The organism is Streptosporangium sp. G12, assembly GCF_052983175.1.
On record NZ_JBRIQO010000030.1, the window covers coordinates 1 to 57,671 of the forward strand.

Here is a 57,671-nt window from a genome sequence, read left to right on the forward strand (position 1 = left end):
TCCACCTCCGAGGCTCGATCATGTGGCTGAAACTCCTCACTTCAACCACATGATCCGAACCTCGAACAGCTCCTAGGACCGGCCGGGCGGCCGGCCGCGAGAACCGCGGCTTTCGTGGCGGCCGCCCGGTCGACCACGATCCAGATCCACGCGGGCGGCGGGGCACGGCCGAACGCCGCGCCGATCGGATCGGGGGGCGGCGCGGGGCACTACTTGGGGCGTACCCCGAGGAGCTCGAGCACGGCGACGAGGATGAAACCCCCGACGATGATCACCCAGATCCACCTGGCGCGCGAGTGGAAGCCGTCGTCGCTCATTTCTGTCCCGGGAGCTTGAACTTCGAGGGGTCGAAGCCCGGCGGCAGCTCCAGGCCCGGCGGCAGCTGCTGCCGGGAGCCCAGCTTGCCGAGGAGGCCGCTCCCCGCGGGGGTCGCGGGCTCGTCGGTCTTGTCGGGGACGGCCTTGCCGAGCGCCGCCTTGCGCGGGTCACCGCTGACCCTGCGCCCCTTGGCCGCCTTCTTCTGCGCGGCCTTGCCGCCCTTGCGACCGCCCGGCATGCCGGGGATGCCCATGCCGCCGGCCATCCGCTTCATCATCTTCTGGGCGTCGAAGAAACGGGTGACCAGCCCGCTCACCTCGGTCACCGTCACGCCGGAACCCCTGGCGATACGGGCCCGGCGGGAGCCGTCGATCATCTTCGGGTTGTGACGCTCGGCAGGGGTCATCGAGCGGATGATGGCGGCGATGCGGTCGAGATCGCGGTCGTCGACCTGGTTGAGCTGCTCGCGCATCTGTCCCATGCCGGGCATCATCCCGAGCAGGTTCTTGATGGGGCCCATCTTCTGGACCATCATCATCTGCTCGAGGAAGTCCTCCAGGGTGAAGCCCTCGCCCGAGGTGAGCTTGCTCGCCATCTTGGCGGCCTCGGCCTCGTCGAAGGTCTTCTGGGCCTGCTCGATCAGGGTGAGGATGTCACCCATGTCGAGGATGCGGGACGCCATCCGGTCGGGGTGGAAGGCGTCGAAGTCCTCGAGCTTCTCACCGGTCGACGCGAACATGATCGGCCTGCCGGTGATGTGGCGGACCGACAGGGCGGCGCCACCGCGGGCGTCGCCGTCGAGCTTGGTCAGCACGACGCCGTCGAAACCCACGCCCTCCATGAAGGCCTGGGCCGTGGAGACGGCGTCCTGGCCGATCATGGCGTCGACGACGAACAGGACCTCGTCGGGCGAGACCGCGTCGCGGATGTCGGCCGCCTGCCTCATCAGCTCCTGGTCGATGCCCAGGCGGCCCGCGGTGTCGATGATGACGATGTCGTGCTGCTGCCGCTTGGCGTGGTCGATCGACTGGCGGGCCACGGCGACCGGGTCGCCGACGCCGTTGCCCGGCTCGGGCGCGTAGACCGCGACGCCCGCGCGCTCGGCCACGACCGAGAGCTGCTGGACGGCGTTGGGCCGCTGGAGGTCGGCGGCGACCAGCAGCGGCGTGTGGCTCTGCTCGCGCAGCCAGCGGGCCAGCTTGCCGGCCAGGGTCGTCTTGCCCGCGCCCTGCAGACCCGCGAGCATGATGACGGTCGGCGGGTTCTTCGCGTAGCGAAGCCGCCTGGTCTCACCACCGAGGATCTCGATGAGCTCGTCGTTGACGATCTTCACGACCTGCTGCGCCGGGTTCAGCGCCTGGGAGACCTCGACGCCGCGGGCGCGCTCCTTGACCTGGGCGACGAACGCCTTGACCACGGGCAGCGCGACGTCGGCCTCGAGCAGCGCGATGCGGATCTCGCGGCAGGTCGCGTCGATGTCGGCTTCGGACAGCCGACCCTTGGATCGAAGGGAGGAGAAGACCGATGTCAGCCGGTCGGAAAGCGTCTCGAACACGTGATTGGCCAGCCTCTGCGCTACAGGTCTGCGACTCGACCTCCCAGCCTATCCGCTGGGAGGTGCGACTGACGCCCTCCAGCGGTCAGCGACCCCAGCCGGGGACGGCCATCCGCATGGTGAGCGCGTGCTCCACGAGCGTGATGAGCGTGGCCTTCACCGCGTCGCGCGAGCGGGCGTCGGTCCGGGAGATGGGGATGTGCGGGGCCAGCGTCAGCGCCTCGCGCACCTCCTCCTCACCGTGGAGGTAGGTGCCGTCCCAGCCGTTGACCGCGACGACGAAGGGGAGCTTGGCCTCTTCGAAGTAGTCGATCGCCGGGAAGCTGTCGGCCAGCCGCCGGGTGTCGACGAGCACGATCGCGCCGATCGCGCCGCGGACCAGGTCGTCCCACATGAACCAGAACCGGTGCTGACCCGGCGTACCGAACAGGTACAGGATCAGGTCCCGGTCCAGCGAGACGCGGCCGAAGTCCATCGCGACCGTGGTGGTGGTCTTGTTCGGTGTGAGGCCGAGATCGTCGATCCCGGCGCTGGCGTCGGTCATCACCGCCTCCGTGGTCAGCGGCAGAATCTCCGACACCGCCCCCACGAAGGTGGTCTTGCCAACACCGAATCCCCCGGCGACGACGATTTTCGTCGATGTCAGGCCGCCGCCGCGGCTAGAGCCTGCGAAGTCCACTGAGCACCCTTTCCAGCAGGTTGAGATCCGGCTTGCCCGCGTCCAGCTGCGGCTGGTGGATCTGCACCAGGGCCTCGGCGGCCATGTCGGCCACCAGGATCCTGGTCACGCCGAGCGGGATGCGGAGCATCGCGGAGATCTCAGCGACCGAACGCACTTGCCGGCACAGGGCGCTGATCGCCTGATACTCCGGGGTGCGGGTGGATAAATCATGATGTATGGAGGTCGCCGAGGAGACCAGGGCCTCCAGGGCGAGTTGGGTCCGGGGGGCGGTGCGCCCCCCGGTCACGGCATACGGACGGACGAGGGAGCTCTGCTCCGACGGCGCCGGGTGCATGAGATGGGAAGGACCGCCCTGATGCCGGTGGGGGTCGTCCATTGATTGATAGGGATACCCGCCGTGCGGGTCGCCCTCACCGGTCCAGCCGCGGCCTGCCACGACAGCCTCCTAGCGTCATCGCCGTCACCGTGAGTGGGAAGACTGCAGTTCGGCGCGGACTGCCGGGGTCAGCACCTGACCCGCCCGCTCGACGAGCATCGTCATCTGGTAGGCCACCAGCCCCATGTCACAGTCGGCGGCGGCCAGCACCGCCAGACAGGAACCGTCACTGATGGACATGATGAGGAGCAGCCCTCGTTGCATCTCAACCACGGTCTGGGTGACCGCACCGCCCTCGAAAACCCGCGAGGCACCCTGGGTCAGGCTGATCAGGCCGGCCGCGACCGCGGCCAGCTGGTCCGCCCTGTCCCTGGGAAATCCGTCCGAGTACGCCAACGGCAGACCGTCGGCTGACACGACGACCGTGTGCGCCACACCTGGGACGTTGTTCACAAAGTCGGTGATCAGCCAATTGACCCCCCGGGCGGCCTGGCTCATTTCGCGCACGTGTCATCCTCCTTGGCGACCATGATGAGCTCGCTCACCGGTCCTCCTTGTTTCCTTCAACATCCCGGCCGAAGTCGGGATACGGCCGCCCGTCTCCGGCGCCGCCCCTGGCGGCCGCGCGCCCCTGCCGTACTCCCTGCTGGAAGCTCGCCAGCCTGCTGCGCACCGCCTCGGGGGAGACCGTCGGCCGGTGCACGGGAGTTTGGGGGGCCGCGCTCAGGTCGGGCGCGGCCGTACCGGGTACCAGGTTCGCCTTGGGCACCCGCTTGGGCAGCCCCGAACCGGTGACCCCGCCGAGCGAGGGCTCGCTGGCGGCCTTGGCGGCCTGCCAGCCCGCGTCGGCGGGCGACGACCAGCCGCCCGGTGCGGGGGTGGCCGGTTGCGAGAGCTGGACGGTCTCCTGAACGGCCTGGGCCTGAACCTGGGGGGCCTCTTCGGCCCGCTCCTGGACGGCCGGGGCCGGCTCGACCTTCTTGAACCAGTCGGACTCGACGGCCGCGAAGATCGGCAGGAACTCCTCCTTCGCCTCTTCCATGGGCGAGGCGTCGGGGATCACCGGCAGCGGGCCGGTGTTGTCCGCCGGGTCGAAGACGCGTCGCCCGAACGGCCCGGAGTTGCCGGTGGACGGCCAGCCTCCGGAGTCGCCGCGCGAGGAGGTGGACCAGACGTCGGAGCCGGTGTCCCTGCTCTGCTGACCGCCGGGCCAGACGGGGGCGTCGCTGCGCGGGGCCGTGTTCGGGCCCGTGGACCACGACCCCGCGTCACCGCGGGGCCCGCCCTGTCCCTGCCGCCATCCCGAGGGGTCGGGCTGGGAGGCGTTCGGCCAGCCGTGGCCGGGGTCGGTGCCGGGCGACGGCGCCTGTCCCGGCCAGGGGGTGTCGACGGGCGCCTGCCCGAACTGGCTGCCTCCGAAGGGAGGCTGCGAGGCCTCGAAGGAGTTGAACTGCTGCCCCATGTCGAAGGAGGCGAACGAGTTCTGGTGGGCGGCCTCGAACGAGGCGAAGGACGGCATCGGGGGGGCGGTGGGGCTGGCCAGCACGGGCGGGCGGTCCATGGAGGCCATGGACCCGGCCCAGTCCCCGCTCTGCATGCTGGGGGAGGTCCCGCCCGGGCGGTTGGTGACGGCGAGCAGGTTCTCCGGGAGCAGGACCATCGCGGTCAGGCCACCGCTGTCCTGCTGCCTGAGCTGGACGCGGATGCCGTGCCGCAGGGCGAGGCGGCCGACCACGAACAGGCCCATCCGGCGGGAGACGGAGACGTCCACCACCGGCGGGTTGGCCAGCCGCCAGTTGGCCTGGGAGAGCTCCTCGGCGGTCATGCCGATGCCGATGTCGGTCACCGAGACCATCACCCCGCCGCCGTCGATGCGGTTGCTGGAGACGATCACCTTGGTCTCGCGGGGGGAGAAGGAGATCGCGTTCTCCACGAGCTCCGCGATCAGGTGGACGACGTCGTTGACGGAGGTGCCCACCACGGACACGCCGGCGGACAGCTGCAGGTCGACCCGTTCGTAGTTCTCGACCTCCGACAGCGAGGCGCGGACCACGTCGATGAGCGGGACCGGCTGGCTCCACCGGCGGGCGGGCTCCTGGCCCGCGAGGACCAGGAGGTTCTCGGAGTTGCGGCGCATGCGGGTGGCGAGGTGGTCGAGCCGGAAGAGGCTGCCGAGCCGGCCCTCGTCCTGCTCGCCCTGCTCCAGGCTCTCGATGAGGGAGAGCTGGCGTTCGACCAGGGTCTGGCTGCGCCGGGAGAGGTTGACGAACATCGAGTTGACGTTGCTCCGCAGCGTGGCCTCCTGGCCCGCCAGCCGTACGGCCTCACGGTGGACCTCGTCGAAGGCCCGGGCCACCTCACCGATCTCGTCGTCGGAGGCGACGCCGATCGGGGTGATGTCGGTGGCCGAGACCTCGCCGCTCTCGCGCATCGTCTGGACGGTCTCGGGGAGGCGCTGGCCGGCGATGGAAAGCGCCTCGGTACGGAGCCTGCGCAGCGGCCTGACCAGCGACCTCGCCATGACGGCGGTGACGATCAGGACGAGGAGCAGCAGCAGTCCGCTCAGCCCGGCGGCGATCAGCGCGCCGCGCTGCTCGGACGCCTGCAGGTCCGCGCTCTGCATGATGAGGGTCTTGGCGACCTGTTCCTCCACCACGCGCATGCGCTCGATGATGTCGGTGGAGGAGTCGAACCAGGAGGGCAGGTCGTTGAGCTCGCTCTTGGAGACGTCGACGTTCACCAGCGGCCGGCCGTTGAGGGCCAGGAAGATGGCGCGGGCGCGCGTCGCCGCCGCGCGGTCCTTCTTCTGGCTGCTGACCGTGTCGTCGTAGAGCTGGCGCTGCTGGATCGACGCCTCGGAGCGGAAGGTCGCGAGCTCGCTGTCGAACTGCGCCCGGGCGGCCAGCATGGCGTCGAGGCCTTCGGCGCTGAACCCCCTGACGACGAGGGCGGCGGCGAGGTTCGCCCGTTCCCTGGACGCCTGCTCCTTGGCCCTGGTCAGCGCGGCGAACGCGGCCGCGCCGCTGGTGAGGTCCTGGTCGGAGACACCCTGGATGATCTCGTCGTGCAGGGCCAGCAGGTCCGCGATGGTACGGGAGTACATGGCGATCGTGGGCTGGGCCGGCACCTGGGTGGCCGCGCCCGCGGCCAGTTCGCGCAGGCTCTTGAGCTCGTCGATGCGGCGGCGGATCTGGGTGAGCTCGGTCTCGCCCCGGGTGCCGAGGGATCCCAGGAGACCGCTGTTGTCCATGGCCCCGTTGACGAGGAGGCTCACCGGCCCGACGACCTGGTCGACGGACTCGTACTGCTTGCGCAGGCTCGCCTTGCTGCTGGCCTGGCGGCCTCCCGCCACGTGCCGGGCCGACAGGTCCCGCTCGAGCTGCAGCTCGTCGACCAGGTCGCTGAGACCGGCGGTGAGTTCGGCGGTGGCGCGCACGCGTTCGTACTCGGCGGCGCTGCTGATCGAGGTGGTGACCCGCAGGCCGCCCAGCACGATCGCGGCGACGGTGGGAATGACGATGAGCGCGATCAGCCGCGATCTCACTCGCCAGTTCTTGAGCGCGAGCCTGCTGCCGTTCCTCTCGGACTTCTCGGAGTCGCGACCGTCGAGGTCCTGACCCGGGCCGCTCCGCGGCTGCCCCCCCTGGTTGTCGAATCCCAGGGCAGGTGCCAGCCCGGATTCGCGTTCGCTGGGGATTGACGCTGTCCTCACTGGCCTCCGCTGCCTCTCCTCGGATCGTCTGCTTGGAGGGGATCGCGTCACGCAGTGATGTGCGAGTGACGCCGACGCATCCATGGGGTAGGGGTTATTGGAGCACAGCCGGATGAGTTCGGCCAACAGCACATAACTCACATTCTTCACTTAACAGGCACACAGCATCCGCAATCGGGCGATGACTCTCCGTCCTGTAACCGCAAACTTCCACAAAGTTGCGAAACAGATTTATTGACTTCTTTCACGGCGCCCGCTAGATCCGCCCGTCGGCGATTGGTACCAGTGTGTCAACCGGGAGCCCTGTGACCGTTTTGTGGCTTAGGGACGAAAGGGGCAATATTTGTAATTTGACTGATCTACTCCGCTACTCTGATCGGCGGTCGGCATACCCCCCTTGACCAACATGCCTCCCGGGACCCCCTCCATGTCGCCCGTCGAGTCACCGCGAGTTCCGGCAGGGGCGGTCAAACGCAGCTAAGGAGACCCATGAGGTTCAAACTTGCGAGCCGGGCCGTCATCGCGGGAGTGGCCGCCGCCCTCGCGCTGAGCGCCTGCGGAAGCTCTGACACCCCCACTGACACCACCGCCGCGAACGCGGGGGGTCTGGAGAAGAGCAGCATCAAGATGGGGGCCCTGCCGATCCCCGACTCGGCCGCGCTCTACATCGCCAACAAGAGGGGCTTCTTCAAGGAGGAAGGGCTCACCGTCGAGATCGAGGTGGTGCCCGGAGGCGCCCAGGCCCAGCAGGGTCTCCTCGGCGGCACCCTGGACGCCACGCAGACGAACTACGTCTCGACCTTCCTCGCCGTCTCCAAGGGCCAGAAGATGAAGATCATCTCTGACCTCTACCAGGCCGCCCCGAACTCGTTCAACCTCATGGTGCCGAAGGACTCCGGGATCAAGACGCCCGCGGACCTCAAGGGCAAGAAGATCGCGGTCAACAGCAAGCAGAACATCGGCACCCTGGCGGTGACCACGGTGCTCAAGACCCACGGCCTCACCGAGAAGGACGTGGAGTTCGTGGAGTTCCCCTTCCCCGAGATGGGGGCCCAGCTGAAGAACAAGACCGTCGACGCCGCCTGGATGACGGAGCCGGCCCTGACCGCGGCGCAGAAGATCCTCGGCGCCCAGAAGCTCGCCGACACGATGGTCGACTCCACCGCCGACTTCCCCATCGCGGGAGTGGTCGTCACCGAGAAGTTCGCCAACGAGAACCCCAAGACGGTCGCCGCCTTCCAGCGCGCGGTCGCCAAGGCCCAGCAGATCGCCGCCACCGACCGCAAGGCCGTCGAGGAGATCCTGCCGACCTACACCAAGATCGACGCGGCGACCGCGGCCGTCATCACGCTCGGGTCCTTCCCCACCAGCCTCGACGAGACCCGCCTGCAGCGGGTCGCCGACCTCATGCTCGAGCAGGGTTACCTCACCAGCCCCATCCAGGCCAAGACCGTCCTCCCCGGAAACCTCGGGTGACAAGGCGCAATCCGCTCGACAACAGACTGCTCTGCGGCGTCCTCGGCGTCGCGGGGCTGTTCTGCGTCATGGAGGCCGCGGGCCGGGCCGGGCTGATCGACCCGATCGCGTTCCCGCTGGCCTCCACGGTGCTCGGCCGGGCGGCCGCTCTCGTGACGGACGGGGAGTTCCTCTCCGACGTCGCCTCGACCCTCGGCGCGTGGGCGACCGGTCTGCTGATCACGGTCGCGATCGCGGTGCCCGCCGGGTTCCTGCTCGGCACCCTGCCCCGTGTGGAGGGCGCTCTGCGGCCGATCGTGGAGTTCCTGCGCCCGATCCCGTCGATCGCGCTGATCCCGCTGGCCCTCGCCGTGTTCTCCGACAGATTCGACATGAAGGTCACCCTGGTCGTCTACGCGGCGACCTGGCCTGTCCTGATCAACACGATGTACGGCCTCAAGGACGTCGACCCGCTCGCCAAGGAGACGCTCCGCAGCTTCGGGTTCGGGAAACCGGCCGTGCTGTGGCGGGTCTCCCTGCCGAGCACCGCGCCCTTCATCGCCACCGGTGTCCGGCTGGCGTCGGCGATCGCGCTCATCGTGGCGATCAGCACGGAGCTGATCGGCGGCGGCGCCGACGGCATCGGCAGCTACGTCCTGGAGAGCGCGGGCGGTGTGGACGCGACGGAGTACGTCATCGCCGCCGCCATCTGGGCCGGCGTCATCGGCGTGGTCACCAACGGCCTGTTCGTGCTCGCGGAGCGGCGGCTCTTCCGCTGGCACACCGCCCGTACGGAGGTGGTGTGATGAGCGGCCCGATGCGTGTCATCGGCCGGCTGTGGCCGGTCGTGGTCGTCGTGGCGCTGTGGGAGCTGCTCACCCGCTACCTGGAGATGCTGAGCTTCCCGCCTCCGTCGCAGATCATGGCCAGCGCGTACACGTTGTGGCTGACCGGCCCCGCGGAGCGGCTCTGGCTCACCGACGCGGCGCTGGAGAACATTCCCGCGAGCGTCGGCCGGCTGCTGGCCGGGTGGGTGCTGGCCGGGGTCGTCGGGATCGCCCTCGGGGTCGCCCTGGGCCGCTCCCCTCTGCTCTTCCGCCTCGTCGACCCGCTGGTGCAGTTCGCCCGCGCCATTCCCCCGCCCATGCTGCTGGCGTTGTTCCTGGCGCTGTTCGCCATCGGTCCCCGGATGCAGATCAACTTCATCGCGTTCGGCATCGTCTGGCCGGTCCTGATCAACGCCTGCGAGGGGGCCAGGCACGTCGACCGACAGCACCTGGACACCGCGAGCGTCTTCGGGCTGACGGGCCGCGAGCGGCTGTTCCGGATCATCCTGCCCTCGGCCATGCCGAAGATCTTCGCCGGGCTCCGGGTCAGCCTGTCGCTGGCCCTGATCCTCATGGTGCTCTCCGAGCTGATCGGCAGCACCGACGGGATCGGCTTCCAGCTCCTGGACGCCCAGAGGTCGTACGACTTCCCCGGCGTGTGGGCGACCATCGTGGTGCTCGGCGTCCTGGGATACGCGCTCAACTCGGCGTTCCTGGCGGCCGAGCGACGTGTCCTGTCCTGGCACCGATCCGCCAAGCAGACGACCTGAGGACCTGCTGTGCTCGAAATCACGAACCTGTCCCATACATACGGCAGCGGGCCGACCGCGCACAACGCGCTGGGCGGCATCAACCTGAAGGTCGCCCAGGGCGAGCTGGTGTGCGTCGTCGGCCCCTCCGGGTGCGGCAAGTCCACCCTGCTGCGCTCCATCGCGGGGCTGATCCGGCCCAGCGGCGGCCAGGTCACGCTCAACGGCACCCGCGTCGAGCAGACACCCGACAACCTGGCCGTGGTGTTCCAGGACTACAGCCGCTCCCTGTTCCCCTGGATGTCGGTGGCCGACAACGTCTCGCTCCCGCTGCGCCGCAGGGGTCTGGACAAGCAGCGGCGCAGGGAGTCGGCGCTGGAGGCGCTGGAGGAGGTCGGGCTGCAGGGCGCCGCGGCCAAATACCCGTGGCAGCTGTCCGGCGGCATGCAGCAGCGGGTGTCCATCGCCCGCGCGCTGGCCTACCGTCCGGCGCTGCTGCTGATGGACGAGCCGTTCGGCTCCGTCGACGCCCAGACCCGCGAGGACCTGGAGGACCTGACCCTGCGGGTCCGAGGCCTGCACAACATGACCATCGTGCTGATCACCCACGACATCGACGAGAGCGTCTACGTCGGTGACCGCGTCGTGGTCCTGTCCAAGGCGCCCGCCGGGATCGTGGGCGACCTGCGCGTGGACCTGCCGGGGCCGCGCGACCAGATCACCACCCGCGAGCACCCCGACTTCGTGCACCTGCGCGCCGAGGTCGGCCGCCTGGTGCGCGGCATCCCCAGCCCGTCCACCCCGGCCCACTGAGCCCGGCCCTCCCCGCCCCCGGCGCCGGCCCCCGCCCCGGGCTCACGGCCCCGGCTCACGGTCCCGGACCGCGACGGGAACGCCGGCGGGCCCGGCTCCCGGTGCCGTGAAGAACACCCGCCGGAGCCGGCGCGCCCCCCGCCCGGGCGCGCCGGCGCTCCGGCGTGGACGCCCGACCCGGGCGTGCCGGTCCCCCTCACGGAGCCGCACGCCGCACAGAGAGGATCTCCATGAGCAACCCACAGGCACCGGTCTGGGACGCGATCGGCGGCGTCTCCCGCTTCGCCGCCCTCGCCACGATGGCCGAGCTCGGCTGCGCCGACCACCTGCGCGACGGGCCCCTGGACGTCGACGAGCTCGCGCGGCGCTGCGGCGCCGACGCGCCCGCGCTCGGCAGGGTGCTGCGCGAACTCGCCTCCATGGGCATCGTCGCGACGGTACGGCCCGGCGTGTACGAGCTGACCGAGGCCGGAGCCACCCTCCGCGACGACGTGCCGGGCTCGCTGCGCCCGGCGGTACGGATGATCGCCGAGGAGGGCTTCTGGTACGGCATGGGCAAGGTACCGCAGACCGCCCGCACCGGCAGGTCGGGGTTCGCCGAGCGGCACGGCCCGCTGTACGGCTACCTCAAGGCCAACCCCCGGGCCGGGGCCCTGTTCAACGACTACATGGTGGTCCGGGCCAAGCCCTTCGCGGACGCGGTGGCCGAGCGCTACGACTTCTCCGGCGTGCGCACGCTGGTGGACGTGGCCGGCGGCAAGGGCCACATCCTGGCCGCCGTTCTGAACAGGTATTCAAATGTCGCGGGCATTCTTTTCGACCAGGAACAGGTGGTCGAAGACGCCAGGCGGTTCTTCACCGAGGCCGCTCTTGAAGACCGGTGCAAATTCGTCTCCGGCGACTTCTTCGCCTCGGTACCCGAGGGCGGCGACACCTATCTGTTGAGCAGCGTCATCCACAACTGGTCCGACGAGGACTCGGTGCAGATTCTGCGCAATGTCCGTAAGGCCATTTCCGAGGACGGCCGGGTGCTGCTGGTGGAGGCCGTGGTGCCCGACGACGACCGGCCGCACATCAGCAAGGACATCGACATGCGCATGCTCGCCCTGTTCGGGGACGGCATGGAGCGCAGCGCCTCCGAGTACGCCGCACTGCTGGAGGCCTCCGACTTCCGGCTCAGCCGGCAGGTGGAGCTGCCCCAGGGAGCCTCCGTCGTGGAGGCCCTGCCTGTGTGACGGGGCTGTGTGACGACGGTCGGCGGCCGGTGACGTGAACCTCGCGTCACCGGCCGTCGCCGTTTCGCCCGCCTCGCGAACCGCGCCCGCGCTTCCGGGCCGGGAGCGCGCCCCGTCCCCCGGGGACGGTCTCGCCCCCTGCCGGTTCAGCGGTCACCAGTCAGGGCCACCCGTCACCAGAATCTCCTACATACCGATATAACGAGCATTCCACGAGGAACGGGCGTTGAGGGCGCTCACGTCCACGTCGGTGATCCTCTGCTGGGCAGCGGCCATCTCCGCCAGTTCCTTCGGCGTGAGCACGTCGGCGATGTCGTCGAACCCGCCGGGCGCCCGCTCGGTGACCAGCGCGATGGTCTTCTCCATGGGCAGCTCACGATGGGCGAGCACGAGCCCCGTGGTGGCGGTCCTGCGCTCCTTCTCGTACGCGGCCAGTCCCGCGGCCGGATCGGTCGCGCCGGCCAGCTCCCTGGCCAGGACCCGGGCGTCCAGTACGGCCTGCGAACCGCCGTTGGCGCCCACCGGGTACATCGGGTGCGCGGCGTCTCCCAGCAGGGTGACCCGGCCCGCTCCCCACGAGGGGAGCGGGTCCTTGTCCACCATGGGGTACTCCAGGATCCGTTCCGAACCGGAGATGAGCGCGGGCACGTCCAGGTAGGGCAGTCTCCAGCCGTCGAAATGCGGGAGCACGTCCTCCAGACGGCCGGGTCTGGACCAGTCGGCGGCCGGGACGGGGCCGGGTTCGGCGGTCATCACCTCGGCCACCCAGTTGATCAGCACTCTCCCCCGGACCCGAGCCCGCGAGATGGGGTAGACCACGAACTTCGCCGACAGGTTGGAACCCGCGACGATCATCGTGGTGCCGTCGAGAAAAGGATCCCCCTCGGCCGTTCCCCGCCACATCCGGATCCCGTTCCACAGCAGCGGCCCGTCGCCGGGATGCAGCCGGGCACGCACGGCCGAGTGGATGCCGTCCGCGCCCACGAGGACGTCGGCCGTCTCCTTCAGGCGCTCACCGGTCCGCACGTCGCGCAGCGACACCGTGACGCCGGTGACGCCGGCGGGTCCGGCGGGTCCGGCCTCCTCCTGCTCGAATTCCTCCAGCCGCAGCCCGGTCCTGACGGCGCCGGCGCCGAGCCGTTCACGCACCGCGGAAAGAAGCAGCATCTGCAGCTCACCGCGGTGAACGGAGTACTGGGGCCAGTTGTATCCCGCGAACCTTCCGCGCGGCAGCGACAGGATCGTTGCACCGAACCTGTCCGTGAAGTTCATGGAACCCGTCGGGACGCCGATCTCCGCGAGCTCGTCCCCCACGCCGAGCTCGGTCAGCTCCCGGACGGCGTGGGGTTGCAGGTTGATGCCCACCCCCAGCGGGCGCAACTCCACGGCCGACTCGGCGATCACGCAGTCGATACCCGCGGCGTGAAGGCTCAGCGCGGTGGTGAGCCCTCCGATGCCACCTCCGATGATCAGTACTCGCATGGCGTCCTCGATGTCCGTCGGGGGTTCATGTCTCACTCCGCGCGTTCAGGTGCCACCTGAGCACCCGCTTCTCCACCGCCACGAAAACGGCGTTGAGCAGGTACCCCAGTAGGCCCAGGATCACGATTCCCGCCCACATCCGGGGCAGTTCGAAGCTGCGCTGTGCGCCTATGAGAAGCGAGCCGATGCCCACGGTGCTCCCGATGAGCTCGGACAGGACCATCAGGATCAGGGCGAGGCCCAGGCTGATCCGGAGCCCGGCCACGATCTTGGGAGCCGCGCCGGGAATGATGATCCACAGCAGCCTCCGGATCCCCCGCACCCCGAAGACCTCGGCACTGTCCAGATGGAGCTGCTCCACCGTACGTACGCCGTCGGTGGTGTTGAGCAACACCGGCCAGATGACTCCGGAGACGATGGTCGCCACCTGCATGGGCGTCCCGAGCTGGAACGCCACGATGTAGAAGGAGATCAGGGTGGGCGGCGGAACCGCCCGTCCGAAGTGGACCATGGGCTCCACGTAGTCGGCCAGCGTGCGGGACAGGCCCAGCGCGATGCCGACGGCGACCCCCGCGAGACAGGCGAGCGCCCACCCTCCGAAGAGGTTGTACAGGCTGTGCCCGAAGTCGTCCAGCGCGTCCTGGGTGAGGAACAGCCGGCTCGCCGGACCGGAGAACCACAGCTCGTACATCGTCGCGACGATCTGCGACGGCGGCGGGAAGTAGCTCTCCTGGATGATCCGGGTGGCCACCTCCCAGACCGCGATCAACGCGGCCGCGAGCCAGAACCGGGACACCGCCCCGGTGATGACACCGCGCGCCGCCGTACCGGCCCGGCTCATCGTGTCGTCTCCTCGGCGCGCGCGAAGTGCCAGCCGAAGAGACCGCGCTCCACCCGGAGCAGCAGCGCGTTGACGACGAGGCCGAGCGCTCCCGCCCAGACCGCACCGGCCAGTATCACGTCGGTGTTGCCTCCGGAGCTGCCCGCGGTGATGAGGAAGACGCCGAGACCGCTCGTGCCGCCGCTCAGCAGTTCGGCGCTCACGACCACGACCAGCGCGATGCCCGCGGAGACACGCACCCCGGTCGCCACGAACGGTGCCGCGCTGGGCAGCGAGACCCGCCAGAGCACGGCCAGGGGACCGAAGCCGAAACTACGCAGCGCGTCCTTCGCCACGGGGTCCACGTCCCGAAGCGCGTAGAGCGTGTTGAGCAGGATGGGCCAGGAGGCCGCGTAGAGGATCAGGGACACCTTCATCTCGGTCTCCGCCCCGAACAGCAGAATCGCCAGCGGGATCAACGCCACCGAGGGGATCGGGCGGAGAAACTCCACCACGACCCGGCTCGGCGTGCTGAGCCACGGAACCGATCCGAGTACCACGCCGGCGGTGACCGCCACGACGACGGCCAGAGCCAGGCCGACCAGCCAGGCCAGGACCGTGTCCGCCACACCGGCGAGGAAGAGGGGGTCCCCCGCCAGCGTGACGGACCGGAGCAGCACGACCGAGACCGGTGGGACGACCTCCGGGTCGGCGATCCCCAGCCGGATGACCGTCTCGGCGAGGACCATCGCCGCGCAGGCCCCGATCGCCCCCCGGATGACACGGTTTCTGTTCACGTGCCGGCGATGATGAGGTCCTGCACGTTGAGCGTCTCGTCGAGGAGGCCTGACTCGCGCATGGTGTCGGTGACCCGCTGGAGACCGGTGGCGTTCAGCGTGGTGGGGAAGCTTCCGAAGGCGAGGTCGGCCGCCGTGTCCGCGGTGATCTTGGTGTATTTCGGGATGGCCGCGATCACGTTCGCCCGGTCGGCCGCGAGCGCCTTGGCCTCCGCCATCACCCGCTGGAACGCCGCCACGGTGTTGGGGTTCGCCTTGGCGAACTCCGAGGTCACCGCGTAGCCGGCGATCGGGAAGTCCGCGGTCGGTCCCTGGGAGAGGTCCCAGAGGACCCGGGCGCCGATGGACCGGCCGATCAAGGTGCCGAACGGCTCCACGACCACGACGGCGTCGGCCGTGCCGGCCTTCAGCACGCTCTCCATCTCCGGGAAGGGGAACTCCACGAAGCTCTTGTCCTCGTCGAGCTCGATGTTGTGCGCCTTGGCGGCCACACGGGCCAGCATCGTCGCGATGTTGCGCTTGGTGTTGACCGCGATGGTCTTGCCCTTGAGGTCGGCCACGGTCCGGATCGGGCTGTCCTTGGCGACCATGATCGTATGCGTCCCGGGAGCGCTCCGGAAGCCGTCGGAAACGATTTTGAGGTCGATGACACCCTTGGCGTGGGCGCTGAAGAAGGAGACGTAGTTGCCGAAGCTGACGTCCAGGCTGCCGCCCTTGAGCTTGGGAATGGCCTCCGCGCCGCCCGCGAGCATGCTCAGCGTGACATCGAGACCCTGCTTCCTGAACAGCCCCTTCTCCAGCGCGATCTGCAGCGGCGCCGTGTCGAGGACCGGGATCGTGCCGATGTTGATCTTGACCTTCTCCGGGCCGGAGCCGCCGGCGTCCCTGCCAGGCTCCTCGGCGCCGCCGCATCCGGTGACCGCGATGAGTGCCAGCGCCATGATTCCGGCAATGGACGAGCGTAATCTCATGGATCCCCCAAGGCCGCGCAGCATGAAGAAACGATCTTCAGAACGAAGAACGGCAGATTCTAGCGTCCATACATATCTATAATACGAATTCCGCTATTGTGTTATCAAATTTCCAATTTAGAACATATTTCACGATGAACGACAGTGCGGCACGAAACAGACATAACACCACTAGGTGCCATAAGCTCCGCTTGAGTCCCCGCACCCGTTCCAGCGAATCGCGCTCCGGAAATCACCTTGCTCGAAATCACCGGCCTCACCCACGCCCACGGCGGCGGCGAGAAAGCGCACCGGGCCGCCGAAGAGCCCGAACCTAGCGTCGGGGCCTCCGCGTCGCCGGCCTTTCGGACCCCGTGAAGTCCACCCCGCCGCGCCCCGCCGCCGGCCTCGTCAGGCCGGCCGGCGAAACCGTCGAAGTGGGCGGAGTTCCGGTCCGGCGGACGCCCGGCAACCTGGCGGTGGTCTTTCAGAGCACCGGACACGAACCAGATGCGGGCACAAATAATATATTCACGCCCTATATTTCAATATAAGTGACGTGTACATGTTCGCGGCCATCCGCCCGCCAGGCCGACGCGCCGTCATACCGCGCCGTCCTCACGTTCGAGGTCCTGTCGGCGGGCAGGAAAGGATCCCGATTAAGGAAGTCTTATAAGGATCGGACGATCTGTCCGTAATTCCCTCATCGGCCTTGTCGTCGTTCCAGCGCTCGCCTCGTGCGGCGATTCCGGTACCGGCACGGGAAGGCCGGACCGGACGGTCTCCGCCTTCCACGAGAGTGAGGGTCTTCGTGAAGGCGGGTCTCCCCGAAGGCGCGGGCCTCGTCCCGATGAGGACGAGGCCCGCGCCGGGACGTCAGACCCGGAGGGTGAGAACGTGCTCGACCAAGGTGATCAAGGTCGACTTCACGGCGTCGCGGGACCGGGCGTCGGTCCGGACGACGGGGATGTGCGGGGCGATCGTCAGAGCCTCCCGCACCTCCTCCTCACCGTGGACGTGCGATCCGCCGAACCCGTTGAGGGCCACGACGAACGGCAGGCCGGCCTCTTCGAAGTAGTCGATCGCCGGGAAGCTGTCGGCCAGCCGCCGGGTGTCGACGAGCACGATCGCGCCGATCGCGCCGCGGACCAGGTCGTCCCACATGAACCAGAACCGGTGCTGACCCGGCGTACCGAACAGGTACAGGATCAGATCACGGTCCAGCGAGACCCGGCCGAAGTCCATGGCGACCGTGGTGGTCCGCTTTGTCGGAATGTGCGAGAGGTCGTCGACGTCCGCACTCGCCTCCGTCATCACCGCTTCCGTGGTCAGCGGCATGATCTCGGAGACCGCACCGACGAAGGTCGTCTTGCCGACACCGAACCCGCCGGCAACGACGATCTTCGTCGACGTCATTCCGGCGTCAGAGCCTGCGAAGCCCACTGAGCACCCTTTCAAGCAAATTGAGATCCGGCTTACCCGCATCCAGCGACGGCTGGTGGATCTGCACCAAGCCCTCGGCCGCCATGTCCGCGATCAACACCCGGGTCACGCCGAGAGGCATGCGCAACAGGGCGGAGAGCTCGGCAACCGAGCGCACCTGCCGGGACAGCGAGATGATCGCCTGATATTCCGTGGAGAGCGTGGTGGGATCCACGCCCGCAAACGTCGCCGAGGAGACCAGCGCCTCGAGAGCGAGCTGCATCCGAGGAGCGGTCCTGCCCCCGGTCACAGCATACGGACGGATCAAACGATCTCGCCCGCTCTTGGCCTGGGACGTGCCCAGAGATTCCTCCGGGCCACGCCAACCTGGTGCGTCCATATCACCCCCCTATCGCTGAACCGACTGCAGCTCGGCCCGGAGCGCAGGCGTAAGCGCCTGGCCGGCACGCTCTGCGAGCAGTGTCATCTGGTAGGCCACGAGGCCCATGTCGCAGTCCGGCGAGGCCAGCACGGCCAGCGCGGAGCCATCGCTGATCGACATGGTCAGCAGGAGACCCCGCTGCATCTCGATCACCGTCTGTGCCACGGGACCGCCCTCGAAGACCCGCGAGGCCCCCTGGGTGAGACTGATCAGACCGGCCGTGATCGCGGCGAGCTGGTCCGCCCGGTCCTTGGGGAAACCCTGGGAGTAGGCCAGCGGGAGCCCGTCCGCGGAGACGATCACCGCGTGCGCCACTCCGGGCATCTCCTTGACGAACTCGGTGATCAGCCAGTTGAAACCGCGAGCGGCCTGGCTGAGTTGGTTGTTCACTGCTGGTTCTCTCCCTCGACGGCGTTGGCGCGCTCGCTCATCTCAGCACGTCCCTGCCGTACGCCTTGCTGGAAACTGGACAGACGGCTGCGCACCCGTTCCGCCGATATCGGCGGCATCGGGGGGGCCGGAGCCGCCGGAGCCGCGGAGGCGGCCCCGGGAACGAGGTTCGCCTTGGGCACCCGCTTGGGCAGGCCCGCTCCGGTCACGCCGCCCTCCACGGGCTTCTTGGCGACCTCGGCGGCCGCCCAGCCCTGGTCGGAGGGAGTGCTCCACGGCTGCCTCTCGGCCGCCGGCTCGGCCGGCCTGGGCTGCTGCGCCTGCTGGGGCGTCCGCTGCGGCAACGGCTGGGACTGCTGCTGGGGCGTCCGCTGCGGCAACGGCTGGGACTGCTGCGGCGGTGGCGAGGAATGCGTGATCTGCGGGATGTTCTGGGTCTCCAGCCCTTGCGGACCCCTCCTGACCCGTTGCTCCAGCGGCCGTGGCCTGACCTCGGCCACGGGCTCGGGAGCGGCCTCCGGCTCCGGCTCGGGAGCGACGGACGCGCTGCTGCGGAACCAGTCGGAGCCCACCGCCGCGAAGATCGGCAGGAACTCCTCGGGCTCCGGTTCCGTCGGCGGCACCTCGACCACGGGAAGTGCCTGGGTGTTCTCCATCGGTTCCAGCCGCTGCGGCGTCCAGGGGTCGATCGCGGGCGGGTCGGGCCAGGCCGAGGGGAACGACGGCGGCGCGGTCGACGCCATGGGGGACGACCACAGGTCCTCCACCGCGGAGGCGGGCACCATCGGCCCGGACCACAGGTCCGCGGACGTCGGCGCCGGCACCTGAGGAGGCGCCTGGGCGGGCGGCGTCCCGGGACCGGCCTGCGGCCGGGTACCGCGCCCGGCCCCGGCCCCGGCCCCGGTCCCGAACGGGTCCGGGTTCGGGACGGAGCCGAACGGGTCGGGGTTCACCGCGCCGAACGAGTCCTGGTTGGACATGTTCGACATGCTGGACATGGAGCCGAACGAGTTCGCCGGGCCCCCGAAGGAGCCGGACGGCATGCCCTGTGCCGACATCGCCATCTCGGGCATCATCGTGGACTGGGCCACCACCTGCACCGGCAGGAGCACGACGGCGCTGAGGCCGCCGGTGTCCGGGCGCCTGAGCTGGACCCTGATGCCGTGGCGCATGGCCAGGCGGCCGACCACGAACAGGCCCATCCGGCGGGAGACCGACAGGTCCACCGCGGGGGGCTCGGCCAGGCGGCGGTTGGCCTCGGCCAGTTCCTCGTCGCTCATCCCGATGCCGGAGTCGGTGACCGCCAGGATGACGGCGCCCATCTCGTTGCCGTTGCTGGTCACCGTGATCTTGGTGTCCTGCGGCGAGAAGAAGATCGCGTTCTCGACGAGCTCCGCGACCAGGTGGACGATGTCGTTGACGGCCTGACCGATGATCGAGATACCCGACTCGATCCGGAGGTTGACCCTCTCGTAGTTCTCGACCTCCGACAGCGAGGCGCGGACGACGTCGCTGAGCGGGACCGGCTCGCTCCACCGGCGGCTCTGCTCCTGGCCGGCGAGGACCAGGAGGTTCTCGGAGTTGCGGCGCATGCGGGTGGCCAGGTGGTCCAGCTTGAAGAGGCTGCCCAGCCGGCCCTCGTCCTGCTCGCCCTGCTCGAGGTCGTCGATGAGGTCGATCTGCCGTTCCACCAGCGACTGGGTGCGGCGGGAGAGGTTGACGAACATCGCGTTGATGTTGCTGCGCAGGCGGGCCTCGTCACCGGCGAGCCGGATGGCCTCGCGGTGGACCTCGTCGAAGGCCCGGGCCACTTCCCCGATCTCGTCGCGGGAGGCCACTCCGATGGAGGGCACCTCGACGTTCGGGGCGTGGTCGCCGGACTCCCGCAGCACCCGGACGGTCTCGGGCAGCCGGGTGTCGGCCACCTCGAGCGCCTCGCTGCGCAGCCTGCGCAGCGGCCGGACGAGCGTGCCGGCCACCCAGGCGGTGATGAGCAGGATCAGTACCAGCAGGACCAGGATCGAGGCGCCGGAGATCACGGCGCTGCGCTGCTCGGCGCTCTCCATCTCCTGGCTGCGGGCGACGACCGCGGACGCCAGGCGGCGCTCGAGGGTCCGCATGCCCTCCACGATCGAGGTGGAGGCGCCGTACCAGGTGTTGGCGCTCGCGGGCCAGGTGCGGCCGGCCATCCGCTCCAGCGGCTTGTTCTCGCGCATGAGGGACATGACGAGGGCACGCACGGAGTCGGCCTGGTCGACCTTGGGGCCGGTGACCGCGTCGCGGAAACCCTTGATGTCGGAGGCGGAGGCGGTGGCCCGGAAGGCGTTCTCCTCGCTCTGCTGGCTCCGGTACGCGCCGAGGAGGTCGGCGGGGTCGTCGAAGTCGAACTTGCGGTCCAGGAAGCTGACCAGGAGGGTGCCGCGCTGCCTGGCGACCTGCTCCTTGGCCCGGGTCAGCGCGCCCAGCGCGAGCGCGTCTCCGATGAGGCGCTCGTCGCCGCCGCTGCGGCCCAGGTCGTCGTGGAGGGTGATGAAGTCGGTGATCATCCGCGTGTACATGCCGAGGGCCGCTCGGGGGAGCACGCTTCCCTCGGTCATCAGCCTGCGCAGGCCGGGGAGCCCGTTGAGCCAGCGGCGGATCTGGGCGACCTCGGTACGGACGCGGGCGGCCTGCGACGCGTCGAGGGTGTCCATGGCGGCCAGCGTCTGCTCCCTGCTCCGGTCGACCACCGCGCGCTGTTCCCTGACCCTGCCCAGGTTGGTGCGGGTCTTGGCGGCGATGGACCAGGCGGTGAGGTCGCGCTCCTCGGCCATCTCGTGGGAGAGGGTGCCGAGCGACTCGACCAGCGCGGCGACCTCGCTCATCCGGCGGTACTCGTTGGCCGTGGACAGGGCCGTGGTGAGCTGGAGGCCGGTGAGGAGCACGGCCGCGGCGGTCGGGAGCAGGATCAGCGCGACCAGACGGGGACGCACACGCCAGTTCGCCGGCAGGAGTCGACTGCCCACCCCTGACGCGCGGTGGCTCCGGCGGTCTTGTGTCATCACTGGCCTACGTAACCCCTCGCCGGATTTGGAAGCGGCGGAAGCAATTTGAGCACATCCTTTATGTCACTTCGAATGGAGTAAGTGCCGACATATCCCCTTAAAGGGGACATATGGCATCAAAGTTTTCAGGCGGGCCGGAAGGAATCCCTCACCTCCGGAGCCTGGTGCTTGATCATCAGATGGCGGGTCACAGAGTATTCCTGAACCGCCTCCTGACTCATGTCCTTGCCGAAGCCACTTCCCTTGACCCCGCCGTGCGGCGCCTCGGACGCGATGGGCAGATGGTCGTTCACCCAGGTCACGCCCACGTCGAGCCGGTGCGAGACGCGCAGTGCCCTCGCCACGTCCCTGGACCAGACCGAGGAGGCCAGGCCGTAGGGGGTGTCGTTGGCCAGCCGTACCGCCTCGTCCTCACCGTCGAAGGGCAGGGCCACGAGGACCGGACCGAAAAGCTCACCCTGAACGATCTCACTGTTCTGCGCGGCGCCGGAAACCAGGGTGGGCGGATAGTAGAACCCGGGCCCCTCGAGCGGGACACCGCCGTGCAGCACGGAGGCGCCCGCGGCGACGGCGCGCTCGACGAAGCCGTGCACGCGGTCGCGGTGCCCGGCGGAGATCAGCGGGCCGATGTCGGTGGCCGGGTCCCAGGGGTCGCCCACCGTGATCTGGGCCAGCGTCGCGTGGAGCGCCTCGACGGCCTCGTCGTACACGTCGCGGGAGATGTAGACGCGGGTCGCGGCCGTGCAGTCCTGGCCGGTGTTGTAGGTGGCGCCCATCGCGACGCCCCTCGCCATCTCCGACAGGTCCGCGTCGCCGAAGACCAGCGCCGGGGCCTTGCCGCCGAGTTCCAGGTGGACCCGCTTCAGCGAGCCGGTGGCACCGCGCATGACGGCGCGGCCGGTCGCGGTGGAGCCCGTGACGCTCACCATGTCGACGCCCGGGTCGGCGACGAGGGCCTCGCCCACCTCGGCGTCGCCCAGGACGACCTGGAGCAGGCCGTCGGGCGCGCCGGCGCGGGCGAACAGCTCCGCCATCCTGAGCGTGGTGCCCGGCGTCTGCGGGGCGGGCTTGATGACCACCGCGTTCCCGGCCGCCAGCGCGGGGCCGATCTTCCACACCGCCATGACCAGGGGGAAGTTCCAGGGGGCGATCGATCCCACGACCCCGATCGGGCGGCGTACCAGCACCGAGGTGTAGCCGGAGCTGAGCACCCCCGCGCCGGTACCGTCCAGCGAGCGGGCCGCACCGGCGAAGAAGCGGAGGTTGTCGGCCGCGAACGGCAGTTCGCCGTCGCGGAAGACCGCGGCGGGCTTGCCGGTCTCGATGACCTCCAGCCGGGTGAGCTCCCCGGCGTCGCCCTCGACGAGGTCGGCGAAGCGCAGCAGCACCCTGGACCGTTCGGCCGGGGTCGCCGTGCTCCACTCCTCGAACGCCGCGCGGGCCCGCCGCACGGCGGCGGCCACCTCCTCGATCGGGGTGTCGGCCACCTCCCGCAGCAGGTCGCCGGTCGCCGGATTGATCAACTTGCCCATGGAACTTCCCTCGTCGTGGTGATGCGGGGAGCCGTCAGGCGCCGGCCCGCTCGATCAGGTCGGCCGCCCTGCGCAGGCCGTCCCGGCCGCGGATCTCCTCGCCCGCGGCGGCCAGGCGCTCGCGGAGCGCGGTGTCGCCCAGGAGCCGCTCCAGCGCACCGGTCAGCTCCTCGTCGGAGAAGGTGTAGGTGGCCAGGCGCACACCGTAGCCGAGCTCGTGGACGCGCTGCGCGTTGTCGTACTGGTCCCAGAACAGGGGCAGCAGGATCATCGGCTTGCCGAAGTGCAGCGCCTCGGTGGTGGTGTTGTTGCCGCCGTGCGTGATGACCAGGTCGACCAACGGGATGATCTTGGTCTGCGGCACGAACTCGGCGCCCCACATGTTGCCGGCCAGCTTGATCTCCTCGTGCAGCGGCCCCATGGAGACGATGAAGCGGTACGGGGTCGTGGCCAGCACGTCGATGACCCGCTGCATGAGGGCGACGTCCGCCGAGCCGAGCGAGCCCAGCGAGAAGTAGACCAGCGGCCCCTCCTGCCCGGCCAGCGACGCGGGGAGCTCGAAGCCGCCCTCCGTCTCGCGCACCGAGGAGTCCAGGCGGTGCCAGGAGTCGCCCAGCGGCCGGGCGTCGGTGTAGTCGGCGATCTCCGGGAAGACGTACAGGTTGAGGTCGCCCTCGTGGATGAAGTCCAGGTCCGGCAGCGGGCGGGCGCCCTGCTCGACGACCCACTCGTTGAAGGCGGTCCAGATCTCGCGGTGGGTGCGGTCGTACTCGGCGTTGAAGGCGTCCCACTCGGAGCGGTCGTCGGCGGGCAGCCCGGAGAAGACCGGCGCGACGCCCTCGCCGCGCACCTCCAGCGGGTTGCAGGACACGATCCGCACGAACGGCTTGCCCGCCGTCAGCAGCGCCGGGAAGGTGATGACGTTGTCCTCGACGATGACGTCCGGCTGGACGCGCTCGATAATCGCCTTCAGCTGAGGCTCGCAGTACTTGGCGCCGTCGATAAGCGCGTCCCAGATCGGCTTGGTGACCGTCTCCAGCTGCTCCAGGGTCGACTTCCGGTATTCGGGCGCGGTGTCCCTGATGAAGTCCTTCCAGAACTGCCCGGCGTCCTGCTCCTCCTCGGACGGCGGCGCGAGATCGACCAGGTCCTCCTCGAATCCGAGAGCCGCCAATTTCCCCTTCCAGGAGGCCTCAGCTGCGAAAACGACTCGATGTCCGCGCTTACGAAGAATGTCACCGATGCCGATGCAGTTGTTCGTCGGCCCGTAGGCACTCTCCGGCATGAACAGGATCGTGAGAGACATCACGCCTCCTTGCGTCTAGGGGGTTGCGGCTTTTGAAGAATGGTTCAATTCTTGGCTGGTAAAAACGCCGGGAAAGGGCCACTATGGACCCCGGCACAGAGCGTGGTTTTCAACGAGCGGGGGAATATGACGCGCAAGGGACGGGCGGACCGGCGCCTGGATCTCATCGCGGCCGCACACCGGGCGATCGTCCGGCACGGCACCGAGGGGGTGCACCTCAACCACGTCGCCGAGGAGGCCGGTCTGACCTCCGGAGCGGTCCTCTACCACTACCCGCGCCTCAGCGAGTTGCTGGTCGACGCCCACCACGCCGGGATGGAGCGCTTCTACGAGCAGAGGCTCAAGCGGATCAGCGGCATGCGCGACCCCGCGGAGAAACTCGTCGTGACCATCCGCTCGGGACTGCCGCACGGCCCGGACGACCCGGACGTCCGGCTGCTCAACGAGCTCGGCGGCGCCGCGGCCCGCAACAGGATGTACGCGCTCCTGCTGACCACGCTCTACGACCGCCAGGTCTCGCTCTACCAGAGCATCCTCGACACCGGGGCCGCCCTGGAGACCTTCAGGCTGTCCGGCGACTCGCTGCCCATCGCCCGCAACCTCGTCGCGCTCGAGGACGCGTACGGCTACCGCATAACGGCCCGCCATCCGGTGATCGGCACGCAGGAGGCGGCGGAGCTCATCCTCGACTACGCCAGGACCGCGACGAACAACCCGCTCAAGTCTTCTCATTGAGGGATCAGCACTCCGTCCCCGTCCGCCCAGTCGAGCGCGACGGGGGAGCCGGCACGCACCTGCGTGGCCCCGGGGGTGGCCACCAGGACGGGCGTGGGGCGCCCGCTCACCTGGACCGACACGTGCGAGACGCCGCCGAAGAAGCTCACGTCGACGACCTCGCCGCGCAGCACCCCCTCGGTCCCGAGCCTGAGCCGCTCCGGCCGTACGGCGAGCAGCGCGGGCGTGCCGTCGGGCAGGTTCGAGACGCCGGGAAGCACGCCGAGCCCGTCGCCGGCCAGGCCGACCGAGCAGGCCCTGCCGGGGAAGATGTTGTTGGCCCCCACGAAGCCGGCGACGAACGGGGTGCGCGGGCGCTCGTACAGCTCCACCGGGGCGTCGACCTGCTCGACCGAGCCCGCGTTGAAGACCGCGATCCTGTCGGCGAGCGACATGGCCTCCTCCTGGTCGTGGGTGACCACGACGAAGGTGATGCCGACCTCGTTCTGCAGCCGCTTGAGCTCCAGCTGCATCTCCGCGCGCACCTTCTTGTCCAGCGCGGACAGCGGCTCGTCGAGCAGCAGCAGGCGCGGCCGCTTCACGATCGCGCGGGCCAGCGCGACCCGCTGCCGCTGGCCGCCGGAGAGCTGCTGCGGCCTGCGCCCGGCCATGGCGTCCAGCCCGACCTTCTCCAGCACCTCGCCGACCCGGCGGCGGATCTCCGCCCGGCCCAGCCTCTCCCGCTCCAGGCCGTACGCGACGTTCTTCGCCACGGTCATGTGCGGGAACAGGGCGTACGACTGGAACATCAGGTTGACCGGGCGGCGGTGGGCGGCCTGGCCGAGCAGGTCGTCGCCGTCGAGCGTGACGGAGCCCTCGTCGGGTGACTCGAAGCCCGCCAGGATCCGCAGGAGCGTCGTCTTGCCGCAGCCGCTGGGGCCGAGCAGCGCGAAGAACTCGCCCTGCCGGATCTCCAGGGAGACGTCCGACAGCGCCGTGACGTCGCCGAACCGGCGGCTGACACCTGTGATCTTCAGCATTAGGACAGCGACTCCGTCAGTCGGGTCATCCGCTGGGTCACGATCACCGCGGTGAAGCTCACCAGCAGCAGCAGCGTGGCCAGCGCGTTGATCTCGGGGGTGACCCCGAAGCGGACCATTGAGTAGATGACGATGGGCAGGGTCGGCGTGGTGGGCGCGGCCGTGAAGTACGCGATGACGAACTCGTCGATCGAGAGGGTGAACGCCAGCAGCGCGCCCGCCGTGATGCCCGGCGCCAGCTGCGGCAGCGTGATCCGCAGGAACGTGGTGAACGGCGTCGCCCCCAGGTCCCTGGACGCCTCCTCCAGGGAGGTGTCGGCTCCCGCGAGCCGGGTGCGCACCACCGCGGTCACGAACGCCATGCCGAACACCGTGTGGGCCAGCAGCACCGAGTGCAGCCCGAGGGTCGACTTGATCGTGGCGTAGAACACCAGCAGCCCGATGGCCAGCACCAGGTCGGGCAGGACCGCGGGCAGCACGCCCAGCGCGTCCAGCGTCCGCGACCTGGTGTGCCGGGCCAGGCCCACCGCCAGCAGGGTGCCGAGCACCGTGGCCAGCACGGTGGAGCCCGCGGCCACGACGAGGGTGTTGACCAGTCCCTCGCGGATCTTGGCGTTCTGGGCGAGGACGCCGTACCAGTCCAGGCTGAAGCCCTCGTAGACGTAGGGGGACTCGCCGGCGTTGAACGACATCACGACGAGCACGGCGATCGGCGTGTAGAGGAAGACGTAGGTCACCCAGAAGGGGACGTACAGCAGGCGTGATCTACGCACGTCGGGCACTCCAGGCCTGCAGGAGCAGCAGGACGATCAGCACGGCGATCAGCGCCAGCGCGAGGGTGGATCCGAACGGCCAGTCGCGCGCCTTGAGGAACTGGTCCCTGATCAGGTTGCCGACCATGATGGAACGGCCGCCGCCGAGCAGTTCGGGGATGATGAAGTTGCCGAAGCTCGGCACGAAGACGAACAGGCAGCCGGTGAGCACGCCCGGCAGGGTGAGCGGCAGCGTCACCGACGCGAACGTGCGGACCGGCGAGGCGCCGAGGTTGGCCGAGGCCTCGCGCAGCTGCGGGTCGAGCTTCTCGATCGCCGCGTACAGCGGCAGGACCATCAGCGGCAGGTACGAGTAGACCAGGCCGGTGACGATGGTGCCCTGGTTGTAGAGCAGCTCGAGCGGCTTGTCGATCAGCCCCAGGTCCAGCAGGGTGCTGTTGACCAGGCCGGGGCCGCTCAGCAGGATGATCCAGGCGTAGATGCGGACCAGGAAGTTGGTCCAGAACGGCAGCACGATCGCCACCAGGGCGATCGTCTTCCACTTCCGCGGGAGCTGGGCGATCAGGTAGGCCGTCGGATAGCCGACCAGCAGGGCGATCAGCGTGGCGATCGTGGCCAGTTTCAGCGAGCCGAGCACGACGTCCAGATAGAGCGGGTCGAGCAACCGGGCGAAGTTCTTGCCCGTGACCTCGTAGACCACCCCGCCGAACCGGCCCCTGCGGAACACCGTGAAGCTGAGCAGCAGGGCGAGCGGTACCAGCAGGAGGACGAGCAGGTAGGTCAGACCGGGCCCCAGGAAGACGAGCCTTCCCAGGGCACGCGACCGGCGCGCCCGCGATCTCGCGGACGCGCCGGAAACGACGGTGGAACGTGTCACTGCTTCGCCGAGACCTCGGTCGCGAGCTGGGTGAACTTGACCGAGTCCTCGCCCAGGTCGATGATCGACTCACCCTTGAGCAGGTCGGACGGCGTCATCTGCAGCGGGGCGTTGTCGGCCTTGAGCTTGGCGTCCATCGCGTCCATCGCGGCCTTGTTCGGGACCTTGTAGAGGATGTTCTCCGCGGCCCAGCCGTGGACCTTCGGGTCCAGGATGTAGTTGATGAAGGCGTGCCCCGCCTCCTTGTTCTTGGAGGACTTCAGCACGACCATGGTGTCCACCCACAGGTCGCTGCCCTCCTTCGGGATCACGAACTTGATGTTCTTCTCGGTGGTCGGGCACCAGCCGTCCCACGCCTCGACCATCACGGCCTCGCCCGTCTTCAGCTTCTCGCCGAAGGTGGTGTCGTCGTAGCCGAGCAGCTTCGGCTTGGCCTCGAGAAGCTTCTCCTTGACCTTGGCGATCTCCTCGTCGCTCTTGGTGTTGACCGAGTAGCCGAGGGCCTTGATGGCGGGAAGGGCCAGCCAGCGCTCGGTGGTCATCATGGTGACCTTCTTGAGCGCCTCGGCCGGCGGGTCGAGAATATCGTTCCAACTCGTCGGCGCGGTCTTCACCAGGTCGGTCCGGTAGCAGATGCCCGTGGTGCCCCAGGTGTAGGGGACCGAGAAGACGTTGCCCTTGTCGTAGGACAGCTCCTTGGCCTCGGGGTAGAGGTTCGCGAGGTTCGGGATCAGCTCGGGGTGGATCGGCTCCAGCAGCCCAGCCTCGTTGAGGGCCTGGGCGTACTGGCCGGAGACGAAGGCCACGTCGAGACCGGTGTCGGTGCCGGCGGTGAGCTTCGCCATGATGTCCTCGTTGGTGGCGTGCTCCGTCACCTTGAGGGTGGTCTTGAGGTTGTCCTTGATCCGCTGGGGCAGGTCCTCGGGCGTGTAACCGGCCCAGACGGAGATCGTGACGCTCTGCTTGGAGAGGTCGGCGTTGGGGTTGAGCTGCGCCGACGAGGCACTGGCGGCGGGCGCGGCGGCGGTGTCCGCGGCCTCACCGCCGCAGGCCGAGACTGCGAGCGCGAGACCGGCGACCAGGGCGGCGACCGGAAGACGACGGGTGTACCGGGTGCGGGACACGGCCGCTACTCCTTCAGAATTCAGTGTAATTGGGGTAGACCGGCCGTTGGGGACACGGCAGACCAAAGCAGGAGTGTTGCAGTCAACATTAACTTGAGCAAGACTTCCCCCGACATCACCCCTGGAAAGTCTGGTCCGTTTGTTAAATCCTGCTTCAATCTGGGACCGGCTCGACACGGTTCCCCGGGCCGGCGACGGGCGGACCAGTGAGCTCCTCGCGGCTCTGACCTGCGAGGTCCCGGCGCCATTCGACGTCCGCCGATTCCATCCGCTTCCCGTGCCGATCACTACTCTTTTCTCAATCGACACTCAATTGTCATCGACCGGCGAGGGCGTCCGAGGCCCCGAACGAGGGTTCGAGGTCGACCAGACCAACCACTCGGTGGTCGTCGGCGAGAGAGTCGTCGTGAAATGGCTCACCCCGCCCGCGCCGTTCCCCCAGCCCGCGCCCGACATGTTCGCGCACCTGGCGTCGGTCGGCTTCACCGCGACCGCCACGCCGTACGTGTCCGTCTCCCGGCGCGCCGACGACGGCTCCGAGCTGCTGATCGCCCTCGTCACCGCGTACCTGCCCGGCGCCGCGGACGGCTGGGAGTGGTGCGTGGACGAGGCCGTCTCCGGCGGCACCTCCTTCGCCGCCGACCTGGGCGTCCTCGCCGCCGACCTGCACGCGGCGATGGCGACCCCGTCCGCGACCTTCCCCGACCCCGTGGGACGCGCGGACGCCGTACGGGCGGGAGAGAGCCCGTGGTCGCTCCGGGCGGGCGAGGCGCTGGAGGAGGCACTGGCGCTGACCGGCGGCGAGGACGGCGACTGGCTCGCGGAGCGCGCCGGCGCGCTCCGCGCCGAGCTGGCACCCCTCGCCTCCGCGGGGGCCACCCCGCTGATCCGCATCCACGGAGACCTGCACGTCGGCCAGATCCTCCGCTGGCGGGACGGCTACGCGGTGATCGACTTCGACGGCAACCCGACCGTCGCGGACGCCGACCCCTTCCAGCCCGCGGCCCGTGACCTCGCCCAGCTCACCACGAGCCTCGAACACGTCGGCCAGGTCGCGATCAGGCGCCGCGACGCCGACCCCGAGGTGATCGCCGGCTGGTCCGCCGCGGCCCGCGCCACCCTGGAGTCGGCCTACCTCGGGCGGCTGGCCGAACGGGGTCACGCCGCGCTCCTGGACCGTTCCCTGCTGCTCCCGTTCGAGATCGAGCAGGAGTGCCGCGAGCTCGTCTACGCGGCCAGGCACCTGCCCCGCTGGCGCTACGCCCCGATGGGCGTGCTGCGGTCCCGATACCGATGAACCCGACGAATCCGAAGAACCCGACGACCTCGATGGAGGAGAGACCGTGATCCCCGAGCTGTACCTCGCCGATCTGGAGGCCAAGCCCGCCGCGCTGGCCGCCCTGGCCGACGCCCTGGAGGCGGGCGACCCCTTCGCGGGGATCCCCTCGGGGATCCGGCGGGTGCTCCTCCTCGGCATGGGCAGCTCCCGCTACGCCGCCCGGGTGGCCGCGCTGCGCCTGCGGGCCGCGGGGGTGGACGCGGTGGCCGAGTACGCCTCCGCGGCCCTGTCCTACCCGCCGGCCCCGGACACCCTGGTGGTCGCCATCTCCGCCACCGGCGGCAGCCGGGAGACCCTGGACGCGGTGGCCCGCCACCGGGGCCGGTCCTTCGTCCTCGCGCTGACCAACAACCCGGACTCGGCCGTCACCGAGGGCGCCGACCTGGTGGTCCCGATGGTGGCGGGCGAGGAGCGCGGCGGCGTCTCCTGCCGGACCTTCCAGCACACCCTCGCCCTGCTCCTGGCACTCGGCGGCCATCTGACCGTCCCCGGCTGGGGCGGGCGTGTCCCGGCCGGGGACGAACCCGGCGGTTTCGGCCGGGACGTGCCCGAGCTGCTCCGCCGTACGGCCGAGGCCACCGCCGACCTGCTCGACCGCCGCGACGAGTGGCTGGAACCGGCGGCGGCGCTGCTCGACGGCCCGCACGGCGTCTACACGATCGCTCCCGCCGAGCACCTGTCCTCGGCCGAGCAGTCGGCGCTGATGTTCAGGGAGGGCCCCCGCAGGGCGGCCGACGCGTGCGAGACCGGCGACTGGGCCCACGTGGACGTCTACCTCACCAAGACCCTCGACTACCGCGCCATCCTCTTCCCCGGCTCCCGCTACGACGAGCAGGCCATGGACTGGATCGGGCAGCGCGGCTCCACCGTCCTGGCCGTCGGCGGCGAGCTTCCCGGCGCCAGGGCCTCCGTCCGCTACCGCCACGACGACGACCCCGACGTGGCGCTGCTGACCGAGACCCTGGTGGCCGAGCTCGTCGCCGCCCGCTGGTGGCTCGCGGGAAACCGACGCGGGCTCCCCGCCCCGCCCTCGCGCGAAACCGTCTCGGGCTCCCCCGCCCCGAGGCCGTCCCGGCGGGACCTCAGCCCCTGAGGTGGTTGAGGACGCGTTCGAGCAGGTCGGGCCCGGGACCCGCCGCGGTGACCCGGGGATGGTGGATCCGCACCAGGCCCTCGGACTCCATGTCGGAGACCAGGACGCGGGTGACGCCGAGGGGGACACCCAGGAGAGCGGATATCTCCGCGATCGAGCGGATGCTGCGGCACAGATCGCTGATGAAGCGGTATTCCCGGGTGTAGGACAGGCCGAGCGGGGTCGTGGTCGTGGTCGAGACCAGCGCCTCCATGGCGAGCTTCGAACTCGGCACGACCCGTCCCCCGGTCACGGCGTACATCCGGACCAGCGCGCTCTCCTCCTCGGCCGGCTCGTCGTGCTCCGGCTCGTACCCGAGGCGCCCGTCCCGCCGGGTTCCGAACCCGGGCGGCTCCTCCGGGGAGCCGTATCCCGGCGGCTCGGCCCCGGCACCGTGCGCGGGCGGCGCCGCGGGCCATCCGTGTCCCCCGGGCTCGGCCCGGAGGCCGTAACGGGGCGTGTCGTCCCACCGCTCGTCCCACCGCTCCTGCTGAGGGGGGGCGTGACCGTCGCGAAGCTCGCGCCCGTGGTCCCGGTTGCCGGTCCGCACGCTATTCCTCCTGCTTCGGAAGCTCGTTGCGGGCCTTGCGCACGCCCTCCTGGAAGCTCGCCATGCGGCTGCGCACCCGCTCGGGCGAGAGGGCGGGCCTGGCCGGCGCCGGCGCCGGGGACTGCTCGGACCGCACGGGCGGCGTGACCGAGCCGGGGACCAGGTTGGCCCGGGGAGTGCGCCTGGGCAGGCCGGCCTCGGTCGTACCACCGAGCACGGGAGCGCTCGCCACCTGCGCGGCCTGCCAGCCGAGGTCACCGGGCGAGGTCCACGGCTCGGGCTCGGCCCGGGGTTCCTCGGAGGCGAGGTCACCGAAGCCCTCAGAAACGCCCTCAGAAACGGAGTCCTCAGAAACAGAACCCTCGGAAACGGAGTCCTCGGAAACGGGACCGGAGGAGTCGCCGGAAGCGGCACCCGTCTCGGGGCGGGCCGTCCGCGCACCGGGATCGCGGGGGGAGGCGGCGGTCCGGAACCAGCCGGACTCGACCGCGGCGAAGATCGGCAGGAAGTCGTCCTCCCGCTCCGCCGGGATCCCCTCACCGGCCTCGTCCACCGCGGGAAGGCCGTCGAGGAAACCGGGCGAGCCGTCGAGCGGACCGGGAGGGCGGCCGAACGGGCCGCGGGGCGGCTGCGGGAACTCCCCTCGCTCCCCCGGGGGGCGGATCCGCTCCGCGGGCGGGCTCCACACGCTCCGCGCGGCCTCCTCCGGCCTGGTCCGCGAGGGCAGCGCCGGCCTCGCCGCGGGAGGCGCCTGCGCGGCCGTGGGCGCCGCGAGCAGCGGAACCCGCGACGGCGGGCCCGCGACACCGGGAACCTGCGGGACCGGAGCGGCCGGATCGTCCTCGTCGTCGTCCGGGGTGTGCGGGAACGGCGGAACAGGCGAACCGCCCGCGTCACCGGGGAACGTGGAACCGTCCGCCTCCACGGAGAAGCCGACCACACCCGCGGGAAGACCCGCCACACCCGCCGGCGTACCCGGGAAGGCCGTCGCGGGCCGCGGGTAGCCGGTCGGCAGGCCCACGATGGGCGGCAGGACGAGGAGCGACTCGGGAATCATGATCATCGCGGTCAGGCCGGCGTCCTGGGGGCGGAGCTGGACACGGATGCCGTGCTTGAGCGCGAGGCGGCTGACGACGAACAGGCCCATGTGGCGGGCGATCGAGGCGTCGGCGGCCTGCGGGTTGGCCAGCCGCCGGTTGACCTGGGAGAGCTCGTCGAGCGTCATGCCGATGCCCTTGTCGGTCACCGAGACCATCACACCGCCGTCGTCGACCCGGCTGCTGGACACCGTGACCCTCGTGTCAGGCTGGGAGAACGAGACGGCGTTCTCGACCAGCTCGGCGAGCAGGTGGACCACGTCGCTCACCGCGGGGCCCACGACGGCGACCTCCGACTGGACCCGGTTCGTCACCCGCTCGTAGTTCTCCACCTCCGACAGCGCGGCCCTGACCACGTCCATCAGCTCGACCGGCTGCCTCCAGCGCCGCGCCACCTCCTGCCCCGCGAGGACGAGCAGGTTCTCGCTGTTGCGGCGCATGCGGGTGGCGAGGTGGTCGAGCTTGAACAGGTCCGCCAGCCGCTGGTCGTCGCGCTCGCCGCGCTCCAGCCGCTCGACCAGGGTGAGCTGGCGTTCCACCAGGCTCTGGCTCCGCCGCGAGAGGTTGACGAACATCGCGTTCACGGTGGCGCGCAGCCTGGCCTCCTCGCCCGCCAGCCGCACGGCCTCCCGGTGGACCTCGTCGAACGCCCTGGCGACCTCGCCGATCTCGTCGCGCGACAGCACCCCGATCGGCGGCACGTCGGCGGCGGTCTCCCCTTCGCGCGACTCGCGGACCCGCTGGACGTACGCGGGCAGCCGCTCCCCCGCGACTTCCAGCGCCTCCCTGCGCAGCCGTCTCAGCGGCACCACCAGCGAGCGCGCCACCCCGACGGTGATCGCCAGCACGAGCGCGAGCAGGGCGGCGACGGCCGCGGCGACCATCAGGGCGTGGCTCTGCTCGGTGTCGCCGAGCCGCTGGCTGCGCGCGACGATGTCCCGGGCGTGCCGCTCCTCGACCTCGCGCATGTGGCCGATGGTGACGGTGACCGCGTCGTACCACTCCTTGGCGTCGTCCTTCCGCTCCAGGGTCAGGCCCCTCAGCGGGGCGCCGGAGGCCGCGCGGAGCAGGACCAGCTCGCGCAGGAGCTCGGCGCGTTCGGCGGTGCGGCCGTTGACGGTCTCGTCGAAGAGGCGGCGGTCCCGGCTCCCGGCCTCGGCGGCGAAGGTCCTGCGCTCGTTGCGCTCGGTGGAGAGCGCGCCGAGGAACTGCTCCATCTGTCCCTGCTCGAACCGGCCCGCCACGAGCACCACCGTCAGCAGCGCCCGCTGGAAGGAGATGGCCTCCTTGGCGCGGGCGAGCGCGTCCAGGGTGATCGCCTGGCCGAACAGGACGTCGTCGGCGCTGCCCTTGCCGAGCTCGTCGTACAGGGAGAGCAGGTCGGCGATGAGCAGGGAGTAGGCGGCGATGGCCGCGTCGGGCAGCAGCGTCGACCTCAGCGCCTGCTCGCGCAGCGGGAAGAGGTCGTCCAGCCGGGTGATCGCGCTCTCGACCTCGTCCCTGGTACGGCCGCTCACCTCCTCACCGAGCAGGGAGCCGCTCTCGCGGACGCGCGCCGCGGAACCGTCGACCAGGTCCATCTGGGCCCGCACGTTCTTCACGCCGCTCTCCGGACGGCCGAGGGCGATGAACCAGGCGGTGTGGTCGCGTTCCTCGGCCAGTTCGTGGGTGAGCGTGCCGATGTGGGCGGAGAGCCGGGCGAGGTCGTTGACCCGCTGGTAATCTCCCGCGGCGCGCATCGAGGCGAACACCTGGACACCGCCGAGCAGCACCGCGGCGATCGTGGGCACCAGAACGAGCGCGACAAGGCGCCGGCGTACCCGCCAGTTCCGCGGGCGCAGGCGACTGCCCGCGTCGTGGATCTCGTGTGGACTCACCGAACGCTGCCCTCTCGGTGGATGAACCTCTGGCCGAATTTCCCATGGTCCCCGGCAATTCGAGCACATATCAACCCGTGGGGCCAAGCGAACGCAGCTCGGTAAATGCGGTGTTCCCGGCGAGACAGGGACCGAACCCGGGGCTCCAGCTATGGCTGGAACCCTGTTTCCGGCCCCCCGAATACCCTCATTAGGTACTTCTCGACCTTTATGACCGTTTGCATCGTTCCATTCTGCGGCCGCGAGAGCCCGCCACGGGGGCGCGTCAGCCGCCGGGGAATCACAAATTGTGATTCGCCATATTTACGCCATATCTTGACCCCCTACATCCGTAGCCCGCACCGCGCCCCCGGCCCGCCGAATCCGGGCGGCGAGCCCTGGAGGAGACCGTGGCCACACCCGGCGACGTCGCGAGCCAGGTTCGCGGCTCCCGCCCGACCGCCCGCGCCCTGTCCCTCCCCCGGCTCCCCCTCCCCCGCCGCCTCCTGGCGCTCGGCGCGGCCACCGCGTTACTCGTCTCCCTCGCCGCGTGCACCGGCCAGGACGCACCGGCTCCCCCGGCCTCCGGCGGCGGGACCGTGAGGATCGCCCTCCACGAAGGGGCGGGCTACGAGGCCGGCGCCGCCGTCATCGGCCGCCTGCTCGCCCAGGAGCTCGGCCACCGGGCGCAGACCGTGAGACTCACCCCGTCCGAGTCCTGGGAGGGCCTCGAGAAGGGCACGGTGGACGTGATCGTGGAGAATTGGGGGCGGGAGGCGCTGAAGCGGACCTACATCGAGGAGAAGAAGGTCGCGGTCTCCGCGGGAAGGAGCGGCACCAGGGGGGTCATCGGCTGGTACGTGCCCCGGTGGATGGTGGACGAGTATCCCGGGATCACCGACTGGCGGCAGCTCAACAGGTACGCCCACCTCTTCAAAACGGATAAATCAGGTAATTTAGGTCAGCTTCTCAACGGGGACCCCTCGTACGTCACCAACGACGAGGCCCTGGTCCGCAATCTCGGCCTCGACTACCGGGTCGTCCACGCGGGCAGCGAGAAAGCGCTGATCGACGCCGCGAGACAGGCGACCCGCGACCGGACCCCGCTGCTGATGCACTTCTACGAGCCGCAGTGGCTCTTCACCCAGATCAAGCTGGCGAAGGTCGACCTTCCGCCGTACGCGATCGGCTGCGACGCCGACCCGGCCAAGGTGCGGTGCGACTACCCGCCCTACCTGCTCGACAAGATCGTGAGCAGGCGGTTCGCCGACACCGGGGGCAGGGCCTACGAGCTGGTGCGGAACTTCTCCTGGACGAACGAGCAGCAGAACGCGGTGGCGAACGACATCGTCGACAACGGCCTCGACCCCGCCGAGGCGGCCCAGAAGTGGATCAACGCGAACAGGATCACCTGGAAGGAGTGGATCCCGGACTGACGGGTTCCCGGGTCGCGTTCCGCCGGCCGGCACGGCGCGAACCGGACACCGGACCGCGTCCCGCTCCGGAGACGGCCCGGAACCCGGTCCGGGACGGGCCCGCGGAGCGCGGGCCCGTCCCGGAGGGAAAGCGTTGCTACACCGACGTGCCGTAGGCCGTGCGGACCCGCAGCACGTGCTCGACCAGGGTGATCAGCGTGCTCTTCACCGAGTCGCGGGAGCGGGCGTCGGTCCGCACCACGGGGATGTGCGGGGCCAGCGTCAGCGCCTCGCGCACCTCCTCCTCGTGGTGCGGGAACTCGCCGTTCCAGCCGTTGACACCGACCACGAAGGGGAGCTTGGCCTCCTCGAAGTAGTCGATCGCCGGGAAGCCGTCGGCCAGCCGCCGGGTGTCGATCAGGACCACCGCGCCGATCGCGCCGCGGACCAGGTCGTCCCACATGAACCAGAACCGGTGCTGACCCGGCGTACCGAACAGGTACAGGATCAGATCACGGTCCAGCGAGAGACGGCCGAAGTCCATCGCGACCGTGGTGGTGGTCTTGTGGGGAGTCAGCCCCAGGTCGTCGATCCCGGCGCTGGCGTCGGTCATCACCGCCTCCGTGGTCAGCGGCACGATCTCCGACACCGCCCCCACGAACGTGGTCTTGCCGACGCCGAACCCACCCGCGACAACGATCTTCGTTGACGTCAGGCCACCCTGGCTAGAGCCTGCGAAGTCCACTGAGAACCCTTTCGAGCATGTTGAGGTCCGGTTGTCCCTCGTTGAGATGCGGCTGGTGGATGCGGACGAAGCCCTCGTCGACCATATCCGCCACCAGCACGCGGGCCACGCCGAGCGGCACCTTCAGCAGAGCCGAGATCTCGGCGACCGACCGGTACGAACGGCAGAGCCTGATGATCGCATCCTGCTCGGGGGTGAGCAGAGCCAGGTCCTCCTCCATGATGAAGGAGGAGGAGACCAGCGCCTCCATCGCCATGTGGAAGCGCGGCTCCGACCTGCCGCCGGTGACGGCGTACGGACGGAACAGGGGCTCGTCGTCCCCGGTTCCGTCAATCCCGAGCACGAGCCTCTCCCGTGAGGAGACCGGGCGTGAGCGCGGTCATCACCGGCCCCGGGAGGACTGCAGCTCGGCGCGGAGCGCCGGGGTGAGCACCTGTCCGGCCCTGTCGACGAGCAGGGTCATCTGGTACGCCACCAGGCCCATGTCACAGTCGGGAGAGGCCAGCACGGCGAGCACGGAGCCGTCGCTGATCGCCATGACCAGCAGCAGGCCGCGCTCCATCTCGACCACCGTCTGGGTGACGGCGCCTCCCTCGAACACGCGGGAGGCGCCCACCGTCAGGCTGAGCAGGCCCGCCGCGACGGCGGCGAGCTGGTCGGCCCTGTCGGGGGGAAACCCCTCGGAACTGGCGATCCTCAGCCCGTCGGCGGAGACGCACACCGCGTGCGCGACACCTGGCGTGCCGCGGACGAACTCGGTGATCAGCCAGTCGAACCTGCGTGCCTCATGACTCAGGGTCGTCACGAGCCCTCCTCCTTGTCCACCAGGCTCCTGGTGGTGGTATCGACTACTTCGGCACGGCCCCGCCGTACACCTTGCTGGAAGCTGGACAGACGGCTGCGCACCCTGTCCGGTGACATGGGCGGCACGGGGCTGGACGGTACGGCCGCGGCCGTACCGGGGACGAGATTCGCCTTGGGAGTGCGCTTGGGCAGGCCCGCTGCGGTCACCCCGCCGAGCGCGGGCTCACTCGCCGCCTGGGCGGCCCGCCACCCGGCGTCGGCGGGGGTGTTCCAGCTGTCCGGCTCGGCCGCCACCGCCCTCACCTGCTCTCTCGTCGGCGGTGTGTCGCGAGCCGGCTCGCGGACCGGCATGCCGGTCGGGGGTGTCGGCTCCTCCCCCCACGCCGCCTCCGGATCGGAGAGCTCGCCCTCCGATCCGGAGGATGACGCCCGTCCCGGGGATCCGCCCGTGGCCGGCTGCTCGCCCGGCCCCTCCGCCCGGCGGAACCAGGCCGACTCGATCGAGGCGAAGATGGGCAGGTACTCCTCCTGCTCGGCCTCGAGCGGGGAGACGCCCACCGCGGGCATCGCCCCCACCGCCGTGTCCTCGTACGAGGACTGGCTCCAGGCGGAGAAGTCGGAGACGGGAGCGCCGTTGCCGTTGCCGTTGACCTGTCGCTTGGGCAGCGGCGGGCCGCTCCTGGCCGGGCCGCCGGGCGGGCCGGAGGGAATACCCGGTGCCGGGGGGGCACCGAACGGCGGGGCGGAACCGAACGAGGGCGGGTCCACCGATGTCTGCCCGAACCCCTCCTGACCGAACGCCTCCTGACCGAACGCCTCCTGCCCGAATGTCTCCTGCCCGAACGAGGCCTGCCCGAAGGGATTCGACCCGAACGGGGACTGTCCCTGCTCGAACGAGGGGTGGGTGTGTCCGAACCCGGGCCGGGACTGCCCGTACGAGGGCTGCCGACCGGCCGGTCGACCCGCGGGCGTCTGCGCGAAGAGGTCCTGCGCGGGAGCCGGCTCGGCCCCCCAGGAGGGCGTCTGGACCGGCTGGACCGCCTGGACGACGAGCCCCGGCGGGAACAGGACCATGGCGACGAGACCGCCGCCCTCCTGCGGGCGCAGCTGGACCCGGATGCCGTGGCGCAGCGCCAGGCGGCCGACCACGAACAGGCCCATGCGCCGTGACACCGAGACGTCGACGACGGGCGGGTCCGCCAGCCGGCGGTTCGTCTCGACGAGTTCCTCGTGGGTCATGCCGATGCCCGGGTCGCTCACCGCGAGCAGCGCGCCGCCGCCCTCGATCACGCTGCTGGAGACCACGACCTGGCTGGCCCGGGGGGAGAACTGCAGGGCGTTCTCCACCAGCTCGGCGACCAGGTGCACGATGTCGTTGGCGGCGCTGCCCGCGACCGAGATGGTGCGGTGCACCTTGACCTGGACCCGCTCGTAGTCCTCGACCTCCGACAGGGAGGCGCGGACGACGTCGACGAGCTTGGCCGGCTGGCTCCGCCTGCGGGTCGGCTCGTGACCGGCGAGGACCAGGAGGTTCTCGGAGTTTCGGCGCATGCGGGTGGCCAGGTGGTCGAGCCTGAACAGGTCGGCCAGCCGGCCGCCGTCCTCCTCGCCCTTCTCCAGGCCGTCGATCAGCGAGATCTGCCGCTCGACCAGGGTCTGCGTGCGCCGCGACAGGTTGACGAACATCGCGCTGATGTTGGAGCGGAGCTCGGACTCCTCTGAGGCCAGGCGCACGGCCTGCCGGTGGACCTCGTCGAAGGCCTTGGCGACCTCCCCGATCTCGTCGCTGGTGTCGACCGAGATGGGATCGACGTCGGGTGTCCGGGTGTCGCCGGAGACCCGCAGGCGCCGCACGACCTCGGGAAGCCGGAAGCTCGCCACCTCCAGCGCCTCGGCGCGCAGGCGGCGCAGCGGCGTCACCATCGAGCGGGCGATGACGACCGTGAGGCCGAGCACCAGCAGGAGCAGCAGCAGGATGAGCCCGGCGGTGATGATCGCGTTGCGCTGCTCGGCGTCCTCCAGGTCCCTGGCCCGGGTGACCACGTCGCCGGCGACCTGGGTCTCGACCTTCCGCATCCGGTCGAGGACCACGCTGTTGTCCGAGAACCACTGCTTGACCTCGTTGAAGTCGGACAGCAGCCGCCCGGTGCGCGAGGGATCGCTGGCGAGCACGATCACCCTGGCCTTGATCAGCTCGGCCCGGTGGACCCGCTCGTCGATCAGGGCGGTGACGAGGAGCTGGGCGTTGTCCGGGCTCGCCTCGACGCCGAAGTCCGCCTCGTACTCGTCCATCCGGGAGCGGGAGGCGATGAACTTCTCGACCTCCTGCGGGTTGATCAGCGAGGGCGCGTAGTAGCCGGCCAGCAGCCGGGCGCGCTGCTTGGAGACCTCCTCCTTGGCGTACGCCAGGGCGCTGAGCGCGCGGGTGTTGCCGATGATCTCCGGGTCGTCACTGACCAGCGTGAGCTCCTCGTGGAGCGTCAGCAGCGGGGCGATCATGGAACTGTACCGTTCCACACGGTTGATGCCCGGCAGGCGGCGCAGCTCCGGAAGGCCCTCCAGCTGGTAGGACACGTTCCTGGCCGCCTCGACGACCCGGGCGCCGTAGGAGTCGTCGATCGCCTGGACTTCCAGCCGCACCTTCCTGGCCAGCGCGTCCACGGTCCTGCGCTGCGCGTCGGAACTCTCCTTCAAGCCCTTGTTCGAAGGCTGGAACGACGACCACGCGCCTCGGTCACGTTCCAACCCGAGCGCCTGGGCCAGGTCACGGAGACCGCCCGAGTACTCCGCCGCGGTGGCGGTCCGCTGGTACCCGGCCACACTGTCCACGGAGGCCACCACGCGCGTGCCGGCGAGCACGACGCCCACTGCCGTCGGCACCAGGATCAGGGCCGTCAGACGCGAACGGACACGCCAGTTTTTCAAGCCGAACCGGGCGGCAGGCCGCTTGCCACGGTCGGGTGCCGAAGCACCTCCGCTTTCGGATGTCGCCGTAGTCACCGCTCTCGCTACCCCTCAATCACGACACAAGTGGACAACATCAGACCACAAGGTCATGGGAAAGAATCGGCAAAACCGACATAGCGACTTTAATCGTTACGAAGGCGACGAGGGACCGATTTTTTACGGTTACCGCAGGGCAGCCAGCACCTGATCGCGCACCTGCGCCCGCTGGACCTCGTCGGTCAGCGGACGGCCGGCTCTGTCGACCACGTAGAAGACGTCCACCGCCTCTGCGCCGAGAGTCTCCACACGGGCGGCCCGTACGTCAAGGCCACATTCACCGAATGCTCTACCAATCCGCCACAAAAGTCCCGGACGGTCATGGGCCCGCACCTCGATGACGGTGGCGGTGTTGGACGCGTCGTCCACCAGGTTCACCCTCGGCGGCGCCACCGGCACCCGGGCCGGGCGCATCGACCTCGTCCTCCTGGCCAGGCGTTGCTCGATGTCGAGGCGGCCGGCCAGCACCAGGCGCAGGTCGGCCTCCAGCGTCGCGGGGTCGGGCGGCGAGCCGTACTCGGGCACGACCGAGAACTCGATCACGGCGGTCGTCCCCGCCGAGGCGGCCGACGCGGCGCGGACCACCATCCGGTGCGCGGCCAGCACCCCGGCCGCGCGCCAGAGCAGCCCGGCGCGGTCGGGCGCGACCACGGTGACCGCTCCCCCGTTGACGCGTACGGCGCCGCCGCCGTGGCGGGCCAGGGACGCCTGCTCCACCGAGAGGGACGGCGCGGGGCGCAGCGGGGTTCCCGAGAGCGCCGAGCGGACCCGGCGTACCAGGTCGGCGACGAGCGAGGCCTTCCACGAGTTCCAGGCGGCGGGCCCGGTGGCGTGGCCGTCGGCCACGGCGAGGGCCGCCAGCAGTTCGAGGACCTCGCGCGAGCCGACGGCCTCGGCCACCCGGGAGATCGTCACCGGGTCGTCCAGGTCGCGGCGGGTGGCCGTCTCGGGCAGCAGCAGGTGGTGGCGGACCACGGTCTCCAGGATGTCGACGTCGGCCGGGGGCAGGCCCATCCGGGCCCCGATGTCGCGGGCGACGACGGCGCCGGTGGTGGAGTGGTCGCCGGGGTATCCCTTGCCGATGTCGTGCAGGAGCGCCGAGATGAGCAGCAGGTCGGGCCGGGAGACCTCGCGGGTGAACGAGGCGGCGCCGGCGGCGGCCTCGATCAGGTGCCGGTCGACGGTGTAGCGGTGCACCGGGTTGCGCTGCGGGCGGTGCCGCACCCGCTCCCAGTCCGGCAGCAGGCGGACCAGCACCCCCGCCTGGTCCAGCTCCTCCCAGACCGGCACGGCCGCGCGACCGGCGCCCAGCAGTGCCACCAGCGCGTCACGCGCCTCGTCCGGCCAGGGCACGGGCAGCGGCGGCGACTGGGAGGCCAGCGTGGTGACCGTGGCGGGTGCCAGCGGCAACCCCGCCTCGGCCGCCGCCGCGGCGGCGCGCAGCACCAGGACCGGGTCCTTGCGCGGGTTGACCCCGCGGGCGAGCACGACCTCCCCGCCATGCTCGACGACGCCGTCGGCGAGCGGGCGGCGGCCGCGGGGGGTGGGGCCGGTCAGCAACCGGTCGACGGTGCGCCAGGTGGCGTCGAAGGCGTGCCCGATCGTCCTGGCGGCCTCGGCGAGCCTGCGCATCAGCGCCTCGGCGTCGAGCAGGCCGAGCATCCCGGCGACGGCGTCCTGTTCCTGGAGCACCAGCCTGTCGGCGCCGCGGGCGGTCACCAGGTGCAGGCCGTGCCGGATGTCGAGCAGGAGCTCGTAGGCCTCGCGCACCCGGGGGCCGGGCGCCGAGGCGACCCAGGCCGCCGCCACGGCCTGCATCGCCTGCACGTCGCGGATGCCGCCGCGGGAGTCCTTGAGGTCGGGCTCGAGCAGGAACGCCAGTTCCCCGCTGGCCTCCGCCCGCTTGTCGGCGGCGTCGCGCAACTCGCCCAGGCGGCGCCGGGAGTCGGCACGCCACTCGGCGAGCACGATCTCGCGCGCCGAGCGGGTCAGCTCCGGGTCTCCCGCCACGTGCCGTGCCTGGATCAGGCCGAGGACCGCCTTGAGGTCCTCCCTGGCGACCTTGGCCGCCTCGTCCACCGTCCGCACCGAGTGGTCGAGCCCCACCCCGGAGTCCCAGATCGGGTACCAGATGCGGTCGGCGACGCGCGCCACGTCCTCCCGCCCGTCGTGGAGCAGGACCAGGTCGAGGTCGCTGCCCGGCGCGAGCTCGGAGCGTCCAAGACTCCCGACCGCGACGAGCGCGACTCCGGTGAGGGCGCCGCGCTCGTCGTTTCTCGTCGTTCCCCCGTTGGGCCCGTACGGCGTGCCGACCGCGGTGCGGACCAGGTCCGTCAGCCAGCGGTCGATGTCCGCGGCCCGTTCCTTACGGGCCGCGGCGTACGAGCGCGTGTCGCCTCTCACCGGTTAGAGCGCCTCGGGTCCGCGTTCCCCGGTGCGGACGCGAACGACCGTGTCCACCGGAACGGACCAGACCTTGCCGTCACCGATCTTGCCGGTCTGCGAGGCCTTGACGATGACGTCGATGACGTCCTCGGCGTCCTCCTCCTCGGCGAGCACTTCGAGGCGGACCTTGGGCACCAGGTCGACCTGGTACTCGGCGCCGCGGTAGACCTCGGTGTGACCGCGCTGGCGGCCGTAGCCGCTGGCCTCGCTGACCGTCATGCCCTTGACCCCGAACTGCTCCAGGGCCGCCTTCACGTCGTCGAGCTTGAACGGCTTGATGATCGCTGTGATGAGTCTCATGCGTCCACCTTCTTAGACGCCGGGGTGGGGGCCGGGCCGTTGACGGCGGCCACACCCGAGGAGTGGATGGTGCCGAGGTCGTAACCGGTCTCGGCGTGGGAGGTGATGTCGACGCCGGTGATCTCTTCCTCGGCGCCGATGCGGAAGCCGACCGTCTTGTCGATGATCTTAGCGATGATCCAGGTGATGATGAAGGAGTAGGCGCCGACCGCGACCGGGCCGAGAACCTGCAGGCCCAGCTGCTTGACACCGCCACCGTAGAAGAGGCCGGTGCTCTGCTGCTCCAGGAACGGGTAGGCGGCGATGAAACCCAGGGAGACCGCGCCGATCACACCGCCGACCAGGTGCACGCCGACCACGTCGAGGGAGTCGTCGTAGCCGAACTTGTACTTCAGGCCCACCGCGTAGGCACAGACCGCACCGGCGACGAGACCGAGGACGAGGGCCGCCCAGGGGTCCACGAAACCGCAGGCGGGGGTGATGGCGACCAGACCGGCGACGGCGCCGGAGGCGACACCGAGGCTGGTGGCGTGGCCGTCGCGCATCTTCTCGACCACGAGCCAGGCGCCCGCCGCGGCGGCGGTGGCGATCTGGGTGTTCATGAACGCCAGGCCGGCGGTGCCGTCCACCGCGAGCTCGGAGCCCGCGTTGAAGCCGAACCAGCCGAACCACAGGAGACCGGCGCCGAGCAGGACCAGGGTCAGGTTGTGCGGCCGCATCGGCTCCTTGCGCCAGCCGGCGCGCTTGCCGAGCACGAGCGCCAGCGCCAGCGCCGCGGCTCCCGCGTTGATGTGGACCACGGTGCCACCGGCGAAGTCCTCGATGCCGAGGTTGAACAGCCAGCCATTGCCCCAGACCCAGTGGGCCACGGGGAAGTAGACGATGGTCGCCCAGACGATGGTGAACAGCACCCAGGCGCCGAACTTCGCGCGGTCGGCGATGGCACCGCTGATCAGCGCGACGGTGATGATCGCGAAAGTGAGCTGGAAGGCCGAGAAGACCAGGCTCGGCATACCCGTGCCATCGTCCTTGGTGGCGGTGTCGACCAGGCTCTGCAGCCCAAGGGCGTCGAAGCCGCCGATGAACTTGTTGACGAGCTCGCTGCCGTTGTCGGTGAAGGTCAGCGAGTGCCCGTAAAGCACCCATGCGATGGTGACGGTGATGATGCTGACGAACGACATCATCATCATGTTCAGGACACTCTTGGCCCTGGTCATTCCTCCGTAGAAGAACGCAAGGCCGGGAGTCATCAACAGCACCAAGGCGGTGGCTGTGAGCATCCAGGCAGTGGTGCCGCTATCGATCTTCATTCGACGCGACCCTCCCTTACAAATGGCGTGTGGCCGGTTTCACAGTCGCAGTGATCGCTTCCTGGGCTCCATCGACCGGCCGCGCACTGACGTTGCGCCACAGCGTGTTCTTCCACCGTTTCAAGGTGCGACCTTGTGTGTTTCACATCTGTGAATCTCGGCCGCATGGTGTTTCAGCCATGTTTCGGATGCGGTGCGCCATAACCTGGGGTTGACCGTAAAAGGGCCCAGATGACCTCCGCCTAGGGGTTCGCAGAGACTTCGACACCCCCGTTCATGATCGGCGCCACGCCCACTCGATCCGGGCGGAAGCCGAGCCGCAGCCCCCGGCCACGGCCTCACCCGGGCAACGGATCGGCCCCGCCGCCGTTCACGCCGCGGTGGGCGGGCACTCCGGACGGCCGTCTCGGTCGATGTCCCGTGGTTCAGGCCTCCGGCCTGCTCGGGCGCGGTGGTTACGGGCTCCTTTCGAGCCGCGGCGACTTTCACGAGGCGGATCTCGTCGCGCGTGGCGGGGTCAGGTCAGGAGGCCCGTGGCGTACATGAGGGCCATTCCGGCGAGGATGCCGGCGATGCCGAGAGGGTGCAGCAGCCGTCCGGTCTCGTCACGTACCGATGGCGCGATCTGGAGGATCACCTGCACGATCGCGCCGACCCCCAGACCCAGCAGCAGCGCGGCGATCGCGGGTTGCACCGTGGCGGCGCCGAGCCAGGCGCCGAGGATGGCCGGGCCGCCGGCGACGAGGCCCAGCAGTGCCAGCCTCGGCGGTGAGACGCGTTCCTCGCTGACCGGGGCGACGATGGCGAGGCCCTCGGTGGTGTTGTGGATCGTGAAGCCGACGACGAGCGTCGCGCCGAGGGCGAGCGCGCCGACGGCGTAGGCCGAGCCGATCGCGAGTCCTTCGCCGAGGTTGTGCAGGCCGATGCCGACGGACACGAGCAGCGCCAGGCGGTGGCCGCCCGCCTGTCCCGGTCGTGCGGCCATCCAGGCGTGCACGCCGGACAGCAGCAGGTACGCGGCGACGGCGCCCATCGCCACGAGTCCGGCGCCGCCGAGCCCGCTCGCACCGGCGTTGGCGACCTCCATGCCTTCGAGTGCCGCGTCGATCGCCAGCCAGGCGAGCAGGCCGATGGTCAGTGCCATCAGGGCGCGGATCCAGGAGGGAGGTACGCGCCGCAGCCACGGCAGCCAGAGCATCCCGATGGCCACGGGGATCACCCCGACGTATGTCCCCAGGAGCGTCATCAGGCCGATGAATCCAGACGGGTCGGGGGTCGTGACGGCGACGGGGATGTCGTGGGTGACGACGCCTCCGGTGGAGGTGAGGAGCGTCACCTCGTAGGCCTCCGCGTCGACCCATGGGTAGGTGATCCGAACGTTGGCGGAGCCGAGGCGGCCGATCTCCGGCTCGCTCGTCCGAAAGTCGGTGAAGGCGTCGTTGACCGCGACCTGGACGAGAGCGACCGGATCGGCGCCCTGGTTACGCACGACCAGTTCGATGGAGCCCGCGCCGAGTATCGTCCGCTCCACCGTGAGCTCCTCGGCCGGAGGGCCGTTGCGCGAGGTCAGGCCGGGGCCGTCCAGAACGGCGAGCCCCGCGACGGCGACGGCGATGACGCACAACGGCAGGAGACCGAGCAGCCATGTGTTCAGGCGGGTGCCACTCGGATGACGTGCCCGGCGTTCCTCCACGTCACCGGTTCCTTTCGCAGCCGGTGGCAGCGGTGCCACCGCAACCGGCCTCGAAGAGGCCCATCCAGCCGAGCTCGGCGAACTCCGACTGGTGCGCGTGGAACATGAAGCGCCCTTGGCGCGGAAACGTCATCTCGAGAATTCCCCGCTGGCCCTGGCACAGCATCACGGTGTCGGTGTGCTCAGCCGGGCGCGGTGACGTGCCGGTCGGATACCAGTCGAAGAAGTTTCCATGGACGTGGAAGGAGTTGACGAGGTCGTACTCGAGGATGTTGACGAGATAGATCCTCACCAGCTCGCCGACGGTCACCTTCACCGGCTCTCCCATGTACGCGAAGGGGATGGTGTTGACCGCGTACAGCTCGTTCGAGCGATCGAAATTGGTGTCGAACCCGTTCATGACCATCACCAGTTCGTCGGCCTCGCTGCGCGAGCCCTTCGGGTCGATGACGAAGGCGCCGTACAGGCCTTTGGCGATGTGGGCGGCGAGCGGCGTCACGTGGCAGTGGTACAGATGCACGCCGAACGGCTCCGCGTCGAACTCGTACACCGTCCGCTCGCCCGGCTGGACCAGGCCGAGGCCTATTCCCGCGACCCCGTCGACCTCCGCCGCGTGCAGCCCGTGAAAGTGAAGCGTGTGCGCGTGTGCCGAGTAATTGACGAGGGTGATTCTCAGACGGTCGCCCTCATTCGCGCGAAGCGTGGGTCCGGGAATCCTGTCGTTATAGGTCCAGGCGGGGAACACGACTCCGGGAGCCACCTCGATCGGCTTCTCTCGCGCCACCAATGTCCATTCTCGAAGCGTCCTCCCACCGGACAGCGCAGACGTTCTCCCCCTGTCGAAATCACGGAGGAGCGTCGTCGGATGAAATCCGTTCTTTCCATTGTCCACCCGGGTTCCCGACCTGAAGCCGGCGTGCGCGGACCCCGCGGTTTGTGCCGGAACATGCTGGTGGTCGCCCGGATCGGGGGCCGGGATCGCCGGCCTCCCGGTCAGTTGCGCGGCGACAGCGGCCCCGACCGCGGGAGCCAATGCGGCAATTGCGCTACGTCGAGAGATGTCTGACATACGAAACACGGTAAATGGTCAAAGCTCGCGTTACAATACGCAAATTAAGTCCACGTTTGACCTAATATGCCAGAATAAGAGATTCATTGTTGACGATGATGGCGAATGTCAAGGCTCTCCGTAGTGGCCGACCCGCCACACAACCGGCCCCATGAAGACACCCTGGCCAATCTACATACCATAAATATCCGATTTAACGTGATTGTCCTACCTCGAAAGCGGCGAGGAATCCCAGCGGTGATGCCGGGCGTTTTCGAGAACGGAAAAATCGCGTGAAAGTAGCCGAAATCCCCTCAAAGCAGCTAACAAGACGTGGGACGCGGCACCACGGACCATGAGCTTTTTTCAACCTGACGGCCCTGGCTCACCTGCGCAAATCTTCGAAGAGGGCCGACTGATGATCTGAGTCGCGGTCAAGGGTGCTTCCATGAGCCTTCGGTGCCTCTATGCGCCGCAAGTGGTGAACGACAACCTTCACGCATCGCGTGAATACCCAAGCAACTCCATGGCCGTGACGTTATCGGGGCGGGACCAGAAGAGCTGGTGCAGTTCCTCTGGCAGCTCGTCCGAGTGTGTGCCTGTGTGTCCTCTCCGGAAGAAGCCGCCATCGACCCGGTGAAGCTCTGCGAAGGTGGGAACGCGGGCATCAGGCAGTGGCCGCAGGGTCGGCGCCAGCGTGGCCAGCACCTTCTCGACGGTCCGTCGCGGCTCGCGAATCAGCTCCTCGTAGCGGAGCATCACGCGATGGGGCGCGGGCGGACGTAGCCAGCTCAGTACGTTCCGGCCCCAACTGCCCGTTCCCACCTCGTCACGGCGGTCGATCATCGCGCGGAGCTCCGCCTCGACATCAGGCGCACCGGTCAGGTGGGCCCATGAGGTTATGGAGTCGCGGCCGTCTCGGACGAGACAGATCGCGCGGTCCTCTTCCCCGACACGCTGCCGGTGCGTCTTGACGAAATACAGCTTCTCGGAGGCGCGCATCTCCTCGATCGAGGCGGGACGCTCCTCGAAGCCGATCAGGTCAGGACCAAGCCGCGCGGCTACGCCGTCGACGTCGTAGACGGTGGAGGTGTACACGCCGTACAGCTGCTTGAGGACGATGCGGAGGAAGGTGTTGCCTGATCGGGGGAACGAAGCGACCCAGATGATCATGCTCTTAACGGTAACGACTTCGTACATTGCGTGCGCGTGGATTGGTCTGTTCATGGCCGCAGGCCTCCGAGGAGGCGGCCGACCGCTCCCACGCTCGGCTACGCGGACCCCCGGACGGCTTGAAAAGAGCCCGCAACCATCACGCCCGCGCAGGCCGGAGGCCTGAACCACAGGACATCACCTGAGACGGCCGTCCGGAGCACCCGCCCACCGCAGCGTGAACGGCGACGGCATCCACCACGGCGATGGAACCGGGACAGCCTGAACAGCCATGGAACCGACCAAAGCGCGAAACAACCGTGGAACCCACCAAGCGTGAGCAGCCATGGAACCGCCGCGGCGACAAGACCCACTGCAAAAGAAACCGATCCGGCACGGTCCAAACGAGACCGTGCCGAATCGTGGGAATCAGGCGGCCGTGGCCATCTTCCGCAGCCGGGCCAGGGCGTCACGCTCGATCCGGCGGGCGCGGTCGCGGCCGATGCCGTAGCGCTCGCCGACCTCGGTCAGCGTGTGCTCGCGGCCGTCCATCAGGCCGTAGCGCCAGCGGAGCATCTCGCGGGTCTGCCCCTCCAACCCGGTCAGCCACACCTCCAGGCGCTCGCGCTCCAGGATGTCCATCGCCTGCTGCTCGGGATCGGCCCACGTGTCGTCGGCGATCATGTCGCCGAGTTCGGTCTCGTCCTCGTCGCCCACGCCCAGCTGCAGGGAGACGGGGTCGGAGGCCCAGCGGCGGAGCTCACGGACCCGCTCGATGGGAAGTTCGAGCACCGTCGCCAGGTCGGCGTCGGTCGGCTCCTGGTCGAACTCGGCCAGCATGTCGCGGCGGACCCGCATCAGCCTGGTCATCTGCTCGCCCGCGTGGGTGGGCAGGCGCACCGGCCGGGCCTGCTCGTGGATGGCGCGCCCCACCGACTGCCTGATCCACCACGTGGCATATGTCGAGAACTTGTAACCGCGCCGATAGTCGAACTTCTCGACCGCGCGGACCAACCCCAGGTTTCCCTCCTGGACTAGATCGATCAGCGGCATTCCCCGCCCCGAATATTTGCGCGCGACGGCCACCACAAGACGTAGATTGGCCTGGATGAATTCATCCTTGGCCCTCCGCCCGGAAACGGCCAGTCGTTCGAGCTCCTCATCGGCCGCGTCCCCGATCCGCGGCTCCGTCAATCCACCCAACCCACCGTCCAGCAACTGCTCGGCGAAGAGACCCGCCTCGATCCGCTTGGCGAGTTCGACCTCTTCCTCCGCGGTGAGCAGGGGCACCCGTCCGATCTCTGCCAGGTAGGTCCCGAGCAGGTCTCGATCAGAGACATGCTGATCCTGCGTCCGATTCCCCGTCGGCCTTGCCATCCGATGGCACCTCGCTCCGCCTGCTTATGACGTGTCCACTCGCTCGTTTGACGCCCCGTGCGCGCAGACACATCGCTTGTCTTTTCAACGGACGTGCCAGGGCAAAGATTCCCTCAAAAAGTACGCCTGGAGAATGGTTTGGATTTCCTCCTCAAGGAGGAGGTTTCCTGACGTGCCGCCAAGGCCCGCAACTAACCCCCGCAAAGGGACTCAAACCAGGCGGCGGCCCCGCTTCCACACCTGCGTCACCAGCGGCACCCCCGGCCGGTAGGCGAGATGGACGTACGTGGGTGTGTCCAGAATCACCAGATCCCCGCTGCTTCCCACCCGCAGCGTGCCGACGTCCCCGCGTCGCAACGCCCTGGCCCCGCCGTGCGTGGCGGCCCTGATCGCCTCCAGCGGCGTCATCCCCATCTCGCGGACCGCCAGCGCCACGCAGAACGGCATGGAGGAGGTGAAGGAGGAACCCGGGTTGCAGTCGGTGGCCAGCGCGACCGTCACCCCGGCGTCCAGCAGGCGGCGGGCGTCCGGGTAGGGCGAGCGGGTGGAGAACTCCGCGCCGGGCAGCAGGGTGGCCACCACCCCCGACGACGACAGCGCCGAGACGTCGTCGTCGCTCAGGTGGGTGCAGTGGTCGGCGGAGGCCGCGCCCACCTCGGCGGCGATCCGCGCCCCCGGCCCCTCGCCCAGCTGGTTGGCGTGGATCCGCGGCAGCAGCCCCGCCTTCACCCCGGCGAGGAGGATCTCCCTGCTCTGGTCGGCGTCGAAGGCCCCGCGCTCGCAGAACACGTCGACCCACCGGGCGTGCGGCGCGCAGGCCTCCAGCATCTCCCCGGTGACGGTGCGGACGTACTCGTCGGCCGAGGAGGCGTCGGGGGGGACGACGTGCGCGCCGAGGTAGGTGGTCTCCTCGGTGAACCCCCGCGCGATCTCCAGTGACCGGCGCTCGTCGTCGACCGTGAGGCCGTAGCCGCTCTTGATCTCGACCGTGGTCGTCCCCTGGGCGAGCATCTCGGAGACCAGGGTGGCGGTGCGCGTCACGAGCTCGGCGTCGGAGGCGTCGCGGGTGGCCGACACCGTCGTACGGATGCCTCCCGCCGTGTACGGGCGGCCCGCCATGCGGGCGGCGAACTCGGCCGTGCGGTCACCCGCGAAGACGAGGTGGGCGTGACTGTCGACGAAGCCAGGGATCACGCAGCGCCCGTCCACGTCCACCCGCTCGTCGGCGCACGGAGCCGCGCCGGCGGGTCCCACCCACACCACCTCGCCGCCCTCGACGACGAGCGCCGCGTTCTCGATCTCCTCCCGCGCCGGGTCACCCGTGTAGAGCAGGCCGATGCGGTCGAAAAGGGTGCTCGTCACCGGCCGGTCCTCGCTCGTCATACCGACTTCTCCTCTCGCGCCTCGGCGATCGCCTCGGCGAGCATGGTGCCCACGTCGCCGAGGGCGTGCCTGCCGTCGACGACCACGTGGCGCCCGCCGGACACCACGGAGTGCACGTCGGCGGCCGTGGCGGCGAAGACCACGGTCTCGGCCAGGTGCGCCGGGGCGGATCCGGCCGTGCGGACCGAGTCGAGGCGCACCGACACCAGGTCCGCCCACGCGCCGGGAACGAGCATGCCCGCGCAGGCGAAGCCGAGCGAGTCGTGCCCCGCGGCCGTGGCGGCGTTCAGGAGCTCGGCGGCCGACCAGTGGCCGCGCTGCTCGGTGGCCAGCCGCTCGTCCAGCTCGACCGCGCGGGCCTCCTCGAACAGGTCGACGACCGCGTGGCTGTCCGAGCCGAGCGTGATGGGCGCGCCCGCCTCGAACAGCCTCCTGGCCGGTCCGATGCCGTCGGCGAGGTCGCGTTCGGTCGTCGGGCACATGCACACGCGCGTGCCGGAGGCGCCGAGCAGCGCGACGTCCACGTCCGACAGGTGCGTGGCGTGCACGGCGGTCGAGCGGGGGCCGAGCGCGCCGTGCGCCTCCAGCAGCTGGACCGGGGTCGCGGCGTAGGCCTCCACGCAGGCGGCGTTCTCCGCGCGCTGCTCGGAGACGTGGGCGTGCAGCGGGACTCCGTGGTGCCGGGAGAACTCGGCGACCACGGGGATCTGCTCGGCCCTGACCGCGCGGACCGAGTGCACGGCCACGCCGATCTCCACGTCCCGTTCGCCCCGGTAGCCGGCCGCGAGCGCCTCCGCCCGCGCGGCCCACCCGTCGATGTCCCTGTCGCCGAACCGCCGCTGCACACCGCTCAGCGGGGTGCCGACGCCGCCGGTCAGGTAGCAGGCGTCCAGCAGCGCGATGCGCAGCCCCGCCTCCCGCGCGGCCTGGACGAGCGCGTGTCCCATGGCGTTCGGGTCGTCGTACGGCCTGCCGTCCGGCCCGTGGTGCAGGTAGTGGAACTCTCCCACGCAGGTGATCCCGGCCAGCGCCATCTCGGCGAACGTGGCCCTGGCGAGCCTGAGGTAGGAGTCGGGGTCGAGCCTGCCCGCCAGGCCGTACATCTGCTCGCGCCAGGTCCAGAAGCTGCCCTTCTCGCGCTGCGTCACCCCGCGCAGGGCGCGGTGGAAGGCGTGGGAGTGCGCGTTGGCCAGCCCGGGGACGGTGAGCCCGGCCAGCCGGACGGCTCCGCCGGGCGGGGCCGCCACGCCGGTGACGATCTCGACGATCAGGGTGTCCTTGACCCTGACGAGTACCCCCGCGACGACCTCGCCCGGTGGCAGCCAGGCCAGCTCGCACCAGTAGCTCAGCTCCCGCACAGGTCCTCCACAACGGCGGCGAGGGCGGTGACCCCGGCATGGCAGTCGGCCCTGTCCGCGTGTTCCTCCGGAGAATGAGAGATGCCCGTTGGATTACGGACGAACACCATCGCGCTGGGCACACCCGCGGACGCCAGGATGCCCGCGTCGTGTCCGGCGCCGGTCGGCAGGACGGGCGCGCCCCCGGCTGCGGCCGCGACCCGCTCCCGCAGGACCGCGTCGAAGTCGACGACCGGGGTCCACGACTCGACGGTCACCTCGGCGCCGGAGAAGTCGATCAGCTCGTCGACCAGCGCCCTGACCGCGTTCTCGTCACCGCCCCTGGCGTCCAGCCAGGCGCTGACCAGGCCGGGGACGGCGTTGGCGTTGTTGGGCGACACGCGCGTCTTGCCGAAGGTGGCGACCACGCCGTTGCGCTCGGCGGCCTGGCGGGCGTGCAGGACGGTACGGGCGAAGGGCAGCATCGGGTCGTCGCGGTCGGCCAGGCGGGTGGTGCCCGCGTGGTTGGCCTGGCCGTGGAAGTCGAACCGCCAGCGGCCGTGCGGCCAGATGGCCGAGGCGACGCCGACCCGGGCGTCCCGGTGGACCAGGTCCTGCCCCTGCTCGACGTGGAGCTCGACGAAGACGCCGATGTACCGCAGGGTCTCCTCGTCCCGGCCCAGCCCGCCGGGGTCGCGCCCGGCCCCGCGCAGCACCTCGGCCAGCGAGTCGCCCTCGTCGTCCTTCAGGGCGCGCGCCCTGTCCGGGTCGAGGATCCCGGTCAGCAGGCGCGAGCCGACGCACGGGACGCCGAACCGGGCGCCCTCCTCGTCGGTGAAGCAGGCGATTCCCAGAGGGCGCGCGGGCCGGAAGTCCCTGGCCCGCAGCAGGTCGAGGGCGGCGAAGGCCGACACGACGCCGAGCGGGCCGTCGAAGGCGCCGCCCTGCCGCACCGAGTCGAGGTGGCTGCCGGTGACCACGCCGGGCCGGGCCGACGGGTCACCCCACCAGGCCCACAGGTTGCCGTTGCGGTCCTCCCTCAGGTCGAGGCCGCGCCTGGCGGCCTCCTGCCCGAACCATCGCCGGAGTTCCAGATCCGCGGGCGACCACGCGTCTCGCAGGTAGCCGCGGGTCCGCTCGTCACGTCCGAGGTGCTCTATGGCACCCCACATCTCGTCGAACACCCTCCCATTATGTGAATGGGTCCATTCAATGGCGAGCCCGCCGCACCCTCAACCCGGTCGCATCCTCAACCCGGTCGCATCCTCAGCCCGGTCGCGCCCTCGGCCCGCCGCACCGCTCTCAGTTCGGAGGCCCGGCGGCGGGACGGACGGTGATCTCGGTGATGTGGGCGTCGGGGGACGCGGTCAGCGCCGTCAGCGCCACCCGGGCCACCGAGTCCGGGTCGAGGTAGTTCTCCGGCTGGTAGGGGCCGCCCTCGCTGGCCCGCACCTCGCGCTGCATGTCGGTGGCGACCCGCCCCGGGTAGATCGTGGTGACCTGGAGCTCGGGCTCCTCCAGGCGGAGCCCGTCGGCGAAGGCGCGCAGCGCGTGCTTGCTGGCCGAGTAGGAGATCCAGTTCGGGTTGGCCCGCTGTCCCGCCCCGGAGTTGATCAGCACCACGTGGCCGCGCGCCGCGCGGAGCGCGGGCAGCAGCAGCCGGGTCAGCTCGGCCACCGCGATCACGTTGATCTCCATCGTGCGCCGCCACACCTCGGCCGGGGTCTCCTCGACACGTCCCAGGGTCACCACGCCCGCGCTGTGCACCAGCACGTCGAGCCGGTCGATGCCGGCGACGTCGGCCTCCGTGACGGTGGTGAGCTCCACCGGCCAGGGCCGCGCGCCGGGCAGGGCGGGGATCATCCCGGCCAGCGCCTCGGTGTCGCGGCCGCCGAGCAGCAGGTCGTGCGTGGGAGCCAGGGCGCGGGCGATCGCGGCGCCCACCCCCCTGGAGGCGCCGGTGACCAGCGCGGTGGGACGTGCGGACATAACAATCACCCTATTTCGGATAAAACTTCTTTAAGGGGCCGCGCAGATAGGCGGCCGGCAGGGACCAGCGGGCAGACAGGACAGGCACAGATTCCATGAACATGGAGTTGTGACGCTCTGCGCCATCGGGAAGACCTGTGACCACACTGTCATCATGGCCAGAGCGTGGTCGACGACGCCGCACCTTCACCGACGACCCCAGCGGTCCTTCAGGTTCTGCCGCCCTGCCGCCTGCCACGATCGCAGCAGCGCAGGGTGCCGGGTCGGGGTGACGCCATTACTGCTTTGCGAGCCACTCGTCGAAGGTGGTCGGTGCGATGCGGGCGCCCTCGCCGGGCAGGAGGACGTCGCCCGCCATCTCCGGACCGAGCGGCGATGACCACGTCGGCATGAGCTTGACCGCGTGTCCGCGCGCGTCGTTGGTGCGCCGGGCCATGTCCACCAGGTCCTGCGGCTCAGGGCCGGCGACATCGCGGTAACGCCCCTGCGGTGCGCCCGTGGCGATCTCGGTGAGGATGTCGGCCACGTCCGCGGGCGCGATCGGCTGGACGAGCAGCGGTGGGATCGCGGCGACGCCCTCCTGCTCGGTCCAGCTCGTCACCGTCGCGGCGAAGTCGTGGAACTGCGTGACGGGAACGATCGTCCACGGCACCGGGCCCTCGGTCACGAGACGCTCCTGCTCACGCTTGCCGGCGTAGTGCGCGTTGCCTTCGATACGGTCGACGCCGACGATCGAGAGCAGCACGTGGTGACGGACACCGGCCCGTTCCTCGGCGGCGAGCAGGTTCCGGGTGGTGGTGCCGAAGTATGCCACCGCGTCGTCCCGGTCGGCTGCCGTGAAGCTCGTGGCGTCGATGACGACCTCGACGCCGGTCAGGGCGGCGTCGAGGCCGTCGCCGGTGATCAGGTCCACGCCGAGTGAGCGGCTGATGCGCACGACCTCGTGCCCGGCCTGTTCCAGGACGGCGACGGTGCGGGCCCCGATGTTCCCGGTGGCTCCGGCAACGGCGATTCGCATGGTCCTCATGGTGATCTCTCCTCTGTCTCGCATGCTGCCGCCTACGCTATCTCGGACTTAAAAGATCCTCAATGTCTTAGATACTATCGGGCTTATGAAGCTGCCCGTGAGTACGGAATGGTTGTTGCACTGCGCCACGTCGCTGGCGCAGCTCGAGGTAGGGACCACCGCGTCGGCGGCACAGCTCGCCCAGTACTTCGACCTGCCGGCGGCCTATCTCGCCAAGCAGCTACAGGCACTGGTCAAGGCCGGCGTGCTGGCCGCGACGACAGGCCCGCGCGGTGGGTTCCGGCTGGCCCGGCCCGCTCGCGAGATCACGCTCCTACAGATCGTCGAGGCAGTCGACGGTGCGTCCTCGCCGTACGAGTGCCGCGAGATCCGCCAGCAGGGACGCGGAGCACTGTCCGCCGAGGAGTGCCAGAACCCCTGCATCCTCGCCGAGAAGATGGCCGAAGCCCACGAAGCCTGGCGGAACAGCCTCGCCACGACCTCACTCGCTGAGATCATCGCCACACTGCCCCCCTCGGCCCCACCCCGTACCCGCCTGCGCCTGACCGGAACGTCGTAGCGCATCCGCCGCTGCGACAGCCGGGCGCGGAATCGGCCCCACAGCGGCTCGGCCAGTCATGGTGGCAGCGCAGGCACAGGTCTCCCCGATGGTCACAGAGCGTCACAACTCCATGTTCATGGAACCCGTGCCTGTCCTGTCCGTCCGCTGGTCGCCTATACGCGCGGTCTCCAATCCGGGCGGAACATCTCCGGCCCGGGACGCTCCAGCGTCACCGCGAGAACATTCTCACGCGGATAACCGGCGTCGTCCGGCCGGACCCTGACCGCGCCGGCCGCCGCCTCCGCGATCACGCATCGGTACCACTCCCCGTCCTCCAGGAACCACCAGGGCCGCATCAGCACCTCCAGCCCGGACCGGTGGACCACCTCCAGCGCCGCCTCCTCCGAGGAGGGCTCCCCCATCGGGTAACCGAACACGGTCAGGGGCTCCCAGCCCTCGCCCGCCGGGCGGATGAAGCCCACGAGGGCGCCGTCGTCGTCACGTCTGATCTCTCGCACGGTTGACACCATACTCAAACTTGAATACAAATTTGAATATGTCCTCCACCCGGATCCTGCTGCTCGGCGTGCTGCTCGACGGCCCGCTGCACGGCTACGAGGTACGGCGCCGCCTCGAACTCTGGGGCGCCGACAACTGGGCCAACGTGGCCTACGGCTCGATCTACCACGGCCTGGCCAAGATGGCCGACGAGGGACTGCTGGAGATCGTCGAGCAGGGCAGGGGAGGCAAGACGGTCTACGGCGTCACCGAGGCGGGGCGGGCCGACTTCCACCAGCAGCTGATGAACAGCTGGTGGTTCGTGAAGCCGATCGTCGACCCCTTCCAGGTCGCCCTCACCTTCATGGACCGCCTCCCCCCCGCCGACCTGGTCAACGCCATGGAGGCGAGGGCCGAGCAGCTGCGGGCCTCCATCTCGATGATGCGGCGCGCGCTGGGCGGCAAGCAGGGCTACGGAGCCCCCCGGCACATCGACGAGTGCCTCCAGCTCAACATCCGCCAGTTCCAGGCGCAGCTCGACTGGATCGAGGCGTCCGTCGCCGACGTCAGGGCCGGAAAGCTGCCCTGAGATCCGCCCCGGCCCGGCCCGCGCGCCGGGACGCCGGTCCCCCGAAAGCCTGCGGACGCTCGCCGGGCGGGAAATCCGGTTGAGCCCCCGCCGTTCCCCGAATCTTTCCGTACCCCCTACGACGGAGAATCATGATCATCGAAGCGCACGACCTGCGCAAGACCTTCACCACCAGGCGCGGCCGGGACAGCCCCCGGGAGGTCGAGGCCGTCAAAGGCGTCGATCTCTCCGTCGCCGAGGGCGAGATCTTCGCCTTCCTCGGCCCGAACGGCGCGGGAAAGACCACCACGATCCGGATGCTCGCCACCCTCGTCGCCCCGACCTCCGGCACCGCCCGGGTGGCGGGCCACGACGTGGTCACCGAGGCGGCCAGGGTGCGGGAGAAGATCGGTTACGTCGGCCAGGGCGGCGGAGTGGACGAGAACTCCCCCGGCCGCGAGGGCCTGATCCTCGCCGCCAGGATCGGCGGCATGTCCCGCGCGCGGGCGAAGGCGCGCAGCGAGGAGTTGCTGGCCGCGTTCGACCTGGCCGAGCTGGCCGACCGTCCCGTACGGACGCTGTCGGGCGGCCAGAAGCGCAGGTTCGCCCTCGCCGTCGGTCTGGTCA

50 protein-coding genes (1 of these 50 running past the window's edge) are annotated in these 57,671 nt (G+C 69.9%); 12 read left to right on the forward strand and 38 right to left on the reverse strand.

The features are described 5' to 3' along the window. Positions 1 to 313 precede the first annotated feature (313 nt). The 5 genes from ffh to ACVCAG_RS36835 form a co-directional block, all read right to left on the reverse strand. The gene (gene ffh, locus ACVCAG_RS36815; RefSeq protein WP_440086884.1) at positions 314 to 1,873 is read right to left on the reverse strand and encodes a signal recognition particle protein; all 1,560 of its coding nucleotides are present in this window, start codon (positions 1,871 to 1,873) and stop codon (positions 314 to 316) included. 85 nt (positions 1,874 to 1,958) lie between these two features. Then, a complete protein-coding gene (locus tag ACVCAG_RS36820) occupies positions 1,959 to 2,519 on the reverse strand; it encodes a GTP-binding protein (protein ID WP_031158879.1) in 561 nt (186 codons plus the stop codon). Positions 2,520 to 2,532: 13 nt separating this feature from the next. Next, positions 2,533 to 2,991 carry a DUF742 domain-containing protein gene (locus tag ACVCAG_RS36825; RefSeq protein WP_440086886.1) on the reverse strand — a complete coding sequence of 153 codons (459 nt, stop codon included), beginning with the start codon at positions 2,989 to 2,991 and terminating at the stop codon, positions 2,533 to 2,535. A 24-nt stretch (positions 2,992 to 3,015) separates the two neighbouring features. Continuing rightward, a complete protein-coding gene (locus ACVCAG_RS36830; RefSeq protein WP_326646986.1) occupies positions 3,016 to 3,429 on the reverse strand; it encodes a roadblock/LC7 domain-containing protein in 414 nt (137 codons plus the stop codon). Between the two features lie 43 nt (positions 3,430 to 3,472). After that, positions 3,473 to 6,643, reverse strand: a complete 3,171-nt coding sequence (locus ACVCAG_RS36835; RefSeq protein ID WP_440086887.1) for a nitrate- and nitrite sensing domain-containing protein — start codon at positions 6,641 to 6,643, stop codon at positions 3,473 to 3,475. A gap of 489 nt (positions 6,644 to 7,132) precedes the next feature. On the opposite strand from ACVCAG_RS36835, the gene ACVCAG_RS36840 reads away from it, so the two are divergent. The 5 genes from ACVCAG_RS36840 to ACVCAG_RS36860 all read left to right on the forward strand — a co-directional run bounded on the left by ACVCAG_RS36840 (position 7,133) and on the right by ACVCAG_RS36860 (position 11,722). Next, positions 7,133 to 8,119, forward strand: coding sequence for an ABC transporter substrate-binding protein (locus ACVCAG_RS36840; protein WP_440086888.1), 987 nt, complete (start codon positions 7,133 to 7,135; stop codon positions 8,117 to 8,119). Further along, positions 8,116 to 8,904 (forward strand): ABC transporter permease subunit, encoded by a 789-nt coding sequence (locus ACVCAG_RS36845; RefSeq protein ID WP_440086889.1) that lies wholly within the window; start codon positions 8,116 to 8,118, stop codon positions 8,902 to 8,904. Before ACVCAG_RS36840 ends, ACVCAG_RS36845 begins: the two co-directional genes overlap by 4 nt. Then, positions 8,904 to 9,695 carry an ABC transporter permease subunit gene (locus ACVCAG_RS36850; RefSeq protein ID WP_440086890.1) on the forward strand — a complete coding sequence of 264 codons (792 nt, stop codon included), beginning with the start codon at positions 8,904 to 8,906 and terminating at the stop codon, positions 9,693 to 9,695. The genes ACVCAG_RS36845 and ACVCAG_RS36850 overlap by 1 nt, the downstream gene beginning before the upstream one ends. Before the next feature lie 9 nt (positions 9,696 to 9,704). Then, the gene (locus tag ACVCAG_RS36855; RefSeq protein ID WP_440086891.1) at positions 9,705 to 10,487 is read left to right on the forward strand and encodes an ATP-binding cassette domain-containing protein; all 783 of its coding nucleotides are present in this window, start codon (positions 9,705 to 9,707) and stop codon (positions 10,485 to 10,487) included. Between the two features lie 230 nt (positions 10,488 to 10,717). Next, positions 10,718 to 11,722, forward strand: a complete 1,005-nt coding sequence (locus ACVCAG_RS36860; protein ID WP_440086892.1) for a methyltransferase — start codon at positions 10,718 to 10,720, stop codon at positions 11,720 to 11,722. A gap of 186 nt (positions 11,723 to 11,908) precedes the next feature. On the opposite strand, the gene ACVCAG_RS36865 is transcribed toward ACVCAG_RS36860, so the two are convergent. From ACVCAG_RS36865 to ACVCAG_RS36910, 10 genes are all read right to left on the reverse strand, one after another. Next, positions 11,909 to 13,204, reverse strand: a complete 1,296-nt coding sequence (locus ACVCAG_RS36865) for a flavin-dependent oxidoreductase (protein ID WP_440086893.1) — start codon at positions 13,202 to 13,204, stop codon at positions 11,909 to 11,911. Positions 13,205 to 13,229: 25 nt separating this feature from the next. Next, a complete protein-coding gene (locus ACVCAG_RS36870; RefSeq protein ID WP_440086894.1) occupies positions 13,230 to 14,045 on the reverse strand; it encodes an ABC transporter permease subunit in 816 nt (271 codons plus the stop codon). Next, on the reverse strand, positions 14,042 to 14,821 hold the full coding sequence (locus ACVCAG_RS36875; protein WP_440086895.1) for an ABC transporter permease subunit: 780 nt from the start codon (positions 14,819 to 14,821) through the stop codon (positions 14,042 to 14,044). The genes ACVCAG_RS36870 and ACVCAG_RS36875 overlap by 4 nt, the downstream gene beginning before the upstream one ends. After that, on the reverse strand, positions 14,818 to 15,762 hold the full coding sequence (locus ACVCAG_RS36880) for an MqnA/MqnD/SBP family protein (RefSeq protein ID WP_440086896.1): 945 nt from the start codon (positions 15,760 to 15,762) through the stop codon (positions 14,818 to 14,820). Before ACVCAG_RS36880 ends, ACVCAG_RS36875 begins: the two co-directional genes overlap by 4 nt. Before the next feature lie 885 nt (positions 15,763 to 16,647). Further along, positions 16,648 to 17,187 (reverse strand): ATP/GTP-binding protein, encoded by a 540-nt coding sequence (locus ACVCAG_RS36885; protein WP_440086897.1) that lies wholly within the window; start codon positions 17,185 to 17,187, stop codon positions 16,648 to 16,650. 7 nt (positions 17,188 to 17,194) lie between these two features. Beyond that, positions 17,195 to 17,593: a DUF742 domain-containing protein gene (locus ACVCAG_RS36890; RefSeq protein ID WP_362680287.1), complete on the reverse strand. Its 399-nt coding sequence runs from the start codon at positions 17,591 to 17,593 to the stop codon at positions 17,195 to 17,197. A 9-nt stretch (positions 17,594 to 17,602) separates the two neighbouring features. Next, the gene (locus ACVCAG_RS36895; protein ID WP_030906232.1) at positions 17,603 to 18,025 is read right to left on the reverse strand and encodes a roadblock/LC7 domain-containing protein; all 423 of its coding nucleotides are present in this window, start codon (positions 18,023 to 18,025) and stop codon (positions 17,603 to 17,605) included. Then, the gene (locus ACVCAG_RS36900; protein ID WP_447191248.1) at positions 18,022 to 20,997 is read right to left on the reverse strand and encodes a sensor histidine kinase; all 2,976 of its coding nucleotides are present in this window, start codon (positions 20,995 to 20,997) and stop codon (positions 18,022 to 18,024) included. The genes ACVCAG_RS36895 and ACVCAG_RS36900 overlap by 4 nt, the downstream gene beginning before the upstream one ends. Before the next feature lie 197 nt (positions 20,998 to 21,194). After that, on the reverse strand, positions 21,195 to 22,601 hold the full coding sequence (locus ACVCAG_RS36905; RefSeq protein ID WP_447191249.1) for an aminobutyraldehyde dehydrogenase: 1,407 nt from the start codon (positions 22,599 to 22,601) through the stop codon (positions 21,195 to 21,197). A gap of 34 nt (positions 22,602 to 22,635) precedes the next feature. Continuing rightward, the gene (locus ACVCAG_RS36910) at positions 22,636 to 23,907 is read right to left on the reverse strand and encodes a nucleotide disphospho-sugar-binding domain-containing protein (RefSeq protein ID WP_440086901.1); all 1,272 of its coding nucleotides are present in this window, start codon (positions 23,905 to 23,907) and stop codon (positions 22,636 to 22,638) included. Positions 23,908 to 24,033: 126 nt separating this feature from the next. Here ACVCAG_RS36910 and ACVCAG_RS36915 point away from each other — a divergent pair, with 126 nt between their 5' ends. Beyond that, on the forward strand, positions 24,034 to 24,642 hold the full coding sequence (locus ACVCAG_RS36915; protein ID WP_440071216.1) for a TetR family transcriptional regulator: 609 nt from the start codon (positions 24,034 to 24,036) through the stop codon (positions 24,640 to 24,642). Here the strand turns inward: ACVCAG_RS36915 and ACVCAG_RS36920 are convergent. The 4 genes from ACVCAG_RS36920 to ACVCAG_RS36935 are packed head-to-tail and all read right to left on the reverse strand — an operon-like array spanning position 24,636 to position 28,435. Then, positions 24,636 to 25,661, reverse strand: coding sequence for an ABC transporter ATP-binding protein (locus tag ACVCAG_RS36920; RefSeq protein ID WP_447191250.1), 1,026 nt, complete (start codon positions 25,659 to 25,661; stop codon positions 24,636 to 24,638). The genes ACVCAG_RS36915 and ACVCAG_RS36920 overlap by 7 nt on opposite strands. Beyond that, positions 25,661 to 26,434, reverse strand: a complete 774-nt coding sequence (locus ACVCAG_RS36925) for an ABC transporter permease subunit (RefSeq protein WP_440086903.1) — start codon at positions 26,432 to 26,434, stop codon at positions 25,661 to 25,663. Before ACVCAG_RS36925 ends, ACVCAG_RS36920 begins: the two co-directional genes overlap by 1 nt. Continuing rightward, positions 26,427 to 27,311 (reverse strand): ABC transporter permease subunit, encoded by an 885-nt coding sequence (locus ACVCAG_RS36930; protein ID WP_440086904.1) that lies wholly within the window; start codon positions 27,309 to 27,311, stop codon positions 26,427 to 26,429. Before ACVCAG_RS36930 ends, ACVCAG_RS36925 begins: the two co-directional genes overlap by 8 nt. Beyond that, a complete protein-coding gene (locus ACVCAG_RS36935; RefSeq protein ID WP_440086905.1) occupies positions 27,308 to 28,435 on the reverse strand; it encodes an extracellular solute-binding protein in 1,128 nt (375 codons plus the stop codon). Before ACVCAG_RS36935 ends, ACVCAG_RS36930 begins: the two co-directional genes overlap by 4 nt. Positions 28,436 to 28,748: 313 nt before the next feature. On the opposite strand from ACVCAG_RS36935, the gene ACVCAG_RS36940 reads away from it, so the two are divergent. Together ACVCAG_RS36940 and ACVCAG_RS36945 are read left to right on the forward strand one after the other, a co-directional pair. After that, positions 28,749 to 29,732: a hypothetical protein gene (locus ACVCAG_RS36940; protein WP_440086906.1), complete on the forward strand. Its 984-nt coding sequence runs from the start codon at positions 28,749 to 28,751 to the stop codon at positions 29,730 to 29,732. 46 nt (positions 29,733 to 29,778) lie between these two features. Next, on the forward strand, positions 29,779 to 30,867 hold the full coding sequence (locus tag ACVCAG_RS36945) for an SIS domain-containing protein (RefSeq protein ID WP_447191251.1): 1,089 nt from the start codon (positions 29,779 to 29,781) through the stop codon (positions 30,865 to 30,867). On the opposite strand, the gene ACVCAG_RS36950 is transcribed toward ACVCAG_RS36945, so the two are convergent. Both ACVCAG_RS36950 and ACVCAG_RS36955 read right to left on the reverse strand, forming a co-directional pair. Beyond that, the gene (locus ACVCAG_RS36950; protein ID WP_447191252.1) at positions 30,857 to 31,456 is read right to left on the reverse strand and encodes a DUF742 domain-containing protein; all 600 of its coding nucleotides are present in this window, start codon (positions 31,454 to 31,456) and stop codon (positions 30,857 to 30,859) included. The genes ACVCAG_RS36945 and ACVCAG_RS36950 overlap by 11 nt on opposite strands. Position 31,457: 1 nt before the next feature. Then, on the reverse strand, positions 31,458 to 34,430 hold the full coding sequence (locus ACVCAG_RS36955; RefSeq protein WP_447191253.1) for a sensor histidine kinase: 2,973 nt from the start codon (positions 34,428 to 34,430) through the stop codon (positions 31,458 to 31,460). A gap of 389 nt (positions 34,431 to 34,819) precedes the next feature. Between ACVCAG_RS36955 and ACVCAG_RS36960 the strand changes: the two genes are divergently transcribed. Then, entirely contained in the window at positions 34,820 to 35,845 is a 1,026-nt protein-coding gene (locus ACVCAG_RS36960; RefSeq protein ID WP_440086911.1) for an ABC transporter substrate-binding protein, read from the forward strand. A gap of 136 nt (positions 35,846 to 35,981) precedes the next feature. On the opposite strand, the gene ACVCAG_RS36965 is transcribed toward ACVCAG_RS36960, so the two are convergent. The 16 genes from ACVCAG_RS36965 to ACVCAG_RS37040 form a co-directional block, all read right to left on the reverse strand. After that, positions 35,982 to 36,569 (reverse strand): GTP-binding protein, encoded by a 588-nt coding sequence (locus tag ACVCAG_RS36965; protein WP_329091201.1) that lies wholly within the window; start codon positions 36,567 to 36,569, stop codon positions 35,982 to 35,984. Next, complete coding sequence (locus ACVCAG_RS36970) at positions 36,550 to 36,912, reverse strand: DUF742 domain-containing protein (protein ID WP_362840796.1); 363 nt, start codon at positions 36,910 to 36,912, stop codon at positions 36,550 to 36,552. The genes ACVCAG_RS36965 and ACVCAG_RS36970 overlap by 20 nt, the downstream gene beginning before the upstream one ends. A gap of 39 nt (positions 36,913 to 36,951) precedes the next feature. Then, on the reverse strand, positions 36,952 to 37,374 hold the full coding sequence (locus tag ACVCAG_RS36975; protein WP_440086912.1) for a roadblock/LC7 domain-containing protein: 423 nt from the start codon (positions 37,372 to 37,374) through the stop codon (positions 36,952 to 36,954). Further along, positions 37,371 to 40,253, reverse strand: a complete 2,883-nt coding sequence (locus ACVCAG_RS36980; protein ID WP_440086913.1) for a nitrate- and nitrite sensing domain-containing protein — start codon at positions 40,251 to 40,253, stop codon at positions 37,371 to 37,373. Before ACVCAG_RS36980 ends, ACVCAG_RS36975 begins: the two co-directional genes overlap by 4 nt. Positions 40,254 to 40,502: 249 nt before the next feature. Continuing rightward, complete coding sequence (locus ACVCAG_RS36985) at positions 40,503 to 42,779, reverse strand: [protein-PII] uridylyltransferase (RefSeq protein ID WP_440086914.1); 2,277 nt, start codon at positions 42,777 to 42,779, stop codon at positions 40,503 to 40,505. Between the two features lie 3 nt (positions 42,780 to 42,782). Further along, positions 42,783 to 43,121 carry a P-II family nitrogen regulator gene (locus ACVCAG_RS36990; protein WP_329091194.1) on the reverse strand — a complete coding sequence of 113 codons (339 nt, stop codon included), beginning with the start codon at positions 43,119 to 43,121 and terminating at the stop codon, positions 42,783 to 42,785. Further along, positions 43,118 to 44,431, reverse strand: a complete 1,314-nt coding sequence (locus ACVCAG_RS36995; protein ID WP_440086915.1) for an ammonium transporter — start codon at positions 44,429 to 44,431, stop codon at positions 43,118 to 43,120. The genes ACVCAG_RS36990 and ACVCAG_RS36995 overlap by 4 nt, the downstream gene beginning before the upstream one ends. A 517-nt stretch (positions 44,432 to 44,948) precedes the next feature. Beyond that, positions 44,949 to 46,124 carry a ZIP family metal transporter gene (locus ACVCAG_RS37000; RefSeq protein WP_440086916.1) on the reverse strand — a complete coding sequence of 392 codons (1,176 nt, stop codon included), beginning with the start codon at positions 46,122 to 46,124 and terminating at the stop codon, positions 44,949 to 44,951. Position 46,125: 1 nt separating this feature from the next. Continuing rightward, a complete protein-coding gene (locus tag ACVCAG_RS37005; protein ID WP_440086917.1) occupies positions 46,126 to 47,193 on the reverse strand; it encodes a multicopper oxidase domain-containing protein in 1,068 nt (355 codons plus the stop codon). Positions 47,194 to 47,667: 474 nt separating this feature from the next. After that, the gene (locus ACVCAG_RS37010; protein ID WP_440086918.1) at positions 47,668 to 48,345 is read right to left on the reverse strand and encodes a sulfotransferase domain-containing protein; all 678 of its coding nucleotides are present in this window, start codon (positions 48,343 to 48,345) and stop codon (positions 47,668 to 47,670) included. Positions 48,346 to 48,753: 408 nt separating this feature from the next. Continuing rightward, positions 48,754 to 49,701: a sigma-70 family RNA polymerase sigma factor gene (locus ACVCAG_RS37015; RefSeq protein WP_362680216.1), complete on the reverse strand. Its 948-nt coding sequence runs from the start codon at positions 49,699 to 49,701 to the stop codon at positions 48,754 to 48,756. Positions 49,702 to 49,911: 210 nt separating this feature from the next. Further along, positions 49,912 to 51,084, reverse strand: coding sequence for an imidazolonepropionase (gene hutI / locus ACVCAG_RS37020; protein WP_440086919.1), 1,173 nt, complete (start codon positions 51,082 to 51,084; stop codon positions 49,912 to 49,914). Continuing rightward, the gene (locus ACVCAG_RS37025) at positions 51,081 to 52,442 is read right to left on the reverse strand and encodes a formimidoylglutamate deiminase (RefSeq protein WP_440086920.1); all 1,362 of its coding nucleotides are present in this window, start codon (positions 52,440 to 52,442) and stop codon (positions 51,081 to 51,083) included. The genes hutI and ACVCAG_RS37025 overlap by 4 nt, the downstream gene beginning before the upstream one ends. After that, a complete protein-coding gene (locus ACVCAG_RS37030; protein WP_447191270.1) occupies positions 52,430 to 53,593 on the reverse strand; it encodes an allantoate amidohydrolase in 1,164 nt (387 codons plus the stop codon). Before ACVCAG_RS37030 ends, ACVCAG_RS37025 begins: the two co-directional genes overlap by 13 nt. Before the next feature lie 130 nt (positions 53,594 to 53,723). Beyond that, a complete protein-coding gene (locus tag ACVCAG_RS37035; protein ID WP_440086921.1) occupies positions 53,724 to 54,410 on the reverse strand; it encodes an SDR family oxidoreductase in 687 nt (228 codons plus the stop codon). A gap of 277 nt (positions 54,411 to 54,687) precedes the next feature. After that, positions 54,688 to 55,428, reverse strand: coding sequence for an NAD(P)H-binding protein (locus ACVCAG_RS37040; protein WP_440086922.1), 741 nt, complete (start codon positions 55,426 to 55,428; stop codon positions 54,688 to 54,690). Positions 55,429 to 55,522: 94 nt separating this feature from the next. Between ACVCAG_RS37040 and ACVCAG_RS37045 the strand changes: the two genes are divergently transcribed. Continuing rightward, positions 55,523 to 55,996 (forward strand): RrF2 family transcriptional regulator, encoded by a 474-nt coding sequence (locus tag ACVCAG_RS37045; RefSeq protein ID WP_447191254.1) that lies wholly within the window; start codon positions 55,523 to 55,525, stop codon positions 55,994 to 55,996. A 155-nt stretch (positions 55,997 to 56,151) separates the two neighbouring features. Here the strand turns inward: ACVCAG_RS37045 and ACVCAG_RS37050 are convergent, their stop codons facing one another. After that, the gene (locus ACVCAG_RS37050; RefSeq protein WP_447191255.1) at positions 56,152 to 56,496 is read right to left on the reverse strand and encodes a hypothetical protein; all 345 of its coding nucleotides are present in this window, start codon (positions 56,494 to 56,496) and stop codon (positions 56,152 to 56,154) included. Between the two features lie 38 nt (positions 56,497 to 56,534). On the opposite strand from ACVCAG_RS37050, the gene ACVCAG_RS37055 reads away from it, so the two are divergent. Then, on the forward strand, positions 56,535 to 57,065 hold the full coding sequence (locus ACVCAG_RS37055; protein ID WP_440086926.1) for a helix-turn-helix transcriptional regulator: 531 nt from the start codon (positions 56,535 to 56,537) through the stop codon (positions 57,063 to 57,065). 131 nt (positions 57,066 to 57,196) lie between these two features. After that, positions 57,197 to 57,671 carry the 5' end (the start) of an ATP-binding cassette domain-containing protein gene (locus ACVCAG_RS37060; protein WP_440086928.1) on the forward strand. The gene runs 485 nt beyond the window's last position, so only the first 475 of its 960 coding nucleotides appear in the window; it begins with the start codon at positions 57,197 to 57,199; the stop codon falls past the right edge of the window.

Bases quoted from the DNA above. Each gene is read 5' to 3' on its own strand.
- ACVCAG_RS36830 (WP_326646986.1), bottom strand. From the start codon at position 3,429: ATGAGCCAGGCCGCCCGGGGGGTCAATTGGCTGATCACCGACTTTGTG.
- ACVCAG_RS36840 (WP_440086888.1), top strand. From the start codon at position 7,133: ATGAGGTTCAAACTTGCGAGCCGGGCCGTCATCGCGGGAGTGGCCGCC.
- ACVCAG_RS36850 (WP_440086890.1), top strand. From the start codon at position 8,904: ATGAGCGGCCCGATGCGTGTCATCGGCCGGCTGTGGCCGGTCGTGGTC.
- ACVCAG_RS36860 (WP_440086892.1), top strand. From the start codon at position 10,718: ATGAGCAACCCACAGGCACCGGTCTGGGACGCGATCGGCGGCGTCTCC.
- ACVCAG_RS36865 (WP_440086893.1), bottom strand. From the start codon at position 13,204: ATGCGAGTACTGATCATCGGAGGTGGCATCGGAGGGCTCACCACCGCG.
- ACVCAG_RS36870 (WP_440086894.1), bottom strand. From the start codon at position 14,045: ATGAGCCGGGCCGGTACGGCGGCGCGCGGTGTCATCACCGGGGCGGTG.
- ACVCAG_RS36880 (WP_440086896.1), bottom strand. From the start codon at position 15,762: ATGGCGCTGGCACTCATCGCGGTCACCGGATGCGGCGGCGCCGAGGAG.
- ACVCAG_RS36885 (WP_440086897.1), bottom strand. From the start codon at position 17,187: ATGACGTCGACGAAGATCGTCGTTGCCGGCGGGTTCGGTGTCGGCAAG.
- ACVCAG_RS36890 (WP_362680287.1), bottom strand. From the start codon at position 17,593: ATGGACGCACCAGGTTGGCGTGGCCCGGAGGAATCTCTGGGCACGTCC.
- ACVCAG_RS36905 (WP_447191249.1), bottom strand. From the start codon at position 22,601: ATGGGCAAGTTGATCAATCCGGCGACCGGCGACCTGCTGCGGGAGGTG.
- ACVCAG_RS36910 (WP_440086901.1), bottom strand. From the start codon at position 23,907: ATGTCTCTCACGATCCTGTTCATGCCGGAGAGTGCCTACGGGCCGACG.
- ACVCAG_RS36915 (WP_440071216.1), top strand. From the start codon at position 24,034: ATGACGCGCAAGGGACGGGCGGACCGGCGCCTGGATCTCATCGCGGCC.
- ACVCAG_RS36920 (WP_447191250.1), bottom strand. From the start codon at position 25,661: ATGCTGAAGATCACAGGTGTCAGCCGCCGGTTCGGCGACGTCACGGCG.
- ACVCAG_RS36990 (WP_329091194.1), bottom strand. From the start codon at position 43,121: ATGAGACTCATCACAGCGATCATCAAGCCGTTCAAGCTCGACGACGTG.
- ACVCAG_RS36995 (WP_440086915.1), bottom strand. From the start codon at position 44,431: ATGAAGATCGATAGCGGCACCACTGCCTGGATGCTCACAGCCACCGCC.
- ACVCAG_RS37005 (WP_440086917.1), bottom strand. From the start codon at position 47,193: ATGTCAGACATCTCTCGACGTAGCGCAATTGCCGCATTGGCTCCCGCG.
- ACVCAG_RS37010 (WP_440086918.1), bottom strand. From the start codon at position 48,345: ATGATCATCTGGGTCGCTTCGTTCCCCCGATCAGGCAACACCTTCCTC.
- ACVCAG_RS37015 (WP_362680216.1), bottom strand. From the start codon at position 49,701: ATGGCAAGGCCGACGGGGAATCGGACGCAGGATCAGCATGTCTCTGAT.
- hutI (WP_440086919.1), bottom strand. From the start codon at position 51,084: ATGACGAGCGAGGACCGGCCGGTGACGAGCACCCTTTTCGACCGCATC.
- ACVCAG_RS37030 (WP_447191270.1), bottom strand. From the start codon at position 53,593: ATGTGGGGTGCCATAGAGCACCTCGGACGTGACGAGCGGACCCGCGGC.
- ACVCAG_RS37035 (WP_440086921.1), bottom strand. From the start codon at position 54,410: ATGTCCGCACGTCCCACCGCGCTGGTCACCGGCGCCTCCAGGGGGGTG.
- ACVCAG_RS37040 (WP_440086922.1), bottom strand. From the start codon at position 55,428: ATGCGAATCGCCGTTGCCGGAGCCACCGGGAACATCGGGGCCCGCACC.
- ACVCAG_RS37045 (WP_447191254.1), top strand. From the start codon at position 55,523: ATGAAGCTGCCCGTGAGTACGGAATGGTTGTTGCACTGCGCCACGTCG.
- ACVCAG_RS37055 (WP_440086926.1), top strand. From the start codon at position 56,535: ATGTCCTCCACCCGGATCCTGCTGCTCGGCGTGCTGCTCGACGGCCCG.